General features: G+C 59.6%; 46 protein-coding genes and 1 tRNA gene (1 of these 47 running past the window's edge). 24 read left to right on the forward strand and 23 right to left on the reverse strand.

The features are described from left to right. Positions 1–660: 660 nt before the first annotated feature. Positions 661–4,434 carry a multifunctional oxoglutarate decarboxylase/oxoglutarate dehydrogenase thiamine pyrophosphate-binding subunit/dihydrolipoyllysine-residue succinyltransferase subunit gene (locus HMPREF1257_RS05090; protein ID WP_034659277.1) on the reverse strand — a complete coding sequence of 1,258 codons (3,774 nt, stop codon included), beginning with the start codon at positions 4,432–4,434 and terminating at the stop codon, positions 661–663. A gap of 145 nt (positions 4,435–4,579) precedes the next feature. Further along, the gene (locus tag HMPREF1257_RS05095) at positions 4,580–5,317 is read right to left on the reverse strand and encodes a hypothetical protein (protein WP_023026294.1); all 738 of its coding nucleotides are present in this window, start codon (positions 5,315–5,317) and stop codon (positions 4,580–4,582) included. 143 nt (positions 5,318–5,460) lie between these two features. On the opposite strand from HMPREF1257_RS05095, the gene HMPREF1257_RS05100 reads away from it, so the two are divergent. Next, entirely contained in the window at positions 5,461–7,164 is a 1,704-nt protein-coding gene (locus HMPREF1257_RS05100; RefSeq protein ID WP_034659275.1) for a carboxylesterase/lipase family protein, read from the forward strand. 82 nt (positions 7,165–7,246) lie between these two features. Beyond that, the gene (locus HMPREF1257_RS05105; protein ID WP_023026296.1) at positions 7,247–8,101 is read left to right on the forward strand and encodes a hypothetical protein; all 855 of its coding nucleotides are present in this window, start codon (positions 7,247–7,249) and stop codon (positions 8,099–8,101) included. Positions 8,102–8,104: 3 nt separating this feature from the next. Here the strand turns inward: HMPREF1257_RS05105 and HMPREF1257_RS05110 are convergent, their stop codons facing one another. Continuing rightward, positions 8,105–8,617, reverse strand: coding sequence for a hypothetical protein (locus HMPREF1257_RS05110; RefSeq protein WP_034659273.1), 513 nt, complete (start codon positions 8,615–8,617; stop codon positions 8,105–8,107). 112 nt (positions 8,618–8,729) lie between these two features. Between HMPREF1257_RS05110 and HMPREF1257_RS05115 the strand changes: the two genes are divergently transcribed. Beyond that, positions 8,730–9,965: an MFS transporter gene (locus HMPREF1257_RS05115; RefSeq protein WP_023026298.1), complete on the forward strand. Its 1,236-nt coding sequence runs from the start codon at positions 8,730–8,732 to the stop codon at positions 9,963–9,965. Positions 9,966–10,060: 95 nt separating this feature from the next. Here HMPREF1257_RS05115 and HMPREF1257_RS05120 read toward each other — a convergent pair whose 3' ends face one another. The 3 genes from HMPREF1257_RS05120 to HMPREF1257_RS05130 form a co-directional block, all read right to left on the reverse strand. Beyond that, the gene (locus HMPREF1257_RS05120; RefSeq protein WP_023026299.1) at positions 10,061–11,353 is read right to left on the reverse strand and encodes an Nramp family divalent metal transporter; all 1,293 of its coding nucleotides are present in this window, start codon (positions 11,351–11,353) and stop codon (positions 10,061–10,063) included. 93 nt (positions 11,354–11,446) lie between these two features. After that, positions 11,447–14,569 (reverse strand): DUF3427 domain-containing protein, encoded by a 3,123-nt coding sequence (locus HMPREF1257_RS05125; protein WP_023026300.1) that lies wholly within the window; start codon positions 14,567–14,569, stop codon positions 11,447–11,449. 12 nt (positions 14,570–14,581) lie between these two features. Continuing rightward, positions 14,582–14,968, reverse strand: a complete 387-nt coding sequence (locus HMPREF1257_RS05130; RefSeq protein ID WP_023026301.1) for a (deoxy)nucleoside triphosphate pyrophosphohydrolase — start codon at positions 14,966–14,968, stop codon at positions 14,582–14,584. Positions 14,969–15,095: 127 nt separating this feature from the next. On the opposite strand from HMPREF1257_RS05130, the gene HMPREF1257_RS05135 reads away from it, so the two are divergent. Further along, positions 15,096–16,442, forward strand: a complete 1,347-nt coding sequence (locus HMPREF1257_RS05135) for a YjiH family protein (RefSeq protein WP_023026302.1) — start codon at positions 15,096–15,098, stop codon at positions 16,440–16,442. Positions 16,443–16,445: 3 nt separating this feature from the next. Here HMPREF1257_RS05135 and hutG read toward each other — a convergent pair whose 3' ends face one another. Continuing rightward, on the reverse strand, positions 16,446–17,384 hold the full coding sequence (gene hutG / locus HMPREF1257_RS05140) for a formimidoylglutamase (protein ID WP_023026303.1): 939 nt from the start codon (positions 17,382–17,384) through the stop codon (positions 16,446–16,448). Positions 17,385–17,446: 62 nt separating this feature from the next. Between hutG and HMPREF1257_RS05145 the strand changes: the two genes are divergently transcribed. The 3 genes from HMPREF1257_RS05145 (at position 17,447) to HMPREF1257_RS05155 (ending at position 20,482) form a co-directional block, all read left to right on the forward strand. Continuing rightward, positions 17,447–18,190, forward strand: coding sequence for an IclR family transcriptional regulator (locus HMPREF1257_RS05145; protein WP_023026304.1), 744 nt, complete (start codon positions 17,447–17,449; stop codon positions 18,188–18,190). Positions 18,191–18,264: 74 nt separating this feature from the next. Further along, complete coding sequence (hutH, locus tag HMPREF1257_RS05150) at positions 18,265–19,818, forward strand: histidine ammonia-lyase (RefSeq protein ID WP_023026305.1); 1,554 nt, start codon at positions 18,265–18,267, stop codon at positions 19,816–19,818. A gap of 1 nt (position 19,819) precedes the next feature. Then, a complete protein-coding gene (locus HMPREF1257_RS05155; protein WP_023026306.1) occupies positions 19,820–20,482 on the forward strand; it encodes a flavin reductase family protein in 663 nt (220 codons plus the stop codon). Here HMPREF1257_RS05155 and HMPREF1257_RS05160 read toward each other — a convergent pair. After that, a complete protein-coding gene (locus HMPREF1257_RS05160; RefSeq protein ID WP_232208519.1) occupies positions 20,465–21,262 on the reverse strand; it encodes an SGNH/GDSL hydrolase family protein in 798 nt (265 codons plus the stop codon). The genes HMPREF1257_RS05155 and HMPREF1257_RS05160 overlap by 18 nt on opposite strands. A 181-nt stretch (positions 21,263–21,443) precedes the next feature. Here HMPREF1257_RS05160 and HMPREF1257_RS05165 point away from each other — a divergent pair, with 181 nt between their 5' ends. From HMPREF1257_RS05165 to HMPREF1257_RS05180, 4 genes are all read left to right on the forward strand, one after another. Continuing rightward, entirely contained in the window at positions 21,444–23,120 is a 1,677-nt protein-coding gene (locus HMPREF1257_RS05165; RefSeq protein WP_023026308.1) for a urocanate hydratase, read from the forward strand. Beyond that, on the forward strand, positions 23,121–24,290 hold the full coding sequence (gene hutI / locus HMPREF1257_RS05170) for an imidazolonepropionase (protein WP_023026309.1): 1,170 nt from the start codon (positions 23,121–23,123) through the stop codon (positions 24,288–24,290). It abuts the gene before it with no gap. 46 nt (positions 24,291–24,336) lie between these two features. After that, entirely contained in the window at positions 24,337–26,205 is a 1,869-nt protein-coding gene (locus tag HMPREF1257_RS05175) for a DEAD/DEAH box helicase (protein ID WP_023026310.1), read from the forward strand. 146 nt (positions 26,206–26,351) lie between these two features. Then, positions 26,352–27,590, forward strand: a complete 1,239-nt coding sequence (locus HMPREF1257_RS05180) for an HNH endonuclease signature motif containing protein (RefSeq protein ID WP_023026311.1) — start codon at positions 26,352–26,354, stop codon at positions 27,588–27,590. Between the two features lie 8 nt (positions 27,591–27,598). On the opposite strand, the gene HMPREF1257_RS05185 is transcribed toward HMPREF1257_RS05180, so the two are convergent. Genes HMPREF1257_RS05185 through putP form a run of 3 tightly spaced genes read right to left on the reverse strand, consistent with a single transcriptional unit; the run spans position 27,599 to position 30,271 of the window. Next, positions 27,599–28,042 carry a hypothetical protein gene (locus HMPREF1257_RS05185; RefSeq protein ID WP_005280147.1) on the reverse strand — a complete coding sequence of 148 codons (444 nt, stop codon included), beginning with the start codon at positions 28,040–28,042 and terminating at the stop codon, positions 27,599–27,601. A 56-nt stretch (positions 28,043–28,098) separates the two neighbouring features. Further along, positions 28,099–28,665, reverse strand: a complete 567-nt coding sequence (locus HMPREF1257_RS05190) for an HNH endonuclease family protein (protein ID WP_023026312.1) — start codon at positions 28,663–28,665, stop codon at positions 28,099–28,101. A 34-nt stretch (positions 28,666–28,699) separates the two neighbouring features. After that, positions 28,700–30,271 (reverse strand): sodium/proline symporter PutP, encoded by a 1,572-nt coding sequence (putP, locus tag HMPREF1257_RS05195; RefSeq protein WP_023026313.1) that lies wholly within the window; start codon positions 30,269–30,271, stop codon positions 28,700–28,702. 168 nt (positions 30,272–30,439) lie between these two features. Here putP and HMPREF1257_RS05200 point away from each other — a divergent pair, with 168 nt between their 5' ends. From HMPREF1257_RS05200 to HMPREF1257_RS05230, 7 genes are all read left to right on the forward strand, one after another. Then, positions 30,440–33,469 (forward strand): DEAD/DEAH box helicase, encoded by a 3,030-nt coding sequence (locus tag HMPREF1257_RS05200; protein ID WP_023026314.1) that lies wholly within the window; start codon positions 30,440–30,442, stop codon positions 33,467–33,469. Between the two features lie 4 nt (positions 33,470–33,473). Next, on the forward strand, positions 33,474–34,295 hold the full coding sequence (locus HMPREF1257_RS05205) for an SWIM zinc finger family protein (protein ID WP_023026315.1): 822 nt from the start codon (positions 33,474–33,476) through the stop codon (positions 34,293–34,295). Between the two features lie 2 nt (positions 34,296–34,297). Continuing rightward, complete coding sequence (locus HMPREF1257_RS05210) at positions 34,298–35,413, forward strand: exonuclease SbcCD subunit D (protein ID WP_023026316.1); 1,116 nt, start codon at positions 34,298–34,300, stop codon at positions 35,411–35,413. 5 nt (positions 35,414–35,418) lie between these two features. Further along, the gene (locus HMPREF1257_RS05215) at positions 35,419–38,007 is read left to right on the forward strand and encodes an AAA family ATPase (protein WP_023026317.1); all 2,589 of its coding nucleotides are present in this window, start codon (positions 35,419–35,421) and stop codon (positions 38,005–38,007) included. 5 nt (positions 38,008–38,012) lie between these two features. Beyond that, positions 38,013–38,519 (forward strand): MarR family winged helix-turn-helix transcriptional regulator, encoded by a 507-nt coding sequence (locus tag HMPREF1257_RS05220; RefSeq protein ID WP_023026318.1) that lies wholly within the window; start codon positions 38,013–38,015, stop codon positions 38,517–38,519. Continuing rightward, complete coding sequence (locus HMPREF1257_RS05225) at positions 38,506–38,826, forward strand: hypothetical protein (RefSeq protein ID WP_023026319.1); 321 nt, start codon at positions 38,506–38,508, stop codon at positions 38,824–38,826. The genes HMPREF1257_RS05220 and HMPREF1257_RS05225 overlap by 14 nt, the downstream gene beginning before the upstream one ends. Positions 38,827–38,898: 72 nt before the next feature. Then, positions 38,899–39,102 (forward strand): hypothetical protein, encoded by a 204-nt coding sequence (locus tag HMPREF1257_RS05230; protein WP_023026320.1) that lies wholly within the window; start codon positions 38,899–38,901, stop codon positions 39,100–39,102. A gap of 56 nt (positions 39,103–39,158) precedes the next feature. Here the strand turns inward: HMPREF1257_RS05230 and HMPREF1257_RS05235 are convergent, their stop codons facing one another. Continuing rightward, positions 39,159–40,328, reverse strand: a complete 1,170-nt coding sequence (locus HMPREF1257_RS05235; RefSeq protein WP_023026321.1) for an ABC transporter permease — start codon at positions 40,326–40,328, stop codon at positions 39,159–39,161. 3 nt (positions 40,329–40,331) lie between these two features. Continuing rightward, a complete protein-coding gene (locus HMPREF1257_RS05240; RefSeq protein ID WP_023026322.1) occupies positions 40,332–41,231 on the reverse strand; it encodes an ABC transporter ATP-binding protein in 900 nt (299 codons plus the stop codon). Between the two features lie 197 nt (positions 41,232–41,428). Between HMPREF1257_RS05240 and HMPREF1257_RS05245 the strand changes: the two genes are divergently transcribed. Then, a complete protein-coding gene (locus HMPREF1257_RS05245) occupies positions 41,429–41,878 on the forward strand; it encodes a Panacea domain-containing protein (protein ID WP_023026323.1) in 450 nt (149 codons plus the stop codon). Positions 41,879–42,455: 577 nt separating this feature from the next. Here the strand turns inward: HMPREF1257_RS05245 and HMPREF1257_RS12375 are convergent. From HMPREF1257_RS12375 to HMPREF1257_RS05270, 6 genes are all read right to left on the reverse strand, one after another. Then, positions 42,456–42,614 (reverse strand): hypothetical protein, encoded by a 159-nt coding sequence (locus HMPREF1257_RS12375; protein WP_023026324.1) that lies wholly within the window; start codon positions 42,612–42,614, stop codon positions 42,456–42,458. Positions 42,615–42,761: 147 nt separating this feature from the next. Then, a tRNA-Arg gene (locus HMPREF1257_RS05250) sits at positions 42,762–42,835 on the reverse strand. A 53-nt stretch (positions 42,836–42,888) separates the two neighbouring features. Then, positions 42,889–44,445, reverse strand: a complete 1,557-nt coding sequence (locus HMPREF1257_RS05255; RefSeq protein WP_023026325.1) for an alpha/beta fold hydrolase — start codon at positions 44,443–44,445, stop codon at positions 42,889–42,891. 111 nt (positions 44,446–44,556) lie between these two features. After that, positions 44,557–45,177 carry an LUD domain-containing protein gene (locus HMPREF1257_RS05260; protein WP_023026326.1) on the reverse strand — a complete coding sequence of 207 codons (621 nt, stop codon included), beginning with the start codon at positions 45,175–45,177 and terminating at the stop codon, positions 44,557–44,559. Further along, the gene (locus HMPREF1257_RS05265; protein ID WP_023026327.1) at positions 45,174–46,679 is read right to left on the reverse strand and encodes a lactate utilization protein B; all 1,506 of its coding nucleotides are present in this window, start codon (positions 46,677–46,679) and stop codon (positions 45,174–45,176) included. Before HMPREF1257_RS05265 ends, HMPREF1257_RS05260 begins: the two co-directional genes overlap by 4 nt. After that, positions 46,679–47,464: a (Fe-S)-binding protein gene (locus tag HMPREF1257_RS05270; RefSeq protein WP_023026328.1), complete on the reverse strand. Its 786-nt coding sequence runs from the start codon at positions 47,462–47,464 to the stop codon at positions 46,679–46,681. The genes HMPREF1257_RS05265 and HMPREF1257_RS05270 overlap by 1 nt, the downstream gene beginning before the upstream one ends. A gap of 223 nt (positions 47,465–47,687) precedes the next feature. On the opposite strand from HMPREF1257_RS05270, the gene argS reads away from it, so the two are divergent. The 4 genes from argS (at position 47,688) to thrB (ending at position 53,153) form a co-directional block, all read left to right on the forward strand. After that, positions 47,688–49,340 carry an arginine--tRNA ligase gene (gene argS / locus HMPREF1257_RS05275; RefSeq protein ID WP_023026329.1) on the forward strand — a complete coding sequence of 551 codons (1,653 nt, stop codon included), beginning with the start codon at positions 47,688–47,690 and terminating at the stop codon, positions 49,338–49,340. Further along, positions 49,341–50,678, forward strand: a complete 1,338-nt coding sequence (gene lysA, locus HMPREF1257_RS05280) for a diaminopimelate decarboxylase (protein ID WP_023026330.1) — start codon at positions 49,341–49,343, stop codon at positions 50,676–50,678. Between the two features lie 178 nt (positions 50,679–50,856). Further along, positions 50,857–52,200 carry a homoserine dehydrogenase gene (locus tag HMPREF1257_RS05285; RefSeq protein ID WP_023026331.1) on the forward strand — a complete coding sequence of 448 codons (1,344 nt, stop codon included), beginning with the start codon at positions 50,857–50,859 and terminating at the stop codon, positions 52,198–52,200. 23 nt (positions 52,201–52,223) lie between these two features. Beyond that, on the forward strand, positions 52,224–53,153 hold the full coding sequence (gene thrB / locus HMPREF1257_RS05290) for a homoserine kinase (protein ID WP_023026332.1): 930 nt from the start codon (positions 52,224–52,226) through the stop codon (positions 53,151–53,153). Here thrB and HMPREF1257_RS05295 read toward each other — a convergent pair. The 4 genes from HMPREF1257_RS05295 to HMPREF1257_RS05310 all read right to left on the reverse strand — a co-directional run bounded on the left by HMPREF1257_RS05295 (position 53,140) and on the right by HMPREF1257_RS05310 (position 56,770). Next, on the reverse strand, positions 53,140–53,799 hold the full coding sequence (locus tag HMPREF1257_RS05295; RefSeq protein ID WP_023026333.1) for a metalloregulator ArsR/SmtB family transcription factor: 660 nt from the start codon (positions 53,797–53,799) through the stop codon (positions 53,140–53,142). The two genes, thrB and HMPREF1257_RS05295, sit on opposite strands and share 14 nt — an antisense overlap. 4 nt (positions 53,800–53,803) lie before the next feature. After that, positions 53,804–55,660 carry an ATP-binding cassette domain-containing protein gene (locus HMPREF1257_RS05300; RefSeq protein ID WP_023026334.1) on the reverse strand — a complete coding sequence of 619 codons (1,857 nt, stop codon included), beginning with the start codon at positions 55,658–55,660 and terminating at the stop codon, positions 53,804–53,806. 3 nt (positions 55,661–55,663) lie between these two features. Further along, positions 55,664–56,425: a molybdate ABC transporter substrate-binding protein gene (gene modA / locus HMPREF1257_RS05305; RefSeq protein WP_023026335.1), complete on the reverse strand. Its 762-nt coding sequence runs from the start codon at positions 56,423–56,425 to the stop codon at positions 55,664–55,666. A gap of 84 nt (positions 56,426–56,509) precedes the next feature. Further along, entirely contained in the window at positions 56,510–56,770 is a 261-nt protein-coding gene (locus HMPREF1257_RS05310) for a DUF2249 domain-containing protein (protein ID WP_023026336.1), read from the reverse strand. A 69-nt stretch (positions 56,771–56,839) separates the two neighbouring features. Between HMPREF1257_RS05310 and HMPREF1257_RS05315 the strand changes: the two genes are divergently transcribed. Next, on the forward strand, positions 56,840–57,671 hold the 5' portion of the coding sequence (locus HMPREF1257_RS05315; RefSeq protein WP_034659369.1) for a hypothetical protein. 245 nt of this gene lie beyond the right edge of the window; the window shows 832 of its 1,077 coding nt (coding positions 1–832); the start codon lies at positions 56,840–56,842; the stop codon falls past the right edge of the window.

Here is a 57,671-nt window from a genome sequence, read left to right on the forward strand (position 1 = left end):
GGGCCTAAACGACAGGATGTGTTGGTGAAGTTATATGTTTAGCCAGTCTGGCCTGCTGGTATTAGGATTATTTCACTTATCCGGAGGGATAACGCAGTCTCGGGCCTGAAATACCACCGGGGGCGTGCTGATGTGCTAGGCGCCGAGGTTCACGATGAATGGATGAGTAAGAATCATCCTCGATGCCCCGTCTGTAGCAGGGCGTGCACCAAAATACGGGACTACAAGCATCAATCCGCCAGCGATGGCGATGGAACGCCTGTAAAGCCACTGTCACTCGCGCTAGAGGCTGAGCCAGGAAAGTGGACGCATCAGAGGCCAGGCCTTAGCCAAAGCACACACCCTAGCCAGCCAAGAAACGCAAGCCACCAGCGGCCGTGAATACGGCCGACCAGCAACTTTCGACAGTGCCTATAACCACTCTATGGGAATACGCAAAGGCCACATGCCCTAAACCACGCAGTCCACCAACACAAAATGTCGTTTAACCCGACACGCCGGAAAACAACACATTTTGTCGTTTAACCCAAGAAACGCGAGGCGAAGGCAACAGCGCCCATGCAATAGCAGTAAGCATGAAAATGCCCCAGTGAGGAAATAACCTCACTGGGGCATTCAGCGCTGTAGCGCGCTAGGTGCTGCTTCGGCGATTAAAAGCGATTACACGTCGAAGGCCTCTTCAAGCAGGTTCTTCTGCTCAATCTGGTGCACCTTGGCGTTACCCGTAGCCGTAGAGGACTGGGCGCGGCGGGAGACGCGAACCATTTCCGGCATATCCGGAATGAGCTCGCGCAGGTGCTCGTTGTAGAACGGCCATGGGCCCTGGTTGGCGGGCTCGTCCTGCACGAACCGGACCTGGGTGGCATTCGGGTACATCTTGAATGCCTCGCTCAGGCGATTGAACGGAATCGGGTGGAGCATTTCCACGCGGACGATGGCGATGTCATCGCGGCCGTCGGCCTCGCGCTTCTTTTCCAAGTCCCAGTAGAGCTTGCCGGAGACCAGCATGATGGTCTTGACCTTGTCCGTGTCGCCGACCTCCTTGTTATTGACGTCCACGTAGTGGGGGTCATTGATAACGGAGCGGAACTTCTTGACCTCGGTGAACTCCTCAACGGAGGAGGTGGCGGCCTTGTTGCGCAGCATGGACTTCGGGGTGAAGACGACCAGCGGGCGCTTCATCTCGCCCAAAGCCTGGCGGCGCAGCAAGTGGAAGTGGTTAGCCGGGGTGGACGGCTGGGCCACGGTCATGGAACCTTCCGCACACAGCTGCAGGTAGCGCTCGATGCGGGCGGAGGAGTGGTCCGGGCCCTGGCCCTCGTAGCCGTGCGGCAGGAGGAGAACCAGGCTGGACAGTTGGCCCCACTTGGCCTCACCGGAAGAGAGGTACTCATCGATGATGGTCTGGGCACCGTTGGCGAAGTCACCGAACTGAGCCTCCCACGCCACGAGGGCGTCGGGGTTACCCACGGTGTAGCCGTATTCGAAGCCCATGCCGGCGAACTCGGTCAGCGCGGAGTTGTAGACCATGAACTTGCCGCCGTTGTCCTTGGACACTGCCAGGGAGTTGAGCGGGTTGTACTCGTTGCTATTGCGGGGGTCGAAGGTCACGGCGTGGCGCTGGGTGAAGGTACCGCGGCGGGAATCCTCACCGGCCAGGCGCACGACCTTGCCCTGGTTAGCCAGGGAACCGAAAGCGAGTAGCTCGCCCCAGCCCCAGTCGATGCCGCCTTCGCGGACAGACTTCGCACGGTCCTTGGCCACCTTGGCCACGCGCTTGTGGTACTCGAAGTCCTCGGGTGGGTTGCCGTAGGCATCGCCAAGCTCGACCATCTCTTCAGCGGTGATGGAGGTATCCAGACCGTGGGTGAGCTCCTGCGAGGAGGTAATACCGGTCTGTTCCTTCGGGCCGGCCTTTTCGGCTTCCTTGTGCTCGGTGAACACGGACTCCATCTGATCGTGGAAGTCGCGTGCGGCTGCCTCGGCGTCCTCGGCAGACAGGTCGCCACGGCCAATGAGCTCGTTGGTGTAGTGCTCGCGCACCGGCTCGTGGTTCTCAATGACCGAGTACAGCTGCGGCTGGGTCATGGATGGGTCATCGGCCTCATTGTGGCCACGCAGGCGGTAGACCACGAGGTCAATGAAGACGTCCTTGCCAAACTGGCGGCGGTATTCTGCGGCCATCTGGCCAACCCAGACAACGGCCTCTGGGTCATCACCATTGACGTGGAAGACCGGGCAGTCAAAGCCCTTGGCCAAGTCGGTGACGTAGTGGGTGGAACGGCCGGAATCCGGGGTGGTGGTAAAACCGACCTGGTTGTTGACCACGATGTGGATGGTGCCGCCGTTGGTAAAGCCACGCAGCTGGGAGAGGTTGATGGTCTCCTGCACGACGCCGAGGCCGGTGAAGGATGCATCGCCGTGGAGCATGACGGGAACGACGGAGTAGCCGTCCTTGCCCTTGTCCAAGATGTCTTGCTTGGCGCGGGCGATGCCCTCCATGACTGGGTCCACAGCCTCAAGGTGGGACGGGTTGGCGGCAAGGGTGACCTTGATTTCGCCATCGCCGAACATCTGCAGGTGCTCGCCCTCGGAGCCCAAGTGGTACTTCACGTCGCCAGAGCCGCCGAGCTGGCCGCCCTTGTAGTTGCCGTCGAACTCGCCGAAGATATCTGCCAGCGGCTTGCCAACGATGTTGAACAGCACGTTCAAGCGGCCGCGGTGCGGCATGCCCATGACGACCTCGTCGAGGCCCTGGCCCGCAGCCGTATCGATGATGGAATCCAGCAGCGGGATAAGGGTCTCGGCGCCCTCAAGGGAGAAGCGCTTCTGGCCCACGTACTTGGTCTGCAGGAAGTTCTCGAATGCCTCGGCGGCGTTGACCTTCTGCAGGATGTACTTCTGCTCGGCATTGGTCGGCTTAGGCATGCCGGCCTCGAGGCGGTCCTGCATCCAGCTGCGCTCGTCGCGGTCCAGGATGTGGGTGTATTCGGAGCCGACCTTCAGGGTATAGGCGGCGCGCAGGCGGGAAAGTACCTCGCGCAAGGTCATCTGTTCCTTGCCGCCAAAGCCACCGACGTTGAAGACGCGGTCCAGATCCCAGATGGTCAGGCCGTGCGTAGCGATGTCGAGGTCGCGGTGATCCGGGCTAGGCAGGCCGGGCTGGGACCAGCCGAGCGGGTTGACATCGGCAAGCAAGTGCCCGCGGGAGCGGTAGGACTCGATGAGCTGCATGACGCGGGTGTTCTTGTCCACGCCGGAGTTGGGGATGTCCTGTGCCCAGCGGAAGGGCTCATAAGGAACGCCCATGGACTCGAAGAGCTCGTCCCAGAAGGCGTCATCAACAATGAGCTGGCCGATGGTGCGCAGGAACTCGCCGGACTCTGCACCCTGGATGACGCGGTGGTCATAGGTGGAGGTCAAGGTGACCAGACGGCCGACGCCTAGGTCAGCCAAGCGGTCAGCGGAAGCGCCGGCGAATTCTGCCGGGTAATCCATGGAACCAACGCCGATAATGGAGCCTGCGCCCTTGGTCAGGCGAGCAATGGAGTGGCGGGTGCCGATGCCGCCCGGGTTGGTCAGGTTAATGGTGACCCCAGAGAAGTCATCCATGGTGAGCTTATTCTTACGGGAACGGGTAACGATGTCCTCGTAAGCCTCAATGAACTCGGCGAAGGACTTGGTCTCGCACTCCTTGATGGCGGCGACCACGAGGGCGCGGGAGCCATCCTTCTGCGGGAGGTCAATGGCAAGGCCCAAGTTGATGTGCTCAGGCTGGACGACGAAGGGCTTGCCGTCCTTTTCCTCGTAGCGCACGTTCATTCCAGGATGCAGCTGCACGGCCTTGACCATGGCGTAGCCAATAATGTGGGTAAAGGAGATCTTGCCACCGCGGGTGCGCTTCAGGTGGTCATTGATCATGGAGCGGTTTTCCCACATGAGCTTGACCGGCATGTCGCGCACGGTGGTAGCGGTAGGAATCTCGAGGGATTCTTCCATGTTCTTAGCAATCGCCTTGAACATGCCCTTGAGCTGGCGCTCGTCGCCGCCCTTATAATCTTCTAGGTTATCCAGCGGAGACTGCGCATTCTTGCCTGCAGAATGCTTTGCCTTCGCGGATTTTTCGTTGGCCTTAGATACGGACTCTTTCACGTTGGTATCGCGGGCCTCTTGCTTGCGGGCGGTGGTGGTGCCTTCGGTCTTCTTGGCCGAGGTCGTGGACTCTGCCTTTGCCTTCTTTGGCTGTGGCTTAGATGCTTTAGAAGGAGACTCAGCTTCTGGCTGCGCCTTGGGCGCGCCGTTTGCTTCGAAATAGTCGCGCCACTCCTTGTCTACGGAGCTAGGATCCTTGGAGTACTGCTGGAACTGCTCGTCTATCAGCCACGCATTCGGGCCGAAGATGCTCGATGTGCTCACGGCAGGTTTTCGCCTCATTTCTCTGCTTTAAAATGGTCGTTTATTCGACTTTAGTCCGGACTTTGTACGAGCGCATATCTCACCCGCCAAAGTGTCTGCCTATATGATACGGGCCAATCCCTCACCTTCACTATGTCAGGGGTACTGAATTCGCTCTAAACGATCACTGGGTACCCGTCTCAGTGTGGGAAAGAGGGGAGAGCTGCTGGCGGGCGTGTTCGATGACCTGATTGGCCAGCTTGCGATTGGCCTTCGTGCCAATGACCGCGCCAATGCCCATAGGCATGAGCTTGCCCACCCAGGCCCACTTCATGCGCTTGGTGATCTGCTTGGTAAATACCTTGGTCAGGCGTCCATTGATGCCAGATAGGGTGGGCCCAGAAAACCGGGAGAGGGAGGCTACGGAACGCGCCCCCGTGACCGTGCCGAGGTCACCAACGAAGGTATCGACAACTGCCGAGCCCTTCGAGCCCGTTAACACCACCAGTACTAAGGCGCGGCGGCGCTCGGGAGAGGAAATATCTTCGCCGCGCAGGTACGCGGACGCCAGGATGTACCACGCGGCGGCCTCAAGAAAGACTACGGATTCCGCTCCAATGGTGGCAGCGCCCGTAAATAGCCCGATGCCGGGGAGGGATGCGGAGGCACCAGCGGCCGCGCCCGTGCCGGTAGTGATATTGATGAAGTGCTTGTTAATAAAGCCCTGCAACTCTTGGTAAGTGGCTTCTGGGTGGTGCTTCTTTAGGTTCTTGACGTACTTGGAAATAACACCAGATTGCACGGATACGGCGCGGTCCAGGGAGTTCAGCAGCGCCTTGGTAAAGCGGCTGCTGTGTTCCGGATCGATATCATATGTGTCAGTAGCTGCGTCATCTGGGGCGGACTTTTTAAATATGGACATGCCTTCTCCCACACCAATCCTTAATTTGTTGGGGCAGTAGTATTAATTGATTTTTACCCAGCATAGCCCTGACCTTGAAAGGAGGGGGCGGCCATGTGCGATTCGGATCGCAGCCGGCGTGCAATCTACCTAAGGTAGGGAGTATGCCTTACCCGCAGGATGGTCAACGCGACAGTGGGGACTCTTATTCCGAAGAGTCCACCGCCGCCGCGCGCCTGCGGGCCATGCGCGCACACGAGCGCGCCCGTCAGGCCCACGAGCGGGCACAGAATGCCTACGCGGATGAGCTCACCGTACGCACGACTTCCGGCTGGGTGCGTGGGGTCATCGAAGAAGACCTTAGGGTAGATCGCCCCATTAGCGCCGGGCCGGTGCGCACGTGGCGCGGCATTCCCTTCGGTGCCTCCACGGCCGGCGACAATCGCTTCCGTGCACCACGGCCGGCACCGCGCTGGGACGGGGTGCGCGACTGCAGCCAATTCGGGCCAATCGCCCCACAACCGACGTACTCCTGGACCGACCGCATCGTCGGCTCCGAGGACTGCCTGTACCTAGACATCGTGCGCCCGCGCACGGAGGAAAAGCTGCCCGTCGTGGTGTACCTGCACGGCGGCAGCTTCATCATGGGCTCATCCCACATGCTTATGCTGCGCGGGTTTGAGCTCGCCACCCGCATGAACGTGGTCTATGTTTCCATCAACTTCCGCCTCAACGCCCTGGGGTATCTGGACCTGCGCAGCCTAGGCGGTGAGTGCAGCGCCAACCCCGCTGTGGCGGATCAGATTCTGGCCCTTAACTGGGTGCGGGACAACATCGCTGCCTTTGGCGGCGACCCAGACTCCGTCACCCTCATGGGCGAATCCGCGGGTGGTGCCGCGGTGCTGGCGCTCATGACCAGCCCGCCGGCCGAGGGGCTCTTCCACCGCGCCATTGCCCAATCCCCACCCATCGCGCTGGTGCATTCCCGCGCCCAATCCACTTTGTGGGCCCGCGAACTCGCGCGCCGAGTGGGCCTGCCGCGTCGGGTGAGCGTGGACGATCTGCGCCAGGAAGACTGTGCCGATGTGGTGCGCTCTGGCCAATCCATGATGTGGCGCGCCGGCGAGCTACTGCACTTAAACTCCTGCTACGCGCCCACGGTGGACGGCGAGCTTCTACCCGAGCACCCCATCACCGCCTTCGAGCAGGGCCATCAGCACAAAATCCCGCTGCTGATTGGTACGAATTCGGATGAAGCCAGCTTTGGCAAGTTCCTCTTTCAGCGCCCTAGCGCCCGGGAGCGCGCTGCGTTGCGGCTCTTGGCCTCCTACGATCCCCATCACGCCCCTGAGGTCGTCGCCGCCTATCGCGGTGCGGTCCGCCGGGAGGACTTTGCGCACTTGCTTGCCGATGCCCTCTTCTGGGCACCCTCCACCCGCATCGCCAGCGCCCACTCTGAAGTAGCCGATACCTGGATGTACCGCTTCGACTTCGCCTCTGCCGTCTTGAAGTGGCTGGGCTTAGGTGCCATGCACTCGATGGAGTTGGGCAATGTCTTTGGCGATCCCCAATCCTCGCGTGCCTCCCTGTTAACCGGCTGGGGCTCACGGGCCGAGATGGAGGAATTGACCTCCACCATGCAGTATCACTGGGCCGCGTTCATCCACGGCGGCAGCCCGAAAGCGCAGTGGCCGCGCTATGACGTCGGGGAGCGGGCGACCATGATCTTTGATGAACAGGCCTATATCGTGCACGCCCCCAATGACGGTCGCCGCAAAGCGTGGGAGGATTACCACATGGTGGAGTGGGGAAGCGGGCGCCCAGAGCTGGTGCGCTCCCTTGGTTTTCAACCACACCGGCGGGATTAGCGGTAGAATCCAGAGTGACCGCGGGCGGCGTCTTGCCCACCGCGGGGACCTCTGCTTCCGAAGGATGGATTTTTAAACCACCATGAGCTTTTTCGAAGATATCGCTTCCGCATTGGACGCCGAGGGCATCGAGTCCCGCGTCAACGAAGACGTCATGTTCGTTCCAATCACCTCTGATTTGGAAATCCAGTTTGTTGAAATCGATCCTCTCTTGCCGGCGGCCAACGTGTACATCGCTGCCGCGGATGTGGATGAAGACGATGAAGAATTCGAGGCCGTCCTGGTCTCCGTCGCCTTTTCCGTCGACGACGCCGTAGAGGCCGTTTCCCGCCACATCGCCACCGACCAAGTTGTCACTGTCTTGCGAGACCTCTTGGAAGGCACCGATGAGCGCATCGCGGAATTGGAGTTTGACCAGGATGAACTCAACCCGCACCTGGTGGTAGCGGAAGTAGGAAACGATTCTGAGCTGCGCGTATTAGTAGAAACCATCGACGGCGTGCCCTCTGCCATCGTGCGCTTCTTGGCCTTCGACTTCGATGAAGAAGACATTGAAGAGCTCGAGGATGAGGCCGTCACGGAGCTGTGGCAGGTGGACGAGGAAGGCGAGGACCTCGATGAAAACGAGCGCCTTGCCCTCTTTGACAACACTGACTCCGATGACATCCCCATCGTGGAAGTCCCCGCTGAGGCCCTGGAACTAGGCACCTACACCGATTTCGACCGCCTCTTTGACGTGCTCGGATTGGTCTCGGAACAAGCCCTTGATTGGGAGGCCCAGCTCGTCAACTTCGATGAGGATGACTTCGAGGAACCAGACGTCTACGACATTTTCTGCGAAGATGCCGATGATGACGAGGACGAGGACCTTGAGTTCTTCGACACCTTTACCGAAGACGACGACGCTGACGCTGACGACGAAGGCGACAATAACTAAGCCCTAGGCCGCTTGTTGGAATCCCGCGAAAAGGGATTCCGGCGAGTGCACGGGGTGGAAAGCGCTATCGACGAGCCATACGTAGGTGGCATTTGGCCCGCGGGAGATTTCGTGAACGGCGCCAGCTAACTCAGCAGGGACAAGCGTGCGTATCCACCCTTCCGCCGTGGCGGGGTCGACCACCTGCCCAAAGTTATCGGTGATCCGAATGGTGATGAGGTAGGCGGGGATGCGGCTTTCACCGAACCCACGGATCCGCGCCTTTACACGCGCCCCCACGCGGTGGCGCGTAATGCTCATGCTGTAGTCCGCGCCGCCTGGTGTGGATGGCAGCTGTTTTATGGGCGGGCGCCACGTCGGGGTGGGCCGAGCCAAGGACCGTGGGTGGTGCATGATGGCAGAAATAGAGCTGACGGTCTCATAGTGGTGGTAGGCCAAGTCAGCGGCGATTTCCGTAGCCGTGGCATTGGGTTGACTGGGGACTGTGTGCGAATAGTTCTTATCTACGTTGTGCATGGCACTCACTCTAAACCGCAGGGCTGACACGAGTTCGAATAATTCAAACATGAGTGCGAACAAGTGGGCTAAATAGCTTTCAGACCTTCAAAGGCATAAGGTTGCACGTGCTATGAAGAGTGCTAATGCCGAACCGGCGCCCTACGAAAAGCCCAAGGTGCCGCGGGAAATCTGGGTAATGGTAACGGCGGCGTTTATTATCGCCTTAGGTTATGGCCTGATCGCCCCGCTTTTGCCGCAGTTCGTGGTCAGCTTCGATGTATCGATGGCCGCCGCTGGCCTCGTGGTCTCCATCTTCGCAGCCTCCCGGCTAATCTTCGCGCCCGTGTCTGGTTCATTGGTGGACCGCGTTGGCTCGCGCCGCGTCTACCTGGTGGGCCTGATGACCGTTGCCGTGACTACGGGCTTGGTCGCCATCGCGCAGGAGTATTGGCACATCGTTGTGCTGCGCGCCCTGGCAGGTCTTGGCTCGACCATGTTTACCGTCTCCGCGATGGGGCTTATCGTGCGCCTGTCTCCACCATCGATTCGCGGTGAGTGCTCTGCCACCTATGCCACGGCATTCCTGCTGGGCAATGTCGCCGGGCCGGTTCTCGGCGCCAGCCTGTCCTTCCTGGGCTTTCGCTGGCCATTTTTCATCTACGGCATCGGCGTGATGCTTGCTGCTTTCGTTGTCTGGTGGCAAATGCCGCGAATTAACCACGCCCAAACCACCACTTCGGAGCTGCCGCCTATGCGCCTGCAAGAGGCTTGGGGCGATACCGCGTTCCGCGCGGTGCTGACCTCCAACTTCGCCCACGGCTGGATCAATATGGGCGTGCGCGTGTCCGTCCTGCCGCTTTTCGCCGCCGCAATTTTCCACAATGGCGCCGCAGCCTCGGGCCTAGCCCTCGCGGCCTTCGCCGCAGGCAATGCGATTATCCTCCAATTCTCCGGCCGGTGGTCCGATCTCCACGGCCGCAAGCCGCTTATCCTGATTGGCTTGGTGGGCTCCGCAATCTTCATGGTGCTCATGGGCCTGGCCACCAGCGTGTGGTTCCTCTTGCTCGTATCCGCGCTTGCGGGCGCAGCGTCTGGCCTTATCAATCCTTCCCAGACCGCCGCGGTGGCAGACATCGTGGGTAACGAGCGCTCTGGCGGCAAGGTATTGTCCGCCTTCCAGATGGCAGGAGACTTCGGCCAGATCGTGGGCCCCATGCTCATCGGGCTGCTTGCCGATGTCTATGGCTTCTCCACAGCCTTCACGGTCTGCGGTGCCATCGCCATTTTCGGCATCATCGCCTGGCTCTTCGGCCGCGAGCCGCGCGAAGAGTCCAAGGTGCAAGTAGAGCGGATGCCGAAAAAATAGTTGACGGCAACCGCTGAGGGCCGGTGCATCCCGCTCCACGAGGTCGAGAGCCTAAGGGTAATTGGCGCGTACCTCGAAGATTACGAGCAACAAAGTTAGAAGAGCCCGGCAACCTGGGACACGCACAGGTAGACAAAGGCTGCCGAAATGATGCCCATCAAGGTGTTGATGAACCAACCATTGCGCCATTCTTTCGGGGTGTGCTTGGTATTAAGCAGTACCAAGAGCGTAAGGCCCAGGAAGGGCATGAAGAATGCGCCCAGAACGCCGTAGCCAATGATCAATCCGGTGGGCTTGCCCAGCAGTAGGAGAAGCATTGGTGGGAAGGTCAACCAGATGAGGTAAGCACGGTAGTACTTACCGCCCGTGCTGGTGCTGGGGTGGCCCTGTGGGAGGTTCTTCAGGTGGCCGACATAGTCAGCGAACATGAGGGATACACCGTTCCACACGCCCAGGCAGGAAGAGAATGCCGCAGAGAAGAATCCAACGATGAACCATTTAGAAATAAAGGCTCCGTAGCGGGCCTCCAGCACGTCCGCCATGTCCACCAGGCCCTGGTCATTATCGGAGACCGCGACATTAGCGCTGTACAAGAGCTCGGCACCAAGGACAAGTGTAGCCAGCACGAAGATACCGGTGACGGCATAGGCCACCGAGTTATCCATGCGCATGACCTTCATCCATTTGGGCGTGAACCACTTCTTTTCGCGCAGCCAGTAGCCGTAGGCGGCAAGGGTAATGGTGCCGCCGACACCGCCGGCGATGGAGAGCACGTAAACGAATGACCCATCCGGGATGGTGGGGACAAGGCCGCGCAGAATCTCAGGCAAATTAGGCGCGGTAATTGCGGCGATGCCCACCACGGTGACGAACATGATGCCAACCAAGACGGCAGCAAGCTTCTCAAAGAGTTGGTATTGACCCAGCCACGTAAGCGCAAAGCACAACACACCAGTGAGGATGGCCCACATGGTCAAGTTCGTGCCGGGGAAGAGTGCGCTTAATGCCAAACCTGTGCCGGACATGGCCGCGGCGCCATAGACCAATCCCCAGATAACGATGTACGGCGCGAAGTACCACGAAGTCCAGCGTCCTAGCTCCCGCCAGCCGTGGAACATGGTGTTCCCGGTGGCCAAGCTGTAGCGGCCGACGCCCTCCACCAGTACGATTTTCATAATCGTACCGACGATGACGGCCCACAACAGTGCGTAACCGTAGCGCTGGCCAGCAATCATGGTTGCCACCAGGTCAGCGGCCCCGACGCCGGTGGCTGCGGCAACCAAACCCGGACCAACGAGGGTCCATTTCACCTTTGCTTGTGGCTCAGAGTTGTGTGTCTGTTGGCCTTCGGCGGATGTTGCGCCGGTGTGGTTATCTGATTGGCTCATGACACTTCCTTAAGTGGCTGTGGTGCGAATCACTTAAAGGAAATGTATCACTATTGACCGGTAGAGTGCAGCAGAATTATTCAATCACGCGTGCTAAGCGACGGTCCGACCAGCAGCGTACAGCGCCTTTGGCATGGTTCTTTGGAGCTTCCATTGAAACTGAATGGGCTTTTCACCGTGGTGGGAAACATAATCCACAGCGCCTAAAAATGTATAGGCGCTCGCGGTGCCCACTGAGTTCTTCTTAGTGAAGCGGGATGCGACAAGAATCTTCCCGCCGAGCTCCTCGTGCTGAATATAACGGCGTGCGGCCTTCGATTTTAACGTTGTAGTAGATTGCGATTCCCAGTGGAGTAGATCCGGTGAAATCGGGTAATCACGGTAATTCGTGGTAGCGCTCACCTGATCGTCTTTCTGGAAGGTCACCAAGAACAAGTCCATGTTCATATCAGGGAAGTATTTCACTCCCTCGCGCGGAAGGCTTACCAGTTTTTCTAGTTCGCCTGTTTGCAAGGCACCGACTAACTCTGCCAGTGAGTAATCGGCGTGGGTTTCTAGAACAGTGTCCTCGCTTGGCTGCGGGATAATGCGCGAAGCATCGTTTTGTAGGCGCATGATCTGTTCGAGTTCCCAAATAACTCGTGGGTGCTCTCGCAATATTGCCAGTGCCTCGTCAAAAGATGACGGGCTGGGTGCATTGGAATTAGCCCAAAATCCCAAGACCAGCATCCGTGCGAAGGCTTGATCTGTGGGCGTCATATCGCTGAATTGCGAGTTATTGGATTTTAAGATTCGAAGATAGGCTTCAATGCGCGTTGCATCATTGACATGGAGGAAAACTTTAATCCGATTGAGTAAGAAGTTTTCCATCTCATCGTCACGTGGCTCGAGGAGGTTTTCCTCCCACAGAAGACGGCTCCACGAGTACTTATGCGTCCGGTAAATATCCTCCAATTCGAGGTTTGCCTCGTCAAGGAACTTTTTGAGATCGGTAGTTCGTATTTCCGCTACCAGTGCACGCACTTTCCGCAAATTGCTGCGTGCCGTCTTTTTAACGTTGCTGAGGACCTGTTCCGTCGTCGACTGATCGAATTGGATGTGCGTTCCCGGTGGCGTGGTGGGAAAGCCCTGCTCTATTTCGGTGAGTAATCGTTTGCCACGTTTTCTCGTTAGCGCGTTGAATTTACGCTCAAAATCGTATTCAACATGTTGTTGGCCAATGAAATCGAATACGGTACAAGAATCTTTGCCGGGAGCAAGGCGAAGACCGCGGCCGAGTTGTTGTAGGAAGATAACCGGGCTTTGTGTCGGCCGGAGTAGGAGCAGCGTATTAACCGCAGGAATGTCGACGCCCTCATTGAAAATATCAACGGAGAAGAGAGCCTTAATGGCGCCGGTTTCTAATTGTTTAATGGCTTCCGCGCGTTCAGAGGAAGTCAGTTTACTCGTCACCGCTTGAGCTGGAATGCCAAAATGCTGAAATTGCTGCGCCATATACTCTGCGTGGGCGATGGAAACACAAAAGCCGATCGCCTTCATCTCAGAAAGATCGAAAATCCGTTTGTCCAGTTCATTCAGAATAAATCGTGTCCGCTTTTCGCCAGACTTGATATAGAACTCTGATAACTCGGTGGTGTTGTAATCCTTCTTTCCTCTGTTCCACGTGAGTGAGGAAAGATCCGTGCCGTCTGCGATTCCGTAATAGTGCATGGGGACCAACAGTTGCAGGCGCAAGGCATCCCAGAGGCGTAGTTCATGGGCAATGCGGTAGTCGAAATACTGTTGGACATTTTTGCCATCGCCGCGCTCAGGCGTTGCGGTCAGTCCGAGCAATTCGTCTGGTTCAAAATGACTTAGAAGTGCGTTATAGGTTGGTGCTTCGGCATGGTGAAATTCGTCGATGACCACGACATCGAATTGATCCGGCGCGAGCTTTTCCAATCGGGCGAAATTAAGTGACTGAACGCTCGCAAATACGAAGTCCCAGCGCCGTGGCTCGGTGCCATCGACAAGCAACTCACCAAAGTCGGCATCTTTTAGTACCTCGCGGTACGTACGTCGCGCTTGGTGAAGAATTTCCTTGCGGTGTGCGACGAACAGTAAGCGAGGCCGGCGCTTCCACTGCCGGCAAAGATTAAGGTAATCCAGGGCGGCGACCACGGTCTTGCCAGTGCCTGTGGCTGCAACGAGTAGGTTTTTGTGGCGATCCTTTACCTCACGTTCGGACCGCAGCGCCTCGAGCATTTCTTCTTGATAAGGATAAGGAGTAACTTCCAGGCCGGAAAGCTCTAATTGACGCAACGCTTGTGGGGACTCCGTGCCTTTGGCGATGTGCAGGGATTCCTGCAGGCGATCCATGTCACGCGCCGGATCAAAAGTTTTGAAGTGGCTATCGTGCCAGTAGCTGTCGAAGGTCTTAATAAACTTTTCAATGACCTCAGGTGTCGCCGTAGCAGAGCCGCGTACGTTCCACTCCCAGCCATCGATAAGAGCAGACCGCGAAAGGTTCGAGCTTCCAATAAAAGCAGTGTCGAAGCCAGAATTCCGGCGGAAGAGCCACGCTTTGGCGTGGAGGCGTGTGGATTTATGCTCATAACAAATCTTCACATCGGCGCGATATTTTTCTACCAGGCGTTTAAGCGCCGCCGCATCGGAAGCACCACAGTAAGTGGAGGTCAATAGGCGGAACGGAATCTGGTTGTCGCGCAGGTACTGTAGGTGCTGGTCAAGAACACTGATTCCGGAGCTTTTGATGAAGGCACACAGCAAGTCGACAGAATCAGCCGTCTTTATTTCCCGCTCAATCTCACTGGTCAAGCTGGCCTCGCCCTGGGCATTAGTAAAAAGCGCGCTCTTAGTCAGCGATACATCCGGTAGCAGCGGAGGTTCGGCTAAAGAAGTGTTGTAGACGGCGTAGAGGAGTTGCTCGGTATCAATATCTTCGTCCTCGCCAAGTAACCCAGCGATTGTATTGATAAGGGCTACTCGGTCTGCTGAGGATTTAAGCCCCATGAGGCGTTGCTCTAGTAAATCGCCGATGTGTTGAGACATGGCCGAGGTATAGCGCCCGCGAGCGCTATCATCTGTGCCGTTTCCTACCCCGAATCCCGCCGATGGGTGTCGACTTTGCGTTTCCTCCATTCGCTCACGGATGCGTGAGGTCACCGGGGTTTCGTAAACGCCGAAGGGGAGCGAGGAATCCAAGGAATGGCTCATAGCTACAAGATTCTAAGGGCAAAGTTTTTCGACGGCTGGAATATCCGCTGGCGCCCAGGTCAGTTCCATAGCTTCTGCGGGGGTAACCCACCTGGTTGCGTCATGATCGCTGAGGCGAAGTTCGCCGCTGATAAGCGTGCAATAAAAGGTGGTTAGTTCGATGGTGGCAAAGTCATATTCGTAGGTGGTCGTCGTGAGTTTGCTGCCTACGTGCGCGATGAGGTTGAGTTCCTCACGAATTTCGCGGGCTAAAGCCTGTTCGGGTGATTCTCCTGGTTCGATTTTTCCGCCTGGAAATTCCCAATGTCCTTCTAGGGGTTTTCCGGGCTTCTTGCGGCAGGCGAGGAATCGGTTGCCATCGTGAAAGACGGCACCGACGACGCGGATGGGGTTAGACATGGTTCCATTGTGCCTTGAGCCAGAAAACACTAGACAACAAGATGTAATTTAGCTAACATACTCGCAATGTTCGCGTCAGGCTGTCGCGCGGGCTTGATCATCATGCAAGCTTGAGGGGCGGTCTATCGTGACTTCTACTGATTCAGTTAATTCCTCCATCCAGAGCCATGACGGGGAAGTCCCGCGGCCTGGGGGACGGTGGAAACTCTTTGTTTATAGCGCCATTGGCGCGTTCGTGTTCTTCTTTCCTGTGACGTATAAGGAAAAGAACTCCATTCCTTTGGACCACATGGTTACCATCGTGCGCGATAGCATTCCGGCGGTGGTGCCGTGGCTAATTTTTGCGCTCGCAGTGTATGGAACGGTGCGTAGATTTAGTACTGGGGCGTATAAGGAAAGCGCGCTGCAGGCGGTCTTTGCGGTTCTCAATATCGCCGGTGCGGTCATATCCTTTCTCATGGTCATTGACGCGCTGCCGTGGGTTTTAGGCGATGAGGATTTGGTTCCCTTCTTGTGGAACTCCATTGCCACTCCGGTGGGTCTTATCGTGCCCATCGGCGGTACCTTCCTGGCATTTCTTATTGGCTTTGGGCTCCTGGAATTTGTTGGGGTGCTGATGCAGCCCATCATGCGCCCGCTGTGGAAGACGCCAGGGCGCTCCGCCATCGATGCGGTGGCATCCTTTGTCGGATCGTATTCGCTGGGTATTTTGGTCACGGACCGCGTCTATCAAAAGGGCGGTTATACCGGCAGGGAAGCTGCCGTTATTGCTACGGGGTTCTCCACGGTATCGGCAGCGTTTATGGTCATCGTGGCCAAGCAACTGGATTTGATGAATATCTGGGGGACGTACTTCGTCGTCACGCTGGTGGTGACGTTTTTGGTTACGGCCATTACCGTGCGCATCCCGCCGCTGCGGACGATTCCTGATGAATACTGTGAGGGTGCAGAGCCAGACCCGGAGAAGCCGGTGGAAGGATCGCGCTTTAAGAATGCGTGGCGCGAGGCGATGCTGGCTCTGCAGCGCGCGCCGTCGCTGCCGCAGGCCATTTGGGATAACCTGCGCGATGGCGTGCGCATGGCTGCGGCCATCGTGCCGTCCATCATGTCGGTGGGGCTTATTGGTTTGCTGCTTGCGCGGTTTACCCCGATCTTTGAATGGATTGGGTACCTGTTTTATCCGTTTGCTTGGATAGTGCAGCTGCCGGAGCCAACACTCGGCGGCAAGGCCGCGGCTATGGGCATTGCGGAGATGTTCCTGCCCGCCACCGCAGTGGCAGGCAGCGATTCCATGGTGCTGAAATTCGTCATCGGGGTCGTGGCGGTCTCTGCCATCATCTTCTTCTCGGCCCTGGTGCCGTGCATTTTGGCCACCAAGATTCCGGTGAAGCTATCCCACTTGGTCATCATCTGGTTTGAGCGCGTTGCTCTCACCATCGTGATTGCGACCCCGATTGCCCACCTCTTGTTCTGAGTCTTACTGCCCGCTTACCGCAGTGAGGTGAGCGTTAACGATGTCATCGATAAGCCGCGCCGCAGCCTTGGCGGTGCGGTTGTCTATGTCGAAGGTGGGGTTGAGCTCGACGACATCGACAAGTGCGAGCTTGCCCGTCGCCGCGATCGCGACCGCCAGGGCGCGGATGCGCTCGTAGGCAACGCCGAGGCTAGCCGGGGCCGATACGCCCGGCGCGGTGGAGGCGGGAAGCACATCCAAGTCGATGGATAGGTGCACCTTGTCCGCAGCGGCGGTGGCCTGGGTAGCGAGCGCGCCGCATTCGGCCGGGGTGAGGTTCACCAGCTCCTCATCCAGGGTGTAGTTAACGCCGAGCTTTTCGGCATCGTTGAAGAGCACCGCAGTGTTATTGGGGCGGGAAATACCGAAGACGGTGTAGTCAAAGTCATCGGTGAGCTGGGAAATCTGGGTAAAGGGCGTGCCGGAGGTGGCGTGGTCCGCGTGGCGGAGATCGAAGTGGGCGTCCAAGTTGATGATCGGGGTGGCACCGCGCGCGCGGAACAGGCCACGGTGGGAGCCGAAGGCGGTTTCGTGCCCGCCGCCCAAGATAATCGGCAGGGTAGCGCTGCGGACGAGTTCTTCGACCTTGTCAGATAGGGCCTCGTGTGCGCCGTCGAGATCATCGCCTTGGGTGGTGATGGTTCCGGCATCGGCAAGCGCGTGGCCGTGGTGGACCGCTAGGGAGCCAAGGGCTGTGCGCAGAGCGGCGGGGCCGGCGGCGGCACCCTGGCGGCCGCCATTGCGCAGCACGCCCTCATCGGAGGCAAACCCCAGCAGGGTTACGGGCGCGGATTCGGCCTGGTTGATGACGCTATGCCAGCGCGCGTGCTCGGCGCCGGGGCCATCGGAGCGGCCGGACCACTCGGGGGCGGGAGTAAAAAGTGGGGCTGATTCGGTATTCATAGTGCCGATACTAGAAGCGTGCGGTGAATTTGTCTGGCAGTAGCGGAATATAATTGGACGTTGTGAGTGCTAACCGAGTCCCCGCCGCGCGCCATGCCCTAGACATCCTCAAGCTGCTATCTACTATCGATGTCCCGATTTCCGCCGCCCGCATCCAAGGCGAGCTCGGCCTGCCGCGCTCGACCACGTACCACCTGCTCGCGGAAATGGTCGATGCCGGGTTCGTTGCCCACCTGCCCGAGCACAAGACCTACGGCCTGGGGCTGGCCGCGTACTCGATGGCCTCTGCGTATGTAACCCAGCAACCGCTGGTACGTATGGCCACGCGCGACCTGGAGGAATGCGCACGGCTCGTTGGTGGATCCGGGCATCTTTCGCGCATGGCGGGCTCGGAGATTTTATACCTGCAGGAAGTCCGCGCGCCGGGCGCTACCTCGTTGGTTACGGAGGTGGGGGTGCGCCTGCAGGCGCATAAGACGGCATCGGGCAGGGTGATGCTGGCACACCTGCCGGAATGGGAGGTCAAGGCCGCCTTCGATACCTCGGGCGGGGAAAACTTTGGTTTCCTCAAAGAGCAGCTGGACCTGGCCCGTGCGCGCGGGTGGGATCAGGAGGTGGAAGAAATCTCGCGGGGGCAGGCCTCGGTGGCGGTGCCCATCCTGGACCACCTGGAGCGGCCTGCGGCGGCCATTGCGGTGACCTATCCCGTGTCCACGCCGGCAGATAGGGTAGAGGCGCTCATTGCGGCGCTGCGCCAGGCCGCGGAGAAAGTTGCGGGAAAAATGTATCGCCAGCGCGAAAAGTGAGGTACCATGCGGGCTAGCGCGTTAGGCTGTGACGTGAGCTATATTTTGCTGCCCTAAAGACACTAGGAGTCATCATGCCTAATGCATACCCATCCACCGTTACCGTCGGCGTCGGAGCGCTGACCATTGAGGAAGTCGTTGCCGTTGCCCGCTATGGTGCCACGGTAGAAATCTCCGCCGAGGCCCTGGACGAGGTCGCCTCCACGCGCGACCGAGTCGAAGAACTGGCCCAGGATCCCACGCCGGTCTATGGAATCTCCACCGGCTTCGGCGCGCTTGCCCGCCGCCACATCCCAGAAGAGATGCGCGCGCAGCTGCAGCTATCCCTGGTGCGCTCCCACGCGGCCGGCACCGGCCCTGAGGTGGAAGAAGAAGTCATTCGCGCGCTCATGCTGCTGCGCCTATCCACCTTGTGCACCGGCCGTACTGGCGTGCGCCCCGTGGTAGTAGAAACCTACGCCAAGGCACTTAACGCCGGCATCGTGCCGGTGGTGCGCGAATACGGTTCCTTGGGCTGTTCCGGCGACTTGGCTCCGCTGGCCCACTGCGCCCTAGCGCTGCTGGGCGAGGGCGAGGTGCGCGTGGGCGGCGAGCTCAAGGACGCCGGCGAGGCCCTTGCCGCCGCAGGCATCGAGCCGCTGGAGCTGCGCGAAAAGGAGGGCCTTGCCCTTATCAACGGCACCGACGGCATGCTGGGTCAGCTTTGCCTGGCCATTACTGACCTGCACGCGGCCGCCAAGACCGCCGATATCGCCACCGCTATGACGGTAGAAGGCTTGCTTGGCACCCTCGTGGTCTTTGCCGACGACCTGCAACAGCTGCGCCCGCACCCCGGTCAGGCCGATTCCGCCGCCAATATCCGCCAGGTGGCGGACGGATCCGAGATTCTCGCCGCGGCGCTGGAGGAGTTCAAGAAGAACCAGGTCCAGGACGCCTACTCGGTGCGTTGCGCGCCGCAGGTGGCCGGCGGTTTCCGCGATACCTTGGCGCACACCGCGCAGGTAGCAGAGCGCGAGCTCGCCGCCGCCGTGGATAACCCGGTGGTGGCCAAGGACGGCCGCGTGGTCTCCAACGGCAACTTCCACGGCGCGCCGGTGGCCTATGCGCTCGATTTCCTTTCCATCGTCACCGCGGACCTGGCGTCCATTTCTGAACGCCGCACCGACCGCTTCCTGGATCCGGCCCGCAACCGCGGTTTGAACGCCTTTCTTGCCGATGACCCCGGTGTCGACTCCGGCCACATGATCGCCCAATACGCCCAGGCTGGCATCGTCAGCGAATTAAAGCGCCTGGCTACCCCGGCCTCGGCCGATTCCATTCCTTCTTCTGCCATGCAGGAAGACCACGTGTCCATGGGCTGGTCCGCCGCCCGCAAGCTGCGCAAGGCCGTCGATGGCCTGCAGCGCGTGCTCGCCGTGGAGATCCTCACCGCGGCGCGCGCCATCGACATGCGCGAGGGAACGCCCGCTGGCGGCACCGGCGCGGTCATCTCCGCCCTGCGCGAGACTGTTCCTGGCCCCGGCACCGACCGTTACCTGTCGCCGGAAATCGAGGAGACCGTGCGCTTGGTCAAGTCTGGCGCGCTGATCGATGCCGTCGAGGCCGCCACCGGAAAGCTGCGTGGTTAATATGGCTTCTCTAAAGTGGAACCCGCAGTCCGAGCCGAACCCGCTGCCGTATTCGCCGTTTAAGTCCAGCACGGTGCCGCGCCCCATTGGGTGGTTGTCCAGTGTTGATAGCGAGGGCCGAGAAAATATCGCCCCGTATAGCCAGTGGCAAAACCTCACTTTTGACCCACCCATGGTGATGTTCTCCGCCAATCAATACCCGGATGGTCGGCGAAAGGACACTGTGCTCAATGCGGAGGAAACCGGCTGGTTTGTGTGGAATATGGCCACCTATGAACTGCGAGAAGAGGTTAATAAGTCCGCGCAGGTACTCGAGCACGGCGATAGCGAATGGGAGCGCCTGAATGTCACCAAGGAATACGCGGAGAACTACCGCATACCCATGGTGAAAGAATCTCCCGTGAAGTTTGAGTGCGAATACAAGACCACGCTGCGCCTGCCGGGAAATTCCAAGGTCGGCACGATTGACCTCGTGGTTGCGGACGTGAAGACCATTCACATTGATGAATCCGTTGTTGATGAGGATGGCAAGCTCGATATCGTCCGGATTAAACCCATTGCACGCATGGGCTATTTCGACTACACGGTGGTTACCGAAAAGTTTGAGATGCGCGTTCCCGGATCGGACGACGCCGCCCGCGCCGGGCTAGAGGGCTCTGCCTAACGCCTCGGCCATCGCCACCTGGCCCGCGTGGGTGGGATGCATGGGGAAGGAGTCAGTGTCCTGCCCCGTAAAGTCCACCCATGGCTCATCTGAGCAGGCGGAATGTTGCGCGGCATCGTCTGGCAGCACGTAGGTGGCGCCGTTGCGTTCGGCGGCCTCGCGCACTGTTTGATTGATGCGCTGGATGGTATCTGCCAACCATTCCCGGTCTGTGGCCGGGATTTTTTCTATGAAGGGGCAAGTCTCGCCGGGATTGATGAGGGGGATGTAGCCGGTGGCAATGACCTTCGCCTCAGGTGAGCGGTGGGCGATTTCCCCGTAGACCTTGTCCAAGCGTTGGGGCAGATCGTGCAGCTCCAGTTCTATCTGCGGGCCCGATTCGTCTTGGCATATATCGTCCGTGGCGCATTGGCTCAGGCGCACAAAGCTGGCATCGTTGCCGCCGATGCTCAAGGAGATAAGGGACGTATCCGCGGCCAGTGCGTCCACCTGGGCGGGGTGCTCGCCCGCGGAGGATAAAACATCCAGCGTGCTCGCGCCCTGGCAGGCGACGTTGCGGAAAGAACTCGTGCTGATTTCCTGCGCGGCGAGTTCTGGATAGGAATCTTGTGCTCTGGCGCAGGAATCGGGCGGATCGAGCGGGAGCGTCGTCGAGCCCATTGCCGCGTAGGAATCCCCGAGGGCCACATAGTTTTCTGGTTCTTCTGGAGCTTCCTCTGGCTGGTTGGAGCATCCTGCCAGCAGGCAGGCGGCGGCGAGGGCGGGCAATATGTGGCGCATGAATGCCATCGTAACCGCAGAGTCTGAAATGCCAGACAGTTGGTGACTGTGCAAGCTCTAAATACGTTGTGCATCACACTAAATTGATATCTGTGACGCTCGCCAAGCCCCCGGGAGACAGCCCCGGGAAACCGGCCTTGGGGTAGGGCACGGCGTCGATAAGCACAAGCGAAAGGAAGCCATGTCTGAACCACGCGAAGTCCGCGCACCCCGCGGCACCGAACTCAACGCAAAATCCTGGCAAACCGAAGCGCCACTGCGCATGCTGATGAATAACCTCGACCCAGAGGTGGCAGAGCGCCCTGAGGACCTCGTGGTCTACGGCGGCACCGGCCGCGCAGCCCGCAGCTGGGAGGCCTTCGATGCCATTGTGGAATCGCTGAAGGACTTAGAAAGCGATGAAACCCTCCTCGTCCAATCCGGCAAGCCGGTGGGCATCTGGAAGACCAATGAATGGGCGCCGCGCGTGCTCATCGCCAACTCCAACCTGGTAGGCGACTGGGCCAACTGGGAGCACTTCCGCAAGCTCGAGGACGAGGGCCTGATGATGTACGGCCAGATGACGGCCGGCTCCTGGATCTACATCGCCACCCAGGGCATCCTGCAGGGCACCTACGAGACCTTCGCGGCCGTGGCCAAGAAGCGCTTCGAGGGCAGCCTGGCCGGCACCCTGACCCTGACCGGTGGATGTGGCGGCATGGGCGGTGCCCAACCGCTCGCCGTGACGCTGAACGGGGGAGCAGTGCTCATCGTGGACGTGGATGAGCACCGCCTGCGCCGCCGCCAGCACAAGCGCTACCTCGATGAAGTGGTCACCGACTTGGACGAGGCCCTGCGCTTGGTTCTCGATGCCAAGGAAAACAAGAAGGCCCTTTCCGTGGGTCTGGTGGGCAATGCCGCCGAGGTCTTCCCCGAGGTGCTGCGCCGCCAGCGCGCCGGGGAGTTCAAGGTAGACATCGTCACCGACCAGACCTCCGCGCACGACCCACTGTCCTACCTGCCCACCGAAATCACCGTGGATGACTGGCAGTCCGAGGCCAAGGCCGATCCCACGACCTTTACCAAAAAGGCCCGCGAATCCATGGCCGCGCAGGTCCAAGCGATGGTGGAATTCCAGGACGAGGGCGCCGAGGTCTTTGACTACGGCAACTCCATCCGCGATGAGGCCCGCCACGCCGGCTACCAGCGCGCATTCGAGTTCCCCGGCTTCGTTCCCGCCTATATCCGCCCGCTCTTCTGCGAAGGAATGGGCCCGTTCCGCTGGGCAGCGCTGTCCGGCGATCCCGAAGACATCAAGGTCACCGACCAAGCCCTGAAGGAGCTGTTCCCGGAGAATGAGCACCTGCACAACTGGCTGGACGCCGCCGAGGAATACGTGGAGTTCGAGGGCCTGCCCGCCCGCATCTGCTGGCTCGGCTACAACGAGCGCCACAAGGCCGGCCTGCTCTTCAATGACTTGGTGCGCGAGGGCAAGATCAAGGCCCCCATCGTCATCGGCCGCGACCACCTCGATTCCGGCTCGGTTGCCTCCCCGTACCGCGAGACCGAAGCCATGCTCGATGGCACCGACGCCGTCGCTGACTGGCCGCTGCTTAACGCCATGACCGCCGTATCCTCCGGCGCCACCTGGGTCTCCCTCCACCACGGCGGCGGAGTGGGCATGGGTCGCTCCATCCACGCCGGCCAGGTCACGGTTGCCGATGGCACCGATCTCGCCGCCGCCAAGCTGCGCGCCGTGCTGACCAATGACCCAGGCATGGGCGTTATCCGCCACGTCGATGCCGGGTACTCTCGCGCAGAGGAAGTAGCCAAGGAACGCGGCGTTCGCGTTCCCATGGAATTTAAGGCAAGGGATTAAATGAGCACACTTTTTACCGGAATTTCAGAACTCCGCACGGTCAGCGAGCACGGCACGCTTAACGATGCCGCCCTCATCGCCGACCACGGCACCATCGCCTGGATTGGCCCCGCCTCCCAGGCGCCCGCCGCTGATGACCAGGTGGACCTAGGCGGGCGCGCCGTCCTGCCGGGTTGGGTGGATTCGCACACCCACATGGTCTTCGACGGTGACCGCTCCGCTGAGTTTGAGGCCCGCATGTCCGGCGGCTCCTATGAGGCCGGCGGCATCGCGGTGACCATGGACGCTACCCGGGAGGCGGGGGCAGACCGCTTGGATAAGCTCGTCGCCGAGCGCGTGGCCGCCGGCCGCCGCGGTGGCACCACCACCTTCGAGACCAAGACCGGCTATGGCCTCAACACGGAATCTGAAGTGGAAGCCGCGCGCGTGGCATCCCAGCACGTCGATGACGTCACGTTCTTGGGTGCCCACCTCGTGCCGCCGGGATCGGATGCGGAAGACTACCTCGATGAGGTCGTCGGCCCGATGCTGGACGGCGTTGCCGAATACGTCCAGTGGATCGACGTCTTCTGCGAACGCGGCGCGTTCAATGAAGAGCAGTCGCGCCGAGTTCTCGAAGCCGGTAAAAAATTGGGCCTTGGCCTGCGCGTGCACGGCAACCAGCTTGGCGAGGGCCCGGGGGTTAGCCTCGCGGTCGAGCTTGGCGCCGCCTCGGTGGACCATGTGAACTATCTGAGCGATAGTGACATCGAAAAGCTCGCCGCATCCGAGACCGTAGCCACCATGCTCCCAGCCTGCGATCTCTCCACGCGCGAGCCCTTAGCGCCTGGCCGTGCGCTTCTCGATGCCGGCGCCACCCTCGCCATCGCCTCCAACCTCAACCCAGGTACCTCCTATACCTCGTCGATGAACTACTGCGTGACCACGGCCGTCCTGCAGCAGCACCTATCCGTCGACGAGGCCATCCACGCCGCCACTACCGGCGGTGCCACGGCGTTGCGCCGCCATAATGTGGGCAACGGACTCGACCCGCAGGGCCGCCCCGCGAAGGGCACCCTGGTGGAGGGCGCTGCCGCTGACCTGCACGTGCTCGATGCTCCTAGCGCGGTGCACTTGGCCTACCGGCCGGGCATGCCGCTGAGCTACCGCACGTTCGTGGCGGGGGTATAGCGAGGAATGGAGTTTGCCGCCGGTATCGCGTAGGGTTGGACGAGCAATGAGCATTACCGATAACGCCACCGGCGGCGTAAACGAGCCGGAAGATTTTAATAAGTCGGAATCTCAGGACAACTCGCAAGGTGTCAACCAGGACACCAGGGCTGCGAATACTTCTGAGGGCACCGGCGCTGAGTCCAAGGACTCGGCCAACGACAACTCCCAGGGGTTCGAGCACCTCGGCCTGCCAGATAAAATTCTGCAAGCTGTTGCGAAAGTAGGCTTCACCACGCCGTCCCCCATCCAAGCAGAAACCATCCCGATCCTGATGGAAGGCCGCGACGTCGTGGGCCTTGCACAGACCGGTACCGGCAAGACCGCAGCCTTCGCGCTGCCGGTCTTGTCCCAGCTTGACCCGCAAGCGCGCCACCCGCAGGCACTCGTCCTTGCGCCTACCCGCGAGCTCGCCCTGCAGGTTGCAGACGCCTTCCAATCCTTCGCGGAAACCCTCAAGGGCATCGAGGTTCTTCCCATCTACGGTGGCCAGGCCTACGGCATCCAGCTGTCTGGTCTGCGCCGCGGAGCCCAGGTCATCGTGGGTACCCCGGGTCGCGTCATCGACCACCTGGAGAAGGGCTCGCTTGACCTGTCCCAGCTGCAGTTCCTCGTCCTCGATGAGGCCGATGAGATGCTGAACATGGGCTTCCAGGAAGACGTCGAGCGCATCCTGGAAAGCACCCCGGACCGCAAGCAGGTGGCGCTTTTCTCCGCCACCATGCCTAATGCCATCCGCCGCCTGTCCAAGCAGTACCTGCACAACCCGGCGGAAGTAACCGTTAAGTCCGAGCGCCGCACCAATGACAACATTAAGCAGCGCTTCCTGCTGATTCCGCACCGCGCAAAGATGGATGCCTTCACCCGCATCCTCGAGGTCATTACCTATGACGCCATCATCGTCTTCTGCCGCACCAAGCACGAGACCGAAGAGGTGGCCGAGGCCTTGCGCGATCGCGGCTACAGCGCTGCTGCCATTAACGGCGACATCGCCCAGGCGCAGCGCGAGCGCACCGTCGACCAGCTCAAGGATGGCCGCCTAGACATCCTCGTCGCTACCGACGTCGCCGCGCGTGGCCTCGACGTGGAGCGCATCACCCACGTGGTGAACTTCGATATCCCGAACGACACCGAGTCTTACGTGCACCGCATTGGCCGCACCGGCCGTGCCGGTCGCTCCGGTGAGGCAATCCTGTTCGTCACCCCGCGCGAGCGCCGTATGCTGCGTTCCATCGAGCGCGTGACCAACGCCCGCCTCGAAGAGATGGACCTGCCCTCCGTCGATGAGGTTAATGAGAAGCGCAAGGAAAAGTTTGCGCAGGCCATTACCCAGTCCATGGACAACAAGCAGGCCGATTTCTTCCGTAACTTGGTACGCAAGTACTCGGAAGACAACGATGTTGCCATGGATGACATCGCCGCTGCGTTGGCCGTCATGCACCAGGGTGGCAAGAACTTCCTCTTGGAAGACAAGCCTTTGCCCAAGCCAAAGAAGGACCGCCGCGATCGCGATGACCGCAAGCGCGACCGCGACTTCAAGGGCAGCGGCAAGAACCGCGGTGGCTCCAAGCGGCCGGATGGTGACTTTGAGACGTACCGGTTGGACGTCGGCAAGCGCCAGAATGTCCGCCCGGGTGCCATCGTCGGTGCAATCGCCAACGAAGGTGGCCTGTCCGCCAAGGACTTTGGCCGCATCACCATTGCGGTAGGGCATACGCTCGTGGACCTGCCGAAGAACATGGACCCAGCTGTGCTGGACCGTCTGAAGGATACCCGGATTTCTGGGCAGCTCATCAAGATTCAGAAGGATACTGGTCGCCCGCCTCGCCGTGATGGCGGCGGTGGACGCAAACATGGTGGTCGCTTCCGCGACTAATTAAACCTCCAAAGGGCCTCTTTTTAGAGGCCCTTTTTCATGCCTTCTGACCTGCGCTTTTACTATAAATGGGGGTAGTGTGTCAGAGCGGTTTTGTATGGTGTATGGCGAAAGCATGTTCTAGTAAATCTCTCGAAAGAAAGTCCATGAATGCGCCATATTATGCCAATACCAATCCAGAAAACTCTACCTCCCGTGCAGCTACAGAGATTAGGAAGGCTGAATACCAGTTCTGGGAGAATCTTCATCCTGACCCAGATGGTGATATCGAAATTATTAGCCAATCCCTGTCTGACTTAACTGGGGCGCGTCAGTCCCGAATTAGAAATATTATTTTCGCCTTCGAGCGGCTAAAGGAGCTGCCGCGGCTGCGCGCCCGGCAAGAACAGCATTTCCATTTAGATTTAGACCGCCTGATTACGATTGATCAAACCCTAGCCAAGCTCGGCGCCATTGATGCGGAGAAGAAGTTCACTATCGATGACGCCCTGACCAACTACTTAACCCCAACCCGCCCCAATCAAAAGCTGCCCTCGCACCGCAATCTCCGCCGCAAGTTGCGCGAGCTCATTGTGCGCCTGGATCCCTTTATTGCCGCGCGGGATCCGCGCCGCAAGCAAGCCTATAGCGTTGAACCTACAGGCGGGGAGTGGGCCGCGGTCTGTCTGGACGTCGGGTTAGAGACCGCGGAGATCATCGACCGCAATATTCGGGATATCGCTACGGACAAGGACCTCACGATGGCTGAGGCCGCAGTGGAGTTGCTGACCGGAAAGGCGCAGGCAAAGGCCAAGGTCGTGTTGAATATGTATCGCTGCGACCTGCCGGATGCACCCGCGTTTGTACAGAACTTAGGCTGGGTATCGCCGGAGACCGCGGATGACCTACAGGCTCGGGCGACTACGACAAGGGATATGGAGAAGGCCGGTCAGGCGGAGAGCCCTAACTATGTGACGCCGCCAGATATCCGGGCGTTTGTAGAGGGCTTGGATGGCACGTGCCGGTGGCCAGGCTGCACGCGGCCGGCGGTGGCTTCTCAGATGGACCATCGGCACGACTTTGCAGATGGTGGGCCGACCTCGGCGGCAAACCTCACTTGCCTGTGCCAGCACCATCACAACATAAAGACCGATGGGAGGGCGTTTTATATCAAGGACCCGATAAGCGGGGACATCATCTGGCTTTTCGATGACTCTACGTGGGTCTACGACTCCGCGAGCGGACCGCTGGCGCCGAAGAACCGCAGGTGGGCGCAGACGGTGGCGCAGGCCACGCAGAAGCGGCGGGAGAATGCGCACGCAGATGCGCAGCAACTAAAAGAAGAGCTCAGAGAGGAGTCCACGCATGAAAAAGGGGACAGCGATGACACTGTCCCCGGAGAGTAAATGGCTTCCTAGATGTACATCAGGATAAGGCAGATGATCCACAGGAGGTTGAAGACGCCGCCGAAAGCGGACAGGGACTTCTTGATGGAGCCCAGGTTGGCGGTATCGCCGGATTCTAGGGCTGCCTGCGCCGTGCGCTGCTTAGGGAGGATGAGGAAGAAGAGCAGGCACCACGCGATGATGGCCACGAGGATGGCGATGTGGAAGTTGACCTGGCTCTTGAAGGTTTCAATATCAGACAGGAACACTGCAAGGCCAAGGACCGGCACGAGGGCGGAAATGTAGCCGTAAGTATTGGTGATGTTGTGCAAGTTGCGGGCGGCGCCGAGGGCCGTCTTATCGCCCTGCGCTGCGCCCTGCAGCTGGGTCTGGTAGATGGAGGTGGAAATGCACACGGGGCCGAGCAAAACGATGGCCGCTGCCACGTGCAGGAAGATGAACAAAGTAGTCATGGAGGATGCCCTTCAGTTAAGAAAAGTTGCCTTGTTCACCCTAATCAATTTAACTGCTAGAAATCGAACCGACATTGCCTTCTCATTGCACGGACATCCGCGCGGGGCAACGGTAACTCGTACTTGCGCGCGATTTTTGCGAGGCGCCGCGAGTAATCGCAGCGGTTGGCGGGCGGTAACCACTCAGAGGGGAGGGAATCAGACTTTTCCTGATTGAGCTTCCGGCTGGTCGCCACCAAGTTGAGGGGATCGTTGGCAAAGCGGATCTTGGTGTCTTGGTCCCACTGTGCGGCACCCATGTCAAAGGCGGCAGAAAGTGGGAAGATGTGGTCGACCTCAATAGGGGAGGTGGCTGAAATCATCTCGCCCGCGTAGGGGTCATAGAGCGTGCCGGATTGCGGCCGGCAGTCTGCGAACGCCTCGCTGGCTTGGTTCTCCATGATGGCCTCACGCGTGGTGCATGCACCGTTGGGCTGCCAGCCGCCGAACTCGTCGCGGTCGTAGCCCTGCAATTCCGCGCGGGATGGAACGGTGGAGACATCAAAACGCGGAAAAGGCCACGCATACCATGCGATAACGAGAGCGGTTATGCATGATAGCGCGGCCAGGTAATAGGACTTCATGTCCTATTGGACTCCGCGAGGTGCGGGAAGGTTCCTACTTGTTATCGGAAACCTTTTCTGCTGCTTCCTCGAAGTCCAGGGAGTCGTCCTTCTCAACGAGCTTGGCAAGCTTCTCGGCTTCCTCGAACTCGTCCAAGACCTCCTGGTCTGGCTGCTTGGTAGCCAAGGTGACCAGAACGGTGACGATGAGTGCGGAGAAGAAGCCCGGAACCATCTCGTAGAGGGAATCGCCGAGCGGGGACATGCCCCAACCGATGGCGACGACTGCACCGGTAACCATACCGGCGATTGCACCGGTTGCGTTGAGGCGCTTCCAGTACAGAGCCAGGATGACCAGCGGACCGAATGCGGAACCGAAACCAGCCCATGCGAAGCCGACCAGGCCAAGAATGGAGTCGGACGGGTTGATAGCCAGGAGTGCGGCGATAACCGCGATGGCCACAACGGCGGTACGGGACAGGTTAATCAGAACGCCCTCGGAAGGCTTGCGCTTTGCGATGATGAGGTAGAGGTCCTCAATCAGGGAAGAGGACACCACGAGCATCTGGGAGGACATGGTGGACATGATCGCTGCCAGAACTGCGGTCAAGACGAAACCTGCAGGCAATGGGTGCATCATGGCCTGAGCCATATCCAAGAAGATGGTCTCGAAGTTCTCTTGGTCAGTGATGGTCTCACCGAACTGGGTGAAGTACACGGTACCGGTAAGCGCAACGAAGATGGCGCCGATGACGGAAAGGCCCATCCAGGTGATGCCGTAGAAACGGCCCTGCTTAGCGTCGGAAGGCTTACGCAGCGCCATGAACCGCACGATGATGTGCGGCTGACCAAAGTAGCCAAGGCCCCAAGCGGCGTTACCAACGATAACACCAGCGGAAACGCCAGCGAAGAGAGAGAAGTAGTTATCGTTTGGCTCTAGTGCGCCGTCGGTAGCGTAGTTGTTTTCGGTAGCGAAGGAGAAGATCGCGCCGGCATCGTCAAGAGCGAAAAGCGCCATGATTGGCACGATCAGCAGGGCGACGAACATGAGCATGCCCTGCATAGCATCGGTGTAGGACACTGCCAAGAAGCCACCGATGAAGGTGTAGAAAATGGTCACTGCGGCGATGACCAACATACCGGTGATGTAGTCGCCACCGAAGGTGGACTCGAAGTAACGACCACCGGAGACCATGCCGGAAGAAACGTAGAAGGTAAAGAAGAAAATAATGATAACTGCGGAGATAATACGCAGCAGGCGCGACTTATCGCGCAAACGGTTCTCGAAGAAGGAGGGAACCGTAATGGAATCGCCCGCAACCTCCGAGTAAGCGCGAAGACGCGGCGCAATCCACTTCCAGTTAGCCCATGCACCGATAAGGAGGCCGATAGGCATCCACAGCTCGGAAAAACCGGAAAGGAAGAGCGCGCCAGGCAGACCCATAAGCAGCCAGCCGGACATATCTGATGCGCCGGCGGAGAGAGCAGCTACGAATGGGTGCAGGCCACGGCCGCCCAAAACATAATCGTCATATTCGTCGGTTTGTTTGTAGCTCCAGTAGCCAATGGCTGCCATTACGAGGAAGTACACAATCATCGCAATGACGTACCAAGTTGATTCTTGCACGTTTCACTCCTTGTAGTGATTTATCGGACATATACACGTTAACGGTGACTTAAGGTTCACCCAAGCTAAAATACAGCTGTGGCGTAGATCTCTGGTGATGTTTTTCACCATTTAACTGCGCAAAGACGTGAATATAACGAGCTTGTAACAAAACTAAACCGGGCTGCTATGCTGGCCGTTATGGCTTCTTACCTTGTGCATGGCCTTTGGCTGCCGGTCTCGGGGCTTGGTCTATGGATTGAGCAGGTAGAAGGGCACAAGATTGTTATGCCTTCGGCCGTCCCAGAGGGGACGTTCCCACAGGCAGTCGATGCCATCTTGGCTAAGAAATCTTTCCGGAACCGGGCGCGGGTATCGCTGCGGACCCCGAAGGGCAAAGACGTCTCGCTCATGGTGCCCATGGCCATGTTTGCCCCGGAAGAAGCGGTAGAAACCCTTGCCCAGCTGGAATACCTGGATCATCATCCACCGGCATCGATTGCGCCGGATCTGCACTGGCTCATCCACGCATATAGCGGGCTGAGCAAGTTTGTCCGCGCGGGCAGGGTGACGTTCCGGCTGGCGTACCAGGCCAACGAGTGGTTTCCCATGTGGCAGCTTGCCTCGGGTTTGGGCGAGCGCGGTTGGCTCGCAGAGATGATGGCTGCGGCACCGGGGATTCTCCACATAAATAATAGAGCCCTTTCGGATGACCTAGCGGATGAACTGACGCATTGGATTGCCAACCGGGAATTGCAGCCGCTACTTAATGAACCACGGCCCATGCCTTGGCATGACTTCGCCCGCGCATTGCTGACGACGGCCCCCATCCGCCGCGGTCGTGCGCAACTGCTGCGTGGCCTCAATGAATGGAAAAATTCCATTTACCAGGTGGAACTCCAGCTCGTCTACATCGTGGAGGAACCGGCAGAACAGGATCCAGAAGATGCAGCGTGGCCGATTCGGGTGCGCGTGCGCTCTGGAACGGATTCGCCGCGGCCGGTATTGGCGGATGAGTTGGATAGGGCGAGCATCGAGAAGCTGCGCGAAAACCACCGTAAGGCCGTGCATGCGGCGCCGAGCCTGGGCCAGAGTACGCAAATGCCCCAGCCTGGCGACGGCGATTGGGATGTCTACCTGGACACGGAGCAGCTCACGCAGTTTATTGCACACGAGGTGCCCGAGCTGAAAAAGCGGGGCATTACCGTCATGCTGCCCAAATCGTGGGCGCAGATGGATACGAAGGCCAAGCTGGAAACTCGTGAGGCGAGGGATCCGGCAGAGGCCGCCACGAAGAAACACATCGGCATGAATCAGCTCGTGGACTATAACTGGCGCATGTCCGTGGGCGATGTGGAGCTTACCGAGTCTGAGATGGACGAGCTGGTCAACTCCAAGTCCGGGCTCATCCAGCTGCGCGGCAAGTGGGTGATGGCCGATACCCAGGTCGTATCCAAAGTCTCGTCCTATATGGAGGAGCTGGCGGATAAGTCCCGCGAGCGCGCCAAGAAGGAGCTCGAGCAGCTGGCGGCCTCGGCAGAGATGGCCAAGAAGCTGGGTGAGCCGGGCTGGCAGCAGCTCATGGCGGAGGTCGAGCGCCGCCGCGCTGAGTTCAACGAGAAGAGCGAGCACCAAGTCACGGTGGCGGAGCTGCGGGAGCTGGCGCTCGAGTCGATGGCCCAAGAACCCATCGAATTTACCGGCAGCACGTGGCATACCGCGTTGCTCGGCGGCATGGATACGGTTGCGCCTAAGCGCGTGGATATTCCGGAGACCGTGCATGCTGAGCTGCGCGAGTATCAGCGCACGGGCGTTGACTGGCTGTATTGGATGTCGCGCAACAATATTGGCGCCGTGCTTGCCGATGACATGGGGCTCGGCAAAACACTCCAACTACTGTCCCTATTGGCGGTGGAGAAGGAACGCGGTGAACAGACCGGGCCCACCTTGGTCGTCGCGCCGACCTCCGTGGTAGGTAACTGGGCTCGAGAGGCCCGCCGCTTCGTGCCGGATTTCGAGGTTATGGTGCAACACGGCGCGGGGCGTCCAGGTGGGGAAAAGTTCCTCGAGGCCGCCGGAAAAGCAGATCTCGTCATTACTACCTATGGCACCGTGAGCCGGGACTTTAACCTCTTGGGCGAGGTGTCTTGGCAGCGCGTGGTGCTGGATGAGGCGCAGGCCATCAAGAACTCGGCCACGCGCTCCTCCAAGGCGGTGCGATCCCTGCCCTCCGAGCACCGCGTGGCGCTGACCGGTACGCCAGTGGAAAACCGGTTGTCAGAGATGCGCTCCATCTTGGACTTTTGCAACCCCGGGATCTTGGGAACGGCGTCCTTCTTCCGCAATCACTTTGCCAAGGCCATCGAGCGCAATAATGATGAGGAGATGTCCGAGCGCCTGCGCGCGCTGACCGCGCCCCTTATCCTGCGCCGCGTCAAGACCGATCCCAATATCATCGATGACCTGCCGGAAAAGTCCGAGCAGATTCTTACCGTATCCATGACCACCGAACAGGCCGCGCTGTATAAGGCGCTGGTCAATGAGGTGAAGAAGAGCCTGGAGGATGCTACGGGCATCAGCAAGCGCGGCATCGTCTTGGCCTCGCTGACCCGCATTAAACAGATTTGCAATCACCCAGCACACTACCTTGGTGATGATTCGCCGGTGGTTATTAAGGGAAGGCACCGCTCGGGCAAGGTGAAGGAGCTGATGCGGATTGTCGATGCCGCAACCGAGTCCGGCGAGCGCCTGCTGATCTTCACCCAGTACAAGGCCTTCGGGGATATCTTGCAGCCCTACCTGAGCGAGCAGCTGGGCCACGAGATTCCCTTCCTGCACGGCGGGGTTACGAAGAATAAGCGCGACCAGATGGTGGAGGATTTCCAAGCCGAGGATGGCCCACAGGCGATGATCCTTTCGCTCAAGGCGGGCGGCACGGGCCTCAACCTAACTGCGGCATCGATCGTGGTGCACATGGACCGCTGGTGGAACCCTGCGGTGGAAAACCAGGCTACCGACCGCGCCTTTCGCATCGGTCAGCGCCGCAACGTGCAGGTGTATAAGATGATTACCGCTGGCACGTTGGAAGAATCCATTCAAGACATCTTGGATGGCAAGACGCAGCTTGCTGGTGCCGTCGTCGGCGAAGGCGAGGGCTGGCTCACGGAATTGGAGCCAGACCAGCTGGCAGAGCTCATGAGTTACCGGGGAAAGGAGTAAGCGGATGGCCGTTAAGGGCGATGACAATGTCATCTACGCGAACTTTGGTACCCGCAAGCGCGTGAGTACCCCGGACGAGGTCAACCATGTCGACCGCAGCGGGCGGCTGCTGTCCAAGACCGCCGCCCGGATTTCGTCCTTTACCAGCTATGATGCGGACCGGGGGCGGATTAGCCGCGGGCGCCAGTACGCCGAAGGCGGTCACGTCGTTGGTTTGGAGATCCGCAATGGTGCCATCCATGGGCGCGTGGCTGGTTCCCAAAACGAGCCTTTTTCCATACTCATTCAGCTGCCGTACCGCGATAATGACGATATTGCGGCACTCGCCGGCCAATTCGCGCGCACCCCTAATTCCGTAGCGAATGCGCGCAAGGGCCTGTTATCTGAGGAAGCGCTGGATACGCTTTTTGCCAGCGAGGCCGAAGAACTGCGTCTATCCTGCACCTGCCCGGATTCCGCCTATACCTGCAAGCACGTCGTGGCGGTGGGAGATAGGCTCGCCACCCGCGCGGACGCGGATCCCGCCGTGATTTTCAATATGCGCGGGCTGGATTTTGCGCGCTTGGAAAAGGCCGTCATGGAGCAATCGCAGCAGGTCTCCCGCGAAAGCTTTGGGGCCAGCGATTTATCCGCGGAAGAAAAGAACGATGTGTTCTGGAACGGCCGCGAGATGCCGAAACTGCCGCACCCCAAGGTTGCCCCGGCGCTGGAAGATTCTGATCCAGACCTCTTGCGCAAGGCCCTGCGGGCCGTATCGCATACCAATATTGAGCTTTTGCGCGCCGTGTCCGATATTGAAGACCTCTACTACCACTTAACGCACTGATTATGACTGCAACGACCTTTATCCACACGTCCGACTTCCAGCTGGGAATGCCTCGCTGGTTCTTGAAGGGGGAGGCGCAAGGTCGTTTCAACGATGACCGCGAGTCCGCCATCATGCACCTAGGCCAGCTGGCGGAGGAGGTTGGCGCGGAGTTCATCGTCGTCGCCGGCGATGTATTTGAACACAATGCGCTCTCCCGGGAGATCTTGGCCCGCGCCACCGAGATGTTTAAGCGCTTGCCGGTGCCGGTGTATGTGCTGCCCGGAAACCACGATCCGCTGGTCGCCGACTCGGTATTTTATCGCACTAGCGCGGACAACGTGCACGTCATTGCGGATTCTGAGCCCATCGAGGTGGGTAAGGGCGTGGAAGTGGTCGGGGCGCCGTATCTGTCCAAGCGCGCCAACCACGATTTGGTGCGCCAGGCCTTGGAGCCGCTCGAACCCACGGAAGGAATCCGGATTGCCGTGGGCCATGGCCAGGTGGATTCGCGTACTAGCGGGGGAGATGCCGATACCATCGACCTGGAATTCGTCGAACAGTGTTTGGAGCGCGGGGTGATTGATTACTTGGCGCTGGGCGATACCCACTCGACGGCCAGCCTGGGCACAACCGGGCGCGTCTGGTTCTCCGGCAGCCCGGAGACCACGGACTTTAAGGAGTGCTCCACTGGTGGCGGCGAGGCCGATTCCGGGAATGCGCTGGTGGTAAGGATTGAGGGGGAGGATATAGACATCGATAAGCGCAGCATCGGGCGTTGGACGTTTGAGGCCCTCGATGCCTCCGTCAATTCCACCGAGGATGTCGAACGCTTCCTGCGCAGCCTGGAAGAGTACCCGGATAAGGTGCGCACGGCGATTAAATACAGCCTGCAGGGGACCCTTGGCATCGCGGCGCACGCCCGGCTGCAGCGTGGGCTGGATGAGTTGGAGGCGGTCTTTGCCTCGCTGCGCCCGCGCGAGCGGACCATGGACCTGTTCTTGGAGCCTAGCGAAGATGAACTAGCCAACCTGGATATTTCCGGCTATGCCGCCGACGCCTTGCAAGAGCTGCTGGATAACCGCGAGGATCCGGTGGCCCGCGACGCCGCCAACCTGCTATTTCGCCTGGAAGGATAAACCACATGCGCATCCACAGCTTAGAGATTAAAAACGTCCGCGGCATCGAGCACCTGGTTTTGGATGACCTCCCAGAAACCGGGGTGGTGGTCATCCACGGCGAGAACGAGGCTGGTAAATCCACCATCGTGGAGGCCCTCGATGTGGTGCTGACTGAAAAACACACGGCGCGCCCTAGCGGCATCCGGGACTTACAGCCGGTGGGCAAGGACGTATCGCCGGAGGTCATCGCGGATATTTCCGTGGGGGAATACCGCTTTCGCATTGCCAAGCGCTGGCTGCAGAAGAAGTACTGTGAGCTGGCCATCTCTGCCCCGCGCCACGCGCAATATACCGGGCGCCAGGCCGATGACGAGCTGGAACAGATCTTAAGCCAGAACATGGATCGCCAGCTTCTCGATGTCCTCTTTATGCGCCAGGATGACTCCAATGACGCTATCTCCGCGGTGGGCATTCCCTCGTTAACGCAGGCCCTCGAGCAGGAGTCCGGCCTGGCTGAGGACGAGGTATCCGGCGATGATTCCCAGCTTCTGGGCAAGGTAGATAAGGAATATAAGCGCTACTACACCGAAAAGACGGGCAAGCCGGCCGGCGAGTATAAAAAGGCCCAGGAGACTTTGGAGCGTGCCGAGCAGGAGCTGGAGGAAGCAACCGCTGCGGTGCGCGGGCTCGATTCCGTGGTGGAGCGCTACGAGCACCTGGAACACCAGCAAGAAGAAGCCGAAGCGCAGCTTCCCGGGGCCCGCCAGGACCTTGCCGAGAAGCAAGCCGCCGCGGACGAGGCCGTGCAGGCTCAGCACCAGGTGGATGCGCACAAGGCGGAGCTCACCCGCGCCAAGGAGGATTTCCAACGCGCGAAGGACGCGCAGTCTAAGCGCCAGGAGATGGCCGAGGCACTCGAGACAGCCGGTACCGCAAAGTCGAGCGCTGCGGATAAGCTCACATCCGCCCGCGAGAAGGCCGCAGAGGAAAACGAGAAGAAAGAGGCGGTGGAAAAGAAGCTTGCCACCGCGAAGGAGGACTACGCCACCGCGCGCACAACGCTCAAACAGGCGCGGCTGTATCAGGACAAGGAGACCTTTAAGCGCCTGGATAAACGCCTGCTCAAGGTAGAGGACTTGGCACGTGGCGTGGAGAAGGCCCAGGCAGAGATCGCCCAGCGCGGGCGCGAGATGACCGCCGCGGATGTCGAGGAACTCCGCAAGGCGGATGCCGATCTCGCCTTGGCCAAGCGCCTTCACGACGCCACCGCTGCCAAGGTGGAGTTTTCCGGTCCGGAGGGCGCGGAGATTGGGGTGGATGGGAATCGGGTGGACATCGGCAAGCAGCCTGCAGTTGAGCTTGTCGATGGCCGCGAGATCACCATCGGCGATATCACCGCCCGCTTCGTGGCCGGCGCGTACTCTTCCGATAAGACCCAGCGCGAGGTGGATCAGGCCGAGGCGCGTTTACAGGAGCTTTTCGATGCCACCGGTGTGGACTCCATCGCTGCCGCTGAGGATCTGCACAAGGCGCACAGTGAGCAGAATGCCGGGTTGGATGCGGCAACGCGCAAACTCGAAGGCGAGTTGGGGCCGGATGATTTAGGTGAATTGCGCGCCCAACACGCGGCGCTCAAGGAGAAGGTCACCGGCCTCGATGATGCCCCGGCCATGGATTTATCCGCTGCGGAGGAGGCGGAGGAAGAGGCACGAGAGCTTGTCGATGCCCTCGACCGCGAGCTTATTCCCTTCCGCGATAGCCGCATCGCCCACGACGTGGTGCGCTTAGAAGCCGAGCTTGAGGCCGCCAACGAGAAGGCCGAGCGCGCCGAGCGCGAGCTGGCTGAAGCGCGGGAGAAAACTTCCGATGCCGGCTTGGCAGAAGAAGCGGAGCGGTTGGGTGCGCTGGTGACCCGGCTGCAGGAACAGCTATCTGAGATGGAGGCCGTGGACCTGGCCACCGCTCAGAGCTTGGTGGAGGGTGCGCAATCGCACCTGGAGTACCTGCAGAACCAGGTGCAAGATACCAAGGTGGAGCTGGGCAAGTTGTCGAGCGAAATTAATTATCACTCCGGCGCGGCACAGCGCGAGCAGCAGGCACAAGCGGAAGCGGAGATGGCTCAGGCGGTGCTAGAAAGCGTGGAAAAGCGCGCGCTGGCGGCGCGCTACCTGCGCGAGTTGCTACTCAAACACCGCGATGCCGCGCGCCAGCGCTATGCCGAGCCCTTCGTGGCGGCACTCGCCCAGCTGGCCCGCACCATCTACGGCGGGGACATCAGCTTTGAACTGGCAGACGACCTTTCCGTCACCGCACGCACCCGCGATGATGAAACGGTGGCCATGACCAGTCTGTCCGGCGGCGCGCGCGAGCAGCTGGCCATCCTTACCCGCTTTGCCATAGCGCGCTTGGTGGCGGGGGAGGAAACCGTGCCGGTCATTGTCGATGACGCACTGGGCTCCACCGACGCCCACCGTCTGCAATTGATGTCCACACTGTTCTCACAGGTAGGCCGCGACAACCAGGTTTTGGTCTTTACCTGCATGCCGCAGCGCTATTCGCGGGTGCCTGGGCGTAGCGAGCGCGACATCGCCATGCTGAAGGGGGTAATCTAGTCTTTATGTCTGAACAAACCCGCTGGTTAAACGATGATGAACAGGAGCTATGGCGCCTATTATTGGCTGCGACCCGCAAGATAGATAGGGGCATGGACGAGACCCTTAAGGCGGGCGGGGAGATCTCCGTGTCCGAATTCGCGGTCTTGGTCTCCCTCTCGGAAGCCCCGGATCAGCACCTGCGCCTGCGCGACCTGTGCACAGAGCTCGCCTGGGATCGCTCGCGCGCCTCCCACCAGGTCACACGCATGGAAAAACGTGGGCTCTTGGTCAAAGAAAAGACCACTGATGATGGCCGCGGGGTCAACGTGCACATCACGGAGGCTGGGCTCCACCACCTCGAGCGCGCGGCCCCCGAGCACGTGGAATCCGTCCGCCGCTTGGTATTCGACCACCTCCATGAGGATGACGTCCCCGCGCTCAAGCGCTTTTTCCATGGGGTATTGCAGGTCAATAATATCCCCGGCTATTCGGGATTTGTCCCGGATTCTTTATTAAATGGAGGAAAATAATACCGCCATGATGGGACAAGAACTTTTCGAGCACCCTAAAAAGCAGCATAAAACGTATGGCTTGACGGCCTTGGGTGAGCTGGGCCAGCGCATTGGTGATCCAGAGGCTTTTGCTGCGGACCGTGCCGATGCCGATCAAATTGCCGCGATGGAGGAAGCCCTGGAAACCTATCCCGATTCCGCGGTGACCTTTGATGAGGATGCCGATTCCTGGATCGTGGGCGCGGAAGAGGACATCGAGAAAATGTTCGCGGACCGCGAGGCATTCCTTGAGGCATTATTAAATGACGAAGAACCGGGGATCTAATGCCACCGCGGAGACCATAAACTGTTAAGATACTTTTAGTTAATCTTCGGTGAAGCGAGAGGTTTTATCATTATGAACGAGCGCGAGGCTCAAGAACAACGCGAGGCGGCGGCCCGCCAGCAATCTGAGGGCTGGGTTTCCGTTTTTGTCCAGTGGATTCCTTGCATGCTGCTGGCCCTAGTGCTGCTCGGTGCCATGTTCTTTGGCATGTACTACATCGAGCACGGCACGTTGGATATCACCCAGCCGATCACCAACGAATTCATCGTTGAGTAATTCTGCGCAGTAGAAAAATCCGGCCTCCCTTAGAAAGTGGGAGGCCGGATTTATTTTTATTTCTTGAGCACCTGGCGCCAGGTCATCTTCTTGCCATTATTCAAGATGGCGCGGCGGTAGATGCGCGCGACAACGATGAGGATCAGCGCGGTAACTACAGCGAGGACCGCGTAGCTTCCCGCCAAGCCCAGCCAGCTCATATTGCCGCTCGCGACTTGGAGGGGAGCGACCAACATGGAGACCGGCGGCACCCAACCCATGACCTGCATCCAGGTGGCATCCAAGTTGGTCCATCCAAACATGGTGATATACATGGTGGCAAAGACGAGGAGCAGGATGGGCGTCTGCGTCGATTGCAGATCCTCGGTGCGCTGCACCATGGAACCGGCTGCGGCATAGAGGCTGCCGAAGAAGAAGAGACCGAGGATTTCTCCGACGAGCAGGGCTGCAATTAGGCCATAGTCGAGCTGGATTTCGCTCGCTGCGCCAGTAAATGCCAGGGAAGCCACGCCGCCGGCCAGGATGAGGAAGGTGCCGAGCAGCCCGATGATGGTATTGCCAATCACCTTGCCGGCCAAGAAATCCACCGGGCGCACCGTGGAAAGGATGATTTCGACCACGCGCGAAGACTTCTCTTCTGTAACGCGCCCACCGATGAGCCCAGCGAAGGTCATGATGGAAAAGACCACCACCATGGCGGCGATAAGGACGATGGCAACATGTCCCATCTTTTCTTCGGAGGACTCATCGTCTTCCAGATCAACCGCGGTCACTTCGGCTGATGGAGTGGCGGCGGCAAGCTCTTGGGGATCAATATTCAGCGTATTCAAGGCCTCTGCCTGCGCCTGCGCCGCAACCACTTGATTGACCGTGGTGGAGATCGTGGTGGAGACGGTGCCGTTGGCCAAAAGCTCCCATCCCTCGTCGGCGGCGGGCACGAGCGCGGCGTCGACGTCGCCGTCATCGATAAGCTGCACCGCGCTATCCCGGTCATCTGCGGCCTGCGTCTCCAGCCCGGAATCAGCGAATGCGTCTGCCTCCATGCCCACCACGGCGACGGAGTCTGGTTCATCGTCACCACCGGACAGCAAGTCAATGATGATGGGGGTGGCGATGGCACCAATGATAAGCAGCAGCATCATGATGACAACGGATTTGGTCTTAAGGGCAACCACCATTTCGCGCTTGGCGACGGTCCCTATGGTCTTCATTGCCGAATACTGCATGGGCTAGGCCTCCTCGGTGGTGGTGCTGGTGACGACGTCTTGGAAAAGCTCGGTAAGGTCGGGGACCTTGAGGCCGAAGGAGTGGACAGGGCCAGCGGCCATGGCAGCGCGCAAGATGGCTTGGTCATCGGTGCCGTCATCGGCTTCGAGCACTACGCCTGTATCTGTTTCCTCTACCAAGTGGGTGCCCTCCGGGTACCACCCGCGGGCGGGGGTTTCGACCCCATAGAGCGAGGCTCCCTGGGTGCGCAGCTCATCTACCGTGCCTTCTGCCACCATGCGGCCTTGCGTGACGATGCCCACGTGATCGCACAGGCGCTGCACCAAGTCCAGTTGGTGGGAGGAAAAGATGACCGGCACACCGCGGGCGGCGCGCTCGCGCAGCATGTCAGACATGACATTGACCGCAACGGGGTCCAAGCCGGAAAAGGGCTCATCCAGAATCAACATATCGGGGTCATGGATGAGGGAGGCGGCTAGCTGCACTCGCTGCTGGTTGCCCAAGGACAAGTCATCGAGCTTGTCGTCCTGGCGCTCTCCCAGCCCTAGCTGTTCCAGCAGCTCCGAGCCGGATTTCTGGGCGGCCTGCTTGTTCATGCCGTGCAGGGTGCCCAGGAACGTCAGCTGGCTAAGCAGCGGTTCCTTGCCGTAGAGTCCGCGCTCTTCGGGCATATAGCCAATGCGGCGGCGGTTATCGTCATTAATGGGGGAGCCATCGAAATATACCTCGCCGGAGTCTTTCGCGAGCACACCCAGCGCGATGCGCATGGTGGTGGATTTTCCGGCACCATTGGAACCGACGAAGCCGAAGATTTCACCTTCTTGCACGCTAAAGGTCATGTCCTGCAGCGCGCGGACGCTGCCAAAAGTTTTATTGAGATGGTCGATTTTTAAGGTGGGCAAGGGGTGTCCTCCATGGCTCGCCTATGCTGCATAACTTTCGTGGTTCTAAGTACCTTAGTATTTCATAAGACTAATAGTTTGGCAATGGAATCCATCGAAAGCCAGGTTGCATGGGTCAAGCCCCCACCGAGTAGGTAGGAATAGAAAGTGCTATCCAGGTGCTGTAGCGTTAAGAACAAGTAGGAAGGAGGTGCACAATGAAGCAATTCACTGCCCTCCAAATCGCAGAATGGCTCGTAGCTTGGGCTGAAGAAACCGAGGAAGCCGAGCTCACACCGCTGAAAATTCAAAAGCTTCTTTACTACGCAAAGGGCCTTTACATGCGAGCCTCCGGAGGGGTGCCACTCTTCAATGAACGGATGGAAGCATGGGCCCACGGACCTGTCGTTGTAGATATCTACCGCGAGCTTAAAAAGTACGGCAAGAGCCCCATCGACCCCGATACGTTTATTTCTGATGAGTTCAATTGGGATGATTACCGGCCTGTAGAAGATACCTTGATTGAAGTATGGAATAAGTATGGCCCCTATTCGGCATGGGCTTTACGTAATAAGACCCACACGGAGTCACCTTGGAAGAAAAACTTCGTTGAAGAAAAACGGGGGCTTGAGATTTCTGATGCCGACCTCAAAGAGTATTTCGACTAGGTATGGCAAAGAAAAAGTAAGAGACGTGGCACGCGTCCGGTCTCGAAGAATCACAGTGGTGCAGATACAGGCGTCTTGAGCGCAATACGAGCGGCATCAAACGAATACCCGCTCCTGTCCACTAGGTTTCTGCAGAGCGGATGGGGATTCGGGCAAATGACCGATAGGATGCGCCGCGAATTCCTCGACAAATGGCACAAACGCTCACTTATTTCTTGGACAGAGCTCGTTAATCACCACAGGCACGGTCTCGGCTCGGAACTTATCCCAAAAACAAAATCAAAGCTCAAATCCCTAGGCAGTTCCAAGAGCTAACCAAATTCCGTGTGTTCCGGCACCAAGAAAACCTTCCATTCGTCGGTTGGAAAGACGGTGGAATTTTCTACATTCTATGGATAGAGACTAAATATGGGGATCTTTACTCACATTAAAGCGGAGCCCGCGACTTTGACCTTCGGGCTCGACCGGTAGACGAAGTTTTTGCGTAAAAGCAAAGAAGTATTCCGCGAGATCCTTGGCGCGATAAGCTCTAGCGAGCTAGGCGGCGACGTCTGCCACGCCTTGGCCCTAGTCCGGCTTATTTCTTCCATACTTTCTTGTAAGTGGCACAGCCAAGTGTAGCCACCGCCACGCCGGTGAGGATGGTGCTGGAGATAGCGAACCCGTTGATGAAGCTGATAATTAGAGACATGGCCAGTAGGGCCAGGGCGATGAGGTAGAGAGTTCGGGAGGTCATGGTTTTATCCTTTCGTTTAGAATTGGAGGGGTAGCCCGGCGGTTCAGGATGGTTTGGGCTTCCTGAACCCTCGGTGGCTACTCAATCCGAAAACTGGGCGCATAGTGAACCCCCTCGCTTGCAAAAGCGAGGGGGTTAAAAATTTTGTGTCCCCGACAGGGATCGAACCTGCGACCTTCGGTACCGGAAACCGATGCTCTAATCCGCTGAGCTACGGAGACATCGCTGGGAAAATTCCCAACGATGTGATTCTAGCGCATCGCCCGCCCGGGAACTAAATCAGGCCCGGTGCGTCGGCGGTGATTACCTCACCGGTGCGCAGATAGTGCACGCCAATCTCATCGACAGCCTTATTACCCAGCGCAAAGTGCCCGTGGCCGGGGCCGTGGACGGTGACGACGCGCGATTGCATGGGCTGAGAGAGCGCAGTGTGGTACTGGTACGGGGTCTGCGGATCGCCCGTGCCTTGGAGTTGCAGGGGCTTGGTGGCAAGGTGCGAGCCATCGAGTGGTGCCCCGCCGGTAACGGGTTCGCGGCCGCCGCAGCCGGCGCCAGATCCATACATGGAATTAACCAGGGAGAAAATATCGCCGGTGACAAAGTTGGACCACAGGTAGGTGGGGAAGAGCCACGGGTTACCGGCGACGGTGTTCTCGTTGCAGACGATGAGATTCTGCATATTCATCATCTGGATAACTTGCTGTTGCACCGCGCGGGCAAGCTCCGGATCGTCGACGACATTGAATGGCTTACTGCCGTTTAAGTGCTTGGCAAAGTCATCCCAGTGCGCAGGCATGGGAACGACCTCGCGGGTCTTGCCCAAAGTCACCGATGCTCGCTGGTCTGCCTGTGGGTTAAGTGCCTTGTCGGCGAGGAATTCTGCCTGCACGCGCAGCTCACCCGTGGCGGTCATGATATCCGCGCCCGGTAGGCCGGCGAACTCGAGCCCTGGGGGAAGGTCACCGATTTTCGCGTCCGGTGGCAAGACCGTGGGGCGGGCGCCGGCTTCCATGGCGACTTTCTGCGACCACTTTTCATAGATCTGGAGCGGAGTAGTGCCCAAGTGGTAGGTGGCGTCATTATCCGCAATGAACTGGAAAAGATCGTGCAGCGCATTTTCATACCCTTGTTGCTGCGAAGTGAAGATGCCGTTCCATGCCAGCTGCGGGCTCATGCCGGAATCGAGCAGCACCTTGCCAGTGTGCTGCGGATACTTGGTGGCGTAGGCGGAGCCAAGATAAGTGCCGTAGGATATGCCGGCGATATCGATGACGTCCTCACCCAGCGCTTGGCGCACCATCTCCCAGTCTTGGGCGGTATTGGCGGTGGTCAAAGAGTTGGTATAGCCAGGGGTATTCTGCTCGCAGGCATCTCGGGTGGCCTTGCCAATTTGCGTAGTGGCCTCGATGGGATTGAAGTTCGGGGTAGCAGCGCAGTCCACTGGCGTGGAACCGGGCAGCCCGCGCGGCTGGACGCCAATCAGATCCCATTCGTTGCGAATTTCTTCGGGCCATTCGACGCCATCGTTGCCGGCCCAAGAATAAGCGTCGCCACCAGGGCCACCTGGGTTGGTAAAGAGCGCGCCGCGGCGCGCGTCTGGCTGTGCCGCGGGTACACGGACAAAGCCGACGCTAATGGTGCCAGCCTCGGGGTTATCGTAGTAGGTAGGCACCTCTATCCGGCCGCACTCGGCGCCATCCAGATTGACCTGTGTGGGGCAATCCTCCCAGGCGATTTCTGGATCCGCCGCGGCGGCGGTGGGGGCTGCTACGCCCAGTGCGAGGGCGCTAGCGCACACTACGGTAGAAATTTTTCGAGAAAAAGAAAGCATAAGCTAAAGCTCCGACTCCTATAACGTTTGTCAGAGTTAGCTTATGCTTCTTTCAGGTTCGTGGCAGGAATTTCCACGTGGCGGGTGCCCTAACTCGGCACCCCAGCCTCGCTACTTCACAATAATCACGATGAGATCGCGCGGGCCGTGCACGCCCTCGACACGCGAGAGCTCGATATCGGAGGTCGCGGAAGGACCAGAAATCCACGTTGCGGGCTTGTCGGGGTTCATCCGGGAGATGACCTCGGGGATGCCGTAGACAACCTCGTCGCGGCGGACGATGCAGATGTGACGGTCCGGTACCAGCGTCAGCGCGCGGCGGCCGCAGCGGGAATCGGACTGCAGCACGATGGTGCCGGTCTGTGCGGAGGACACGAGGGATTCGGTGACAACGGCATCGGCATCGTCAAGCTCGCGCGGATCCGCATCCTCGTCGTCCGGGCGGGCCGGAAGGCCATCAAAAAGATCGGCATTCATGCCCGGGGCGTAGCGGATGTCCTTACAGTTGCGATCGCTGACGATGGAATCCAGCGTCTTTTTGAGATCGCTTTCCTCCGTGACGTGGACTTCCGCCTTGTAATCCTCGAGGCGATCGACCAGCATCTCGCGCAGCTCATCATCATTCAGTGTGCCTTCGCGCTGGTATTCGCGGGGCACATCGACGTGATCTGGGAGCCCAGCCTGCTTCTGTGCCGAACGAATGCGGTTTAGGATGTCTTGTTTTGCGCTCACTTGGAGGCCTCCTTACGGGCATTGGACAGCAACTCTTTGCCTTCTTCGGAGTCGAACCATTGGCGGAAGGATTTCTTCGGCGGAATCGCGGTATCGCGGCCATCGGACCAACCGGACATAAATAGCGGCAGCGACTCGATGGTGCCGTTGAATCCGCCCATTACGCGGCCAAGCGCCACGAGGTGGGTGACCTTATCCCACATCTTCGGGTTGTCCCAGAGCAGCTGCACCGTCTTGAAGAGCTTCGGCTCAATCGGGGAGGCAGCGTGGGTGACCTTCTGATGGCGGTTTTCCAAGATGACATCAGAAAGCGGAATCTTGACTGGGCATACATCGTCGCAGCGCCCGCACAGCGAGCAGGCGTACGGCAGGCTAGCCGATGGATCGTTGTGGTCCTTCATGCCGGTGAGCTGCGGGGTCAGCGAGATACCGATGGGGCCCGGGTACACGGAGCCGTAGGCGTGTCCGCCGGCGCGCTCGTACACGGGGCAGACATTGAGGCAGGCCGAGCAACGGATGCACTTCAGCGCCTGGTGCCCAACGGGCGAAGACAGCGCTGCGGTGCGCCCATTATCCAGCAAGACGATGTGGAAGTTCTGCGGGCCATCGCCCTCTGTCACACCGGACCACATGGAGGTATACGGGTTCATGCGCTCCGCGGTGGAGGAACGAGGCAGCAGCTGCAGGAAGACTTCCAGGTCCTGGAAGGTAGGCACGAGCTTTTCGATGCCCATGACGGTAATCAGCGTTTCCGGCAACGTCACGCACATGCGGCCATTGCCCTCAGATTCCACTACGTTAACCGTGCCGGTTTCTGCCACACCGAAGTTGGCGCCGGAAATGGCGACCTTGGCCTTCATGAACTGCTGGCGCAGGAACTGACGGGATGCCTCGGCCAATTCAGCGGGCTCAGCCTTCAGCGAGTCATCGGTATTGGGCATCTTATCGACGAAGATATCGCGAATTTCCGCGCGGTTGCGGTGAATTGCGGGCACCAAAATGTGCGATGGCATATCGTCACCAAGCTGGACGATGAGCTCTGCCAAGTCGGTTTCCTGAGCGTGGATTCCGGCCTCTTCGAGGTGCTCGTTCAAGCCGATTTCCTGGGTAGCCATAGACTTAACCTTGACCACGTCGGTCTCACCCGTTTCGCGGATGAGACCTTCAATGATCTCGTTGGCTTCCTTGGCATCGCGGGCCCAGTGGACGATGCCGCCGCGGTCCGACACTGCCTTTTCAAATTGCTCGAGCAGTTCCGGCATGCGGGCGGTGACGTCCTCTTTGAGGGCAGAACCGGCGTTGCGGAGCAGCTCCCAGTCATCCACTTCCTGCACGGTGTTGGCGCGCTTTTCGCGGATGGTGGTGGTCGCGTGCTGCAGGTTGTGGCGCTGGGTAGCGTTATTCAGTCCGACGTGCGCGAGCGGGACAAAGGCCTTGCTGCCACGCAGGTTGCCGTAGCCTTCAGGGGCCCGTGGTGGGGTGGTGTCGAGGAAAGAGGTCATTAGAGCATCGTCTCCTTGGAGTATGCTGCGGAGTCTGGCTGCCATGGGTGTTCCTTGGTGGAAGCCAAAATCTCAGCCATGTGTAGGGCGCGAATGCCGGAGCGCTGGCGGTGGAGCGCGCCGCCGATATTCATCAGGCACGACGAGTCACCAGCGGTAACGTACTCGGCCTTGGTGTCTTTAATGTGGCGGGTTTTATCGGAGACCATTGCCTGGGACACCTCCGCATTCTTCAGGGCAAAGGTGCCGCCGAAGCCGCAGCATTCTTCGCTATTGGCTAGCGGTGCCAAGTCGATGCCCTCGACTTCTTGCAAAAGCTTGTAGGGGCGGTCTTCCAGCTTGAGAAAGCGCAGGCCGTGGCAGGCAGAGTGGTAAGTCACTCGGTGTGGGAAGAAAGCGCCGACATTGGTCACGCCTTCAATATCGACCAAAAATTCCGTGAGATCGTAGGTCTTTTGTGCGGTCTTTTGCGCGCCATCGACATCGGCGGACGTGCCGAAGCGGTCAGCAATGCTTTCGTGGCGGTCGCGAACTGCCGCCACGCAGGAACCGGAGGCGGCCACGACGTAGTCAATGGAAGGATCTGCGAAGGCATCCGCATAAGAGCGGATCATCCCCAGCGTTTCCTTTTGATAGCCGGTGTTGATGTGCATCTGGCCGCAGCAGGTTTGCTCCTCCGGAAGGACAACTTCGTGACCTAACCGGGAGAGAACCAATGCCGTCGCCTTTTGGACGTCCGGGAAAAGGGTGTCACCAATGCAAGTAGAAAAAAGCGCAATGCGCATACGGTGCTCCTTATTAGTTTTAAGTCATGGAGGTGTAACTAACCCTACACATTCACCACGTGAAATGTAGTGTGAATCACGTTCTACCAGCATATATTTTGTAATATATATCGCAATATAGGTTTGCCTAAGAGGTCTATTAAATGGCCAATTTCCGCCCTCGGAAACGTTAGCCAGTGCTTCTTTTCGCACGTGTCGGGGCAGTGAACTAGACTCTTGCCACATGACTCCAGCTGATTTGGCCACCTTAGTTAAAGAATCCGCCACCGAGGTCATGGCAGAACATGACCTAGACGCGTCCGTATTGCCGGAATCTGTCACGGTAGAGCGCCCCCGCAACCCAGAACACGGTGACTACGCCACCAACCTTGCTTTGCAGGTGGCCAAGAAAGCCGGCGCGAATCCGCGCGAATTTGGTGGCTGGTTAGCGCAAAAATTGGCCCAGCACGATGCCATTGCAGAGGCCGATATTGCCGGTCCTGGCTTTATTAATATCCGCTTAGCCGCCGCTGCCCAGGGTGAGATCGTCGCCCAGATTTTGCAGGCAGGCGCGGACTATGGTTCTAATGACTCCTTTGCGGGCAAGAAGATTAACCTGGAATTCGTATCCGCCAATCCCACCGGTCCGATTCACTTGGGCGGTACACGCTGGGCCGCCGTCGGTGATTCATTGGGCAGGGTTCTCACGGCTTCTGGTGCAGAGGTCACCCGCGAGTACTACTTCAACGATCACGGCGGCCAGATTGACCGCTTCTCGCGTTCCCTTGTTGCCGCAGCGAAGGGCGAACCCACGCCGGAGGATGGCTACGGCGGAGATTATATTCGTGACATCGCAAACGCGGTTTTGGAAAAGAACCCAAGCGCGCTCGAGGGCGATGCTGCGCAGGTGCAAGAGGCCTTCCGCGCCGATGGCGTGGAGATGATGTTCGCCCAGATTAAGCAGTCTCTGCATGAATTCGGCGTGGATTTTGATGTCTACTTCCACGAAAATTCGCTCTTTGAATCTGGGGCGGTAGATAAGGCTCTTGAGACCCTTAAGTCTGAAGGCCACCTTTATGAGGCTGACAATGCGTGGTGGCTAAAGTCCACCGATTATGGCGATTCTAAGGATCGCGTCGTGGTGAAATCAGACGGCAATGCGGCGTATATCGCCGGCGATATCGCCTATGTGGCCGATAAATTCGACCGCGGTCACGACCTCAATATTTACATGTTGGGCGCTGACCACCACGGTTATGTCCCGCGCTTGAAGGCGGCGGCAGCCGCCTTGGGTTATGACGCCGATGGTGTCGAGGTGCTCATTGGCCAAATGGTCAACCTGCTGCGCGATGGCAAGCCGGTGCGCATGTCCAAGCGCGCGGGCACCGTAATCACCATCGAGGACTTGGTTGCCGCCATCGGTGTCGATGCATCACGGTATTCGCTGGTGCGCTCTTCCGTGGATCAGTCCATCGATATCGACCTGGGCCTGTGGGAGTCGCAGTCCTCGGATAATCCGGTCTACTACGTGCAATACGGGCACGCCCGGTTGTGCTCGATTGGGCGCAAGGCTGCGGAGTTGGGGGTTAGCTCCGAGGACGCAGACCTGTCGCTGCTGGAGCATGAGCGCGAAGGCGACCTCATCCGCACTCTGGGTGAGTTCCCTGCAGTGGTAGCGGATGCCGCCGAGCTGCGCGAGCCGCACCGCGTGGCGCGCTATGCTGAAGAGTTGGCTGGTGTGTTCCACCGCTTCTATGACACCTGCCAGGTTTTGCCCAAGGCAGGGGAGGAAGAGCAGCCCATCCACAGCGCTCGCCTTGCGTTGGCGGAAGCATCCCGCGTCGTCCTGTCCAATGCCTTGACCATGGTTGGCGTGAACGCACCGGAGAAGATGTAAATGACTGATTTCAATGAGCTTCCCGCCCACGTGTGGCCGCGGAATGCGAGCCGCCAGGAAGACGGCGTAGTTACCGTAGCGGAAGTCCCCTTGCCGGACTTGGCAGAAGAGTTCCAGACCCCGCTGTACGTCTTCGATGAAGACGACTTCCGCTCCCGCTGCCAAGACATGGCCCGCGCCTTCGGTGGGCCTGAGCACGTGCACTATGCCTCCAAGGCATTCATTTCCAAAAAGGTAGTGCAGTGGGTCAACGAAGAGGGCCTGTGCCTCGATGCTGCGGCGCTCAATGAGCTAAAGATTGCGCTCGCCGCCGAGTTCCCAGCCGCGCGCATTACGGCGCACGGCAATAATAAGGACGAGGAATACCTGCGCCTGTGCGTGGATGCGGGCGTGGGCCACGTGGTCATCGATAATGAGCAGGAACTCGAAGAGCTCAACCGCATCGCCGGCGAGGCAGGCGTGGTGCAGCCGGTAATGATTCGCGTCAAGCCGGGTGTGGACGCTCATACCCATGAATTCATCGCCACCTCGCACGAGGACCAGAAATTCGGTATTTCCCTGGCCACGGGCGCGGCCTTCGCCGCCGCTAAGCGCTGCCTTGAGGTGAATAACCTCCGCTTGAGCGGCCTGCATTGCCACGTGGGCTCCCAGGTCTTCAATGCCGAGGGTTTCAAACTCGCCGCAGAGCGCGTGCTGGAGCTCTACCGCCAAATCCACACCGAGCTGGGCGTTGACCTAGCCGAGCTGGACTTGGGCGGCGGCTTTGGTATTCCGTATATGCCCTACGAGGAAGCCCTGAATATTGACCGCGTGGCCCAGGACATGCTGCGGGCAGTGGACCAAACCGCGGAAGAACTCGACATTAAGGCGCCGTTCCTCCTCGTGGAGCCGGGGCGCTCCTTGGTGGCGGGGTCTGCCGTGACCGTCTACCGCGTGGGTACGGTTAAGGATGTGGAAACCGGCAAGGCCGATTTGCCGGTGCGCCGGTATATCTCCATTGATGGGGGAATGTCCGATAATATCCGCCCCGCCCTCTACGGTTCCGAATACGATGTGCGCCTGGTTAACCGCTTTAGCGACGGCGAGATGGTGCCCTCGCGCATCGTGGGCTTCCACTGCGAATCCGGCGATATCCTGCTGGAGGAAGGCGAATTGCCCAATGATATCCAGCCGGGAGACCTGCTCGCCTTCGCGGCGACCGGTGGGTATCAGTACATGATGTCGTCGCGGTACAACGGCGCGGTGCGCCCAGCTGTGGTTGCAACGCGCGTGGGAAATACCAAGCCCATGCTGCGGCGCGAAACCATCGAGGATCTCTTGTCCTTGGAAGTGGATTAAGCCAGTTCTACCCCCGTAACGCAGGGGCCGCAATCGGCCCGTGCGGCGGGGGTTTTCTGTAGCTGAACGAATATTATCCCCCGCATGTCGCAATATAGACAGCTCGTTCTGTATAGTGTCCTGTAGCCGCTTAAAGCGGGAGACATTTTCCACCACTTAATCGACATGGAGACGGACTATGGATGCTTCAAACAGTGAGCTACAGCTACATTCGCGTACCGGCAAGGGTGAAGGCGAAACCGTTGGCATCGCGCTGCTTGGATTCGGCACCGTGGGCGCGGAAGTTTTCCGCCTCTTAGATGAAAATGCGGATGCCTTTGCTCATCGCATCGGTGGGCCAGCAGAGATCCGTGGCATCGCCATCCAGAATAAAAACAAGCTGCGCCCAGGCGTGCCCAACGAGTTGCTGACCGATGATGCCAAGGCACTGATCTCCCGCGATGATATCGACTTGGTGGTGGAGGTCATCGGCGGGATCGATTTCCCGCGCGAGTTGGTTTTGACCGCGCTTAATTCCGGCAAGTCCGTGGTGACGGCGAATAAGGCGCTCGTTGCCGCGCACGCTGATGAATTGGCCGAGGCCGCGGAACGCTCCGGCGTTGACCTGTACTTTGAAGCCGCCGTGGCCGCAGCCATCCCCGTCGTGGGTATGCTGCGCCGCTCCCTGGCGGGCGACCAGATTGAGCGCATCTCCGGCATCGTCAACGGCACGACCAACTACATCTTGGATGCCATGGAATCCACCGGAGCCACCTATGACGAGGCCTTGGCGGAAGCCACCCGCTTGGGCTATGCCGAGGCGGATCCCACCGCGGACGTGGAGGGCCACGACGCGGCGTCCAAGGCCGCCATCATGGCCTCCATCGGCTTCCACACCCGCGTGAAGTTCGAGGACGTGCACTGCGAGGGAATTACCGATATCACGGCAGACGATATTGCCGCGGCAAACGATGCCGGCTATTCCATCAAGCTGCTGGCCATTTGTGAGCGCCTGCGCCGCGAGGATGGATCCGAAGTGGTCAATGCGCGCGTGCACCCGACCCTGGTGGCCAAGGAGCACCCGCTGGCTACCGTCAGCGAGTCCTACAACGCCATCTTTGTCGAGGCTGAGGCAGCCGGCTCGCTCATGTTCTACGGCAATGGTGCCGGCGGCAACCCCACCGCTTCGGCCGTGCTTGGCGATGTCGTCGGTGCCGCCCGCAATATCGTCCACGGCGGTCGCGCGCCTGGCGAGAATACCTACGCCAACTTGCCGATTGCGGACTTCGGCGAGGTCGATACCCGCTTCCACATCGATATGGAAGTCCAAGATCGCGCTGGCGTTTTGGAGGTCATCTCCGCGCTTTTCGCACAGCATGGGGTATCCCTGCGCACCGTGCGCCAAGAGGACGGCGAGGACACCGCGCGCCTTATCGTGGTCACCCACGCCGCCAAGGAAGCGACCCTGGAAAACATCGTCTCCGCCTTGGGCGAGCTCGATGAGGTCAAGGCCGTTCATTCGGTCATCCGCTTGGGCAGCTAAACCGGTTCGATATATTAGTCACCATGAGCATCGAAGTTGAAGTCGGCACCAAAGCGATAGTCACCGTTCCTGCCTCCACGGCGAACCTGGGGCCGGGATATGACACCCTGGGCATGTCATTGAGCATGTATGATACCGCCGAGGTGGAGGTCATTCCCTCCGGCCTCGAGGTGGAGATTTTTGGTGAGGGGGCAGAAGACCTCCCGCGCGATGGATCGCACCTTATGGTCAAGGCCATCCGCTCCGCGCTATCTGCCGCCGAAGCCACGGTGCCGGGGTTGCGCGTGGTTTCGCATAATACGATTCCCCAATCGCGCGGCCTGGGTTCTTCGGCGTCTACGGCGGTCGCCGGCGTGGCAGCCGGCAATGCCTTGGCGGGCAACCCACTCACCCAAGATCAGCTCGTGCAATTGTCTTCGGCGTTTGAGGGCCACCCGGATAATGCCGCGGCCTCGGTACTGGGCAGTGCTGTGGTCTCGTGGACGACGGTTCCTGTCGATGGCCGCTCCCTGCCGGAATACAAGGCCGCCACCATCAACGTGCACCCCGATATTCGGGCGACCGCGCTGGTGCCGGATTCCCACGCCTCCACCCAGGCGGTGCGTCGCGTGCTGCCTTCGCACGTGACGCATTCCGATGCCGCCTTTAACGTCTCCCGCACCGCCGTCCAGGTAGCCGCGTTGCAGAACTACCCGGAACTTTTGTGGGAAGGCACCCGCGACCGTTTGCACCAGCCGTATCGCGCCGGCGTGCTGCCGGTGACCGCGGAGTGGGTGAACCGCCTGCGCAATCGCGGATACGCCGCCTATCTTTCCGGGGCGGGGCCGACGGTGATGGTGCTGCACACGGAGGACATCGACGAGAGCATACTTGATGATGCCCGCGAGCAGGGCCTGCGCGTCTTCGATCTCAAGGTCGCGGGACCGGTCCGCGTGGAAGTTACACAGGCTTAATCTCGATCTGGCATACTTCGGGGCGCTGCATCGGGGTTAAGGCTATATCCGCGTCCGTACCGCTGGCTTCTTGTAAAAAGCCAGCGTGTATGGCGCAGACAAAGGGGCTCGGGGTGGTTCCGGAGGAGACGAATGGGCAGGCGTTCAACTCGATCTCGGATGAATCCGCGCCCTGCGAAGGATCAAACCCCATATCGCGCAGGGTGGCAAAGAGGGTATCGAGCGCGCCGCTCTGGATATCTGCCCCCGTAGCGCGCGCCCACTGCCGCCCCAATTCCCGGGCCTGTGGGGAAGAGAAATCGTCGAGCTCTTCCTTGCCCGCGAGCATGGAGGTCAGCACGCTAATGAGGCTGACGTATTCCTCTGCGATGGCACGGTTATCCGGCACGCGGGCCTGGTACACCAGGGAAGGGCGCCCGCGCCCAGAGCTGCGTTCTGGAACGGCGGTGATGGCGCCAACCTGAATGAGCTCATCGATGTGCCCGCGCGCGGTATTGACGTGCATGCCTAAATCTTTTGCTACCTCCGCTGCACGGGCTCCTCGCGAATAATGCTGCAGCTGCGTGAGCACCTCGCGCTGCTTAGGAGATAGCTTGAGCGCTTCTGGGAAAAGGTCGGAGCTGGGGCGTGGGAGCGAATTGGGCATGCGATTAACTTCGTATCTCTGGGTGCTGATGAGGGGCTTGATTAACAGAAATCTTATCTTTAGCCACGCTATAGGATACGGTATTTCCGGTATCAATGCCTAAAGCCGTCTGCCTACTGACCGGCACGGTAATGGTGTGTCCACCCATATCCAGGCTCAGCCGGGCACCCGCCATGCTGGCCGCTTCCACCGCGATGACCTTGGTAGACCAGTGATTGACCCCGGTAGAGGCTTCAGAGGTAAGGTGCACGTCGCTTGGCTTAAACGTGACCACTACCTTATCGCCGGCGCGGAGATCGCTCGCGTCACCGGTGATGGTTGTGCTCCCGCAAGAGACGATGGTCTCGGTAGCGGTGGCGGCTTTGACGGTACCTTCTACGCGGTTGAGCCCGGCGATGGAAGCCACGAAGCCGGTGGGCGGGACATCGAGTAAATCCGCAGCCGAGCCGTGGGCGATGACGTTGCCGGAATTCATGACCACCATGTCATCGGCAAGCCCAGCAATATCCAGCGCATTATGGGTCACCAGCAGCGTGGTCCGGTCGCGGCGGGTGGCGCGCAGGAAGCGGCGCCACTTGCTGGCGGATTCCACGTCGATGGCCGCCAAGGGCTCATCTAGAATCAGGATGGCGGGCCGCGCGGCGAGCGCGCGGACGAAGGCGACTTGGGCGGCTTGGCCGCCGGAAAGGGCTGGCACGGGGACATCGTTAAGCTCACGCAAGCCCGCAGCCTCCAGCAACTGCGTGGCGCGCTGCTTATCGCGGGTGACCATCGCGATGGCTTGGTTGGCGGTAGCCTGCGGCGGCAGGCCGGGGCGCTGGGTCAGCAGGACGATGTCATCCTGGTTGGCGCTAATCTCCGCGCCGGTCAGACGCCCGGCGATGCGGCTCATCAGCGTGGTTTTACCCGATCCATTGGAACCGACGATGGTGGTGATCGCGCGCGGAGTAAATTCAGTCGTCTCCCCATCCGCCGTGACGGATAGGGCAGGGGCATTATCCGGGGCGGTCAGGGCGCGGAGTTTCTCGTAGTCCATGCTGTGCAGCTCGCGGGCCTGCGCCTGATAGGAACGCTGGAGGAGCGAGGGCAGCCCGGCGAGGGCGAGGCAGACAATCGCCATCGCGATGAGGATGGCGGAGAGCACGTAGGCGCCATCGGTATCGACCTCGCGCTCCAAATAAATGCCGAGCGGCATCGTGCGGGTCACGCCCGGCTGGGAGCCCGCGAAGGTCAGCGTGGTGCCGAACTCGCCGAGGGACCGGGCAAAGGCAAGGCCGGCGCCGGTAGCAAGGGCGGGGGCGATGGAGGGGATGGTGATTTTGCGCAGTACCTCCCAGCGGGAAAGGCCTATGCTGGCGGCAGAGGCCAAAATCTCCTGATCCAATTGGCGCAGGGCGGAATCGACCGCCACCACGACGAAGGGCAAGGCGACGAAGCACTGCGCGGCGATGACGCCCGGGAAAGCAAAAGCAAAATGGAAGTCGATGGCGTCTAGAAGCGGGGACAAATAGCCCCGGCGGCCAATGGCGGCGGTCAGCGCCAAACCGCCCACCACGGGTGGCATGGCCAGGGGCAAATAGATGAATAGGCGGATAACGCCGCTGCCCCGGCCAAGCTGTTGGACCCATAAGGCAAGACCGGTCCCCAGTACCATCGCCAGCAGCATTGATTGGAATGCCGCGGTGAAGGACAGCTTGAGCATGTCCCAAATCTCCGGTTTGGCGAGGTATTCGCCGATGCGGTCCCACGGTACGCGCAGACCCAGCGAGGCTACGGGAACGAGGATAACAACGACCGCGATGAGGCCGATAAGGCCGATAACGAGGGGAGACTGAAGACGAATGGGCTGGGGAGGGGTCATTGATTAATCTGCTGGGTTAAAGCCGTACTCTTCCCAGGTCTTATCAAAGTCATCGGCCAACAGGTCGAGGACCTTTTGTGCCTCTTCTGGGTGCTCAGCCTCGGCGGAGACTGCGCCCAGGATCTGGTTGGCAAACTTATCAGCATCCGGGATCTCGATGACCTCTACATCATCGCCAGCGGTCGCGGCGTCGGTGGAGTAGACCCAGCCGGCATTGGCCTCACCGGAGACGACTTTGCCCAAAACGTCAGCGACCTGCTGCTCCTGGGAGGCGGGCTTTACGTCCAGGTCGTTTTCTTCGATGATCTGGGAAGAGATATCGCCGCAGGGAACCTGCGGGTCACAGATGACGAAGCGGTCTTCGTTCTGCAGATCCTCGATGGAGTGGATATTGCCCGGGTTGCCCTTCGGTACGACCATCACCATGACGTTGGTGGCAAGCACCTTCGGGTCCTTCACAGTTCCGTCATTGATTGCCTTGTCCATGGTCTTTTTGGACGCGGTAAGCAGCAGGTCCGCAGGAGCGCCCTCGCTGAGCTTATTGACCAAGTCAGAAGAGCCGCCATTTTGGAACTCGAGGTCAACCGGGGTGTCGAGCTCGGAAGCGCGCTTTTCTAGTTCGTCATTGATGACGCGGGTGGACGATGCAGCCAAGAGGTTCAGGCTGGTCTGCTCTGCATCGGAGGTGGTGGAGGTATCGGGAGAGCAGGCGGAGAGCGCCAAGCCGGTCGCAGCAACGGCGGCTGCGGCAAATTTCTTATTCATAGTGAATGCTCCGTGTTATATAGACAACTATGTACGAGAGATAGAGTTATCACCATTTAGCCTATCGATTTGCACGGGAATACACTACGAAATTCGCGTGAACTTGATGTGATAGTCGTTTTCTTCTTCCTTGAGGTAAGACAGCTCGAATTCCTCCGCGCGCTCTTCCACTTCCTTGAGTAGAGGGAGTGGGTTGTGCGGGGCGATGAGGATCATGGCTTGGCCCACGTTCAGGGTGCCCAAAGCGCCGTGGATGGCGCCGTGGCGCACGGCGTGGGGGATTTCGGAGGCGTTGAGGGTGGGAATGGAGTTCTGCTGGGAGGTATCAGTGATGGGAAGTTCCATGGGAAGCGTCATCCTTTCGGAGGTGGGGTGAGGTTTTACCTTGCCACCAATATTAGTACGATTAAAACCGTGATAAATAATAGGCTCGCGCACCGATTCTTCTTCCTTGCCTGCGCGGGGCTGTCCTTGCTTGTTGGGCTCGCCGCGGGGGCATCCCTGCTCGGCGTGGGGTTCTCGCCGGCAGCGTCTCTAGCTGCCGATCATGGCCCCTTGATGGTCTTTGGTTTTGTTGGCGGCGCCATCGGGCTGGAGCGCGCCGTCGCCGTGCGCACGCGGTGGGCCTGGGTAGGACCCATCTTCCACGTCGCCGGGTTCGTGGGCATCATGGCGGGCTTACCGCGGCAGGTCCCGGCTTTGTGCTTCGCAGCAGGCTTCATAGTGCTCGGATTTATCTATGCCACCATCCACCGGCGCCAGCCCGCCCTGTCCATCATCGTGCAGGCCACCGGCGTCATCGGCGGGGTAGCGGCGGCCCTGCTGTGGGCCATGGAACCGGCGTTTTCTACCGCGATGCCGCTGTGCGTGCTCTACGTGGTAGCGACGATCATCGGCGAGCGCATGGAGCTTGCCCGCATCACCATGGCTGGCACGCAGGCGGAAAAGCGGATTACGCTGTGGGTTTTGGGGTTGGCGGCGCTGAGCGTGGTCTATATCCTCTCCCCGGCAGTGGGCTATCGCGCGATGGGCGTGGCGCTTATCGGCGTTGCGGTTTCTACCGTGCGCGTGGATGTGGCGAAGAACCTAGTGCGCTCGCGCGGGCTGCCACGCTATTCCGCCGCGTGCATGCTCGCCGGGTATTTTTGGTTGGCCCTCGGCGGCTATTTCTGGCTGCTCTATGGCGAAAGCTCCGGCTTTGCCTACGACGCCTCTGTACACGCCATCTTTTTGGGCTTTGTCATGT

The sequence above is a fragment of the Corynebacterium sp. KPL1814 genome (assembly GCF_000478175.1).
Lineage (GTDB): Bacteria > Actinomycetota > Actinomycetes > Mycobacteriales > Mycobacteriaceae > Corynebacterium.

Excerpts from the sequence above, each read along its gene's own strand:
- hutH (WP_023026305.1), top strand. The coding sequence starts at position 18,265 with ATGCCTAATGCATACCCATCCACCGTTACCGTCGGCGTCGGAGCGCTG.
- HMPREF1257_RS05295 (WP_023026333.1), bottom strand. The coding sequence starts at position 53,799 with ATGCCCAATTCGCTCCCACGCCCCAGCTCCGACCTTTTCCCAGAAGCG.
- HMPREF1257_RS05285 (WP_023026331.1), top strand. The coding sequence starts at position 50,857 with ATGGATGCTTCAAACAGTGAGCTACAGCTACATTCGCGTACCGGCAAG.
- HMPREF1257_RS05215 (WP_023026317.1), top strand. The coding sequence starts at position 35,419 with ATGCGCATCCACAGCTTAGAGATTAAAAACGTCCGCGGCATCGAGCAC.
- thrB (WP_023026332.1), top strand. The coding sequence starts at position 52,224 with ATGAGCATCGAAGTTGAAGTCGGCACCAAAGCGATAGTCACCGTTCCT.
- HMPREF1257_RS05190 (WP_023026312.1), bottom strand. The coding sequence starts at position 28,665 with ATGAAGTCCTATTACCTGGCCGCGCTATCATGCATAACCGCTCTCGTT.
- HMPREF1257_RS05090 (WP_034659277.1), bottom strand. The coding sequence starts at position 4,434 with ATGAGGCGAAAACCTGCCGTGAGCACATCGAGCATCTTCGGCCCGAAT.
- HMPREF1257_RS05265 (WP_023026327.1), bottom strand. The coding sequence starts at position 46,679 with ATGACCTCTTTCCTCGACACCACCCCACCACGGGCCCCTGAAGGCTAC.
- HMPREF1257_RS12375 (WP_023026324.1), bottom strand. The coding sequence starts at position 42,614 with ATGACCTCCCGAACTCTCTACCTCATCGCCCTGGCCCTACTGGCCATG.
- lysA (WP_023026330.1), top strand. The coding sequence starts at position 49,341 with ATGACTGATTTCAATGAGCTTCCCGCCCACGTGTGGCCGCGGAATGCG.
- hutI (WP_023026309.1), top strand. The coding sequence starts at position 23,121 with ATGAGCACACTTTTTACCGGAATTTCAGAACTCCGCACGGTCAGCGAG.
- HMPREF1257_RS05095 (WP_023026294.1), bottom strand. The coding sequence starts at position 5,317 with ATGTCCATATTTAAAAAGTCCGCCCCAGATGACGCAGCTACTGACACA.
- HMPREF1257_RS05235 (WP_023026321.1), bottom strand. The coding sequence starts at position 40,328 with ATGCAGTATTCGGCAATGAAGACCATAGGGACCGTCGCCAAGCGCGAA.
- HMPREF1257_RS05160 (WP_232208519.1), bottom strand. The coding sequence starts at position 21,262 with ATGCGCCACATATTGCCCGCCCTCGCCGCCGCCTGCCTGCTGGCAGGA.
- HMPREF1257_RS05205 (WP_023026315.1), top strand. The coding sequence starts at position 33,474 with ATGGCCGTTAAGGGCGATGACAATGTCATCTACGCGAACTTTGGTACC.
- HMPREF1257_RS05100 (WP_034659275.1), top strand. The coding sequence starts at position 5,461 with ATGCCTTACCCGCAGGATGGTCAACGCGACAGTGGGGACTCTTATTCC.
- HMPREF1257_RS05310 (WP_023026336.1), bottom strand. The coding sequence starts at position 56,770 with ATGGAACTTCCCATCACTGATACCTCCCAGCAGAACTCCATTCCCACC.
- HMPREF1257_RS05185 (WP_005280147.1), bottom strand. The coding sequence starts at position 28,042 with ATGACTACTTTGTTCATCTTCCTGCACGTGGCAGCGGCCATCGTTTTG.
- HMPREF1257_RS05130 (WP_023026301.1), bottom strand. The coding sequence starts at position 14,968 with ATGTCTAACCCCATCCGCGTCGTCGGTGCCGTCTTTCACGATGGCAAC.
- HMPREF1257_RS05175 (WP_023026310.1), top strand. The coding sequence starts at position 24,337 with ATGAGCATTACCGATAACGCCACCGGCGGCGTAAACGAGCCGGAAGAT.
- HMPREF1257_RS05120 (WP_023026299.1), bottom strand. The coding sequence starts at position 11,353 with ATGAGCCAATCAGATAACCACACCGGCGCAACATCCGCCGAAGGCCAA.
- HMPREF1257_RS05300 (WP_023026334.1), bottom strand. The coding sequence starts at position 55,660 with ATGACCCCTCCCCAGCCCATTCGTCTTCAGTCTCCCCTCGTTATCGGC.
- HMPREF1257_RS05200 (WP_023026314.1), top strand. The coding sequence starts at position 30,440 with ATGCTGGCCGTTATGGCTTCTTACCTTGTGCATGGCCTTTGGCTGCCG.
- HMPREF1257_RS05110 (WP_034659273.1), bottom strand. The coding sequence starts at position 8,617 with ATGCACAACGTAGATAAGAACTATTCGCACACAGTCCCCAGTCAACCC.
- HMPREF1257_RS05180 (WP_023026311.1), top strand. The coding sequence starts at position 26,352 with ATGAATGCGCCATATTATGCCAATACCAATCCAGAAAACTCTACCTCC.
- HMPREF1257_RS05245 (WP_023026323.1), top strand. The coding sequence starts at position 41,429 with ATGAAGCAATTCACTGCCCTCCAAATCGCAGAATGGCTCGTAGCTTGG.
- HMPREF1257_RS05155 (WP_023026306.1), top strand. The coding sequence starts at position 19,820 with ATGGCTTCTCTAAAGTGGAACCCGCAGTCCGAGCCGAACCCGCTGCCG.
- HMPREF1257_RS05125 (WP_023026300.1), bottom strand. The coding sequence starts at position 14,569 with ATGAGCCATTCCTTGGATTCCTCGCTCCCCTTCGGCGTTTACGAAACC.
- HMPREF1257_RS05165 (WP_023026308.1), top strand. The coding sequence starts at position 21,444 with ATGTCTGAACCACGCGAAGTCCGCGCACCCCGCGGCACCGAACTCAAC.
- HMPREF1257_RS05105 (WP_023026296.1), top strand. The coding sequence starts at position 7,247 with ATGAGCTTTTTCGAAGATATCGCTTCCGCATTGGACGCCGAGGGCATC.
- HMPREF1257_RS05210 (WP_023026316.1), top strand. The coding sequence starts at position 34,298 with ATGACTGCAACGACCTTTATCCACACGTCCGACTTCCAGCTGGGAATG.
- hutG (WP_023026303.1), bottom strand. The coding sequence starts at position 17,384 with ATGAATACCGAATCAGCCCCACTTTTTACTCCCGCCCCCGAGTGGTCC.
- modA (WP_023026335.1), bottom strand. The coding sequence starts at position 56,425 with ATGAATAAGAAATTTGCCGCAGCCGCCGTTGCTGCGACCGGCTTGGCG.
- HMPREF1257_RS05255 (WP_023026325.1), bottom strand. The coding sequence starts at position 44,445 with ATGCTTTCTTTTTCTCGAAAAATTTCTACCGTAGTGTGCGCTAGCGCC.
- HMPREF1257_RS05115 (WP_023026298.1), top strand. The coding sequence starts at position 8,730 with ATGAAGAGTGCTAATGCCGAACCGGCGCCCTACGAAAAGCCCAAGGTG.
- HMPREF1257_RS05230 (WP_023026320.1), top strand. The coding sequence starts at position 38,899 with ATGAACGAGCGCGAGGCTCAAGAACAACGCGAGGCGGCGGCCCGCCAG.
- HMPREF1257_RS05270 (WP_023026328.1), bottom strand. The coding sequence starts at position 47,464 with ATGCGCATTGCGCTTTTTTCTACTTGCATTGGTGACACCCTTTTCCCG.
- HMPREF1257_RS05225 (WP_023026319.1), top strand. The coding sequence starts at position 38,506 with ATGGAGGAAAATAATACCGCCATGATGGGACAAGAACTTTTCGAGCAC.
- argS (WP_023026329.1), top strand. The coding sequence starts at position 47,688 with ATGACTCCAGCTGATTTGGCCACCTTAGTTAAAGAATCCGCCACCGAG.
- HMPREF1257_RS05220 (WP_023026318.1), top strand. The coding sequence starts at position 38,013 with ATGTCTGAACAAACCCGCTGGTTAAACGATGATGAACAGGAGCTATGG.